At 61.2% G+C, this 53,490-nt stretch carries 62 protein-coding genes, 1 tRNA gene and 1 pseudogene (1 of these 64 cut by a window edge); 38 read left to right on the plus strand and 26 right to left on the minus strand.

Annotated features, from left to right (window positions below; genetic code table 11):
• From flhA to E4K09_RS07965, 12 genes are all read left to right on the plus strand, one after another.
• Positions 1–904 carry the 3' portion of a flagellar biosynthesis protein FlhA gene (gene flhA, locus E4K09_RS07910; RefSeq protein ID WP_134496208.1) on the plus strand. The gene continues 1,172 nt to the left of window position 1, outside the view, so only the last 904 of its 2,076 coding nucleotides appear in the window; its start codon lies off the left edge, out of view; its stop codon occupies positions 902–904.
• Positions 901–1,653, plus strand: coding sequence for a flagellar biosynthesis protein FliR (fliR, locus tag E4K09_RS07915; protein ID WP_134496209.1), 753 nt, complete (start codon positions 901–903; stop codon positions 1,651–1,653). The genes flhA and fliR overlap by 4 nt, the downstream gene beginning before the upstream one ends.
• A 6-nt stretch (positions 1,654–1,659) precedes the next feature.
• Positions 1,660–2,058: a hypothetical protein gene (locus tag E4K09_RS07920; protein ID WP_134496210.1), complete on the plus strand. Its 399-nt coding sequence runs from the start codon at positions 1,660–1,662 to the stop codon at positions 2,056–2,058.
• Positions 2,059–2,244: 186 nt separating this feature from the next.
• Positions 2,245–2,538, plus strand: a complete 294-nt coding sequence (locus tag E4K09_RS07925; protein WP_166802219.1) for a rod-binding protein — start codon at positions 2,245–2,247, stop codon at positions 2,536–2,538.
• A gap of 10 nt (positions 2,539–2,548) precedes the next feature.
• On the plus strand, positions 2,549–2,893 hold the full coding sequence (locus E4K09_RS07930; RefSeq protein WP_134496212.1) for a flagellar protein FlgN: 345 nt from the start codon (positions 2,549–2,551) through the stop codon (positions 2,891–2,893).
• Positions 2,890–3,339, plus strand: coding sequence for a hypothetical protein (locus E4K09_RS07935; protein ID WP_244610413.1), 450 nt, complete (start codon positions 2,890–2,892; stop codon positions 3,337–3,339). Before E4K09_RS07930 ends, E4K09_RS07935 begins: the two co-directional genes overlap by 4 nt.
• A 56-nt stretch (positions 3,340–3,395) precedes the next feature.
• The gene (locus E4K09_RS07940) at positions 3,396–3,779 is read left to right on the plus strand and encodes a response regulator (protein WP_134496213.1); all 384 of its coding nucleotides are present in this window, start codon (positions 3,396–3,398) and stop codon (positions 3,777–3,779) included.
• 4 nt (positions 3,780–3,783) lie between these two features.
• Complete coding sequence (locus E4K09_RS07945; RefSeq protein ID WP_134496214.1) at positions 3,784–4,899, plus strand: protein-glutamate methylesterase/protein-glutamine glutaminase; 1,116 nt, start codon at positions 3,784–3,786, stop codon at positions 4,897–4,899.
• A complete protein-coding gene (locus E4K09_RS07950; RefSeq protein ID WP_134496215.1) occupies positions 4,896–5,750 on the plus strand; it encodes a CheR family methyltransferase in 855 nt (284 codons plus the stop codon). Before E4K09_RS07945 ends, E4K09_RS07950 begins: the two co-directional genes overlap by 4 nt.
• Positions 5,751–6,164: 414 nt before the next feature.
• The gene (locus E4K09_RS07955; RefSeq protein ID WP_134496216.1) at positions 6,165–7,037 is read left to right on the plus strand and encodes a flagellin N-terminal helical domain-containing protein; all 873 of its coding nucleotides are present in this window, start codon (positions 6,165–6,167) and stop codon (positions 7,035–7,037) included.
• A 151-nt stretch (positions 7,038–7,188) separates the two neighbouring features.
• Positions 7,189–7,713, plus strand: coding sequence for a hypothetical protein (locus E4K09_RS07960; protein WP_134496217.1), 525 nt, complete (start codon positions 7,189–7,191; stop codon positions 7,711–7,713).
• A gap of 36 nt (positions 7,714–7,749) precedes the next feature.
• Complete coding sequence (locus tag E4K09_RS07965; RefSeq protein ID WP_134496218.1) at positions 7,750–8,529, plus strand: DUF1217 domain-containing protein; 780 nt, start codon at positions 7,750–7,752, stop codon at positions 8,527–8,529.
• Between the two features lie 126 nt (positions 8,530–8,655).
• Here the strand turns inward: E4K09_RS07965 and E4K09_RS07970 are convergent, their stop codons facing one another.
• From E4K09_RS07970 to E4K09_RS28940, 3 genes are all read right to left on the minus strand, one after another.
• Positions 8,656–9,258, minus strand: coding sequence for a hypothetical protein (locus E4K09_RS07970; RefSeq protein ID WP_134496219.1), 603 nt, complete (start codon positions 9,256–9,258; stop codon positions 8,656–8,658).
• 500 nt (positions 9,259–9,758) lie between these two features.
• Positions 9,759–11,429, minus strand: coding sequence for a methyl-accepting chemotaxis protein (locus tag E4K09_RS07975; protein WP_134496220.1), 1,671 nt, complete (start codon positions 11,427–11,429; stop codon positions 9,759–9,761).
• Between the two features lie 185 nt (positions 11,430–11,614).
• A complete protein-coding gene (locus E4K09_RS28940; RefSeq protein WP_166802220.1) occupies positions 11,615–11,782 on the minus strand; it encodes a hypothetical protein in 168 nt (55 codons plus the stop codon).
• A gap of 147 nt (positions 11,783–11,929) precedes the next feature.
• Between E4K09_RS28940 and E4K09_RS07980 the strand changes: the two genes are divergently transcribed.
• Entirely contained in the window at positions 11,930–12,196 is a 267-nt protein-coding gene (locus tag E4K09_RS07980) for a GlsB/YeaQ/YmgE family stress response membrane protein (RefSeq protein WP_091129684.1), read from the plus strand.
• A 67-nt stretch (positions 12,197–12,263) separates the two neighbouring features.
• On the opposite strand, the gene E4K09_RS07985 is transcribed toward E4K09_RS07980, so the two are convergent.
• Positions 12,264–12,506, minus strand: a complete 243-nt coding sequence (locus E4K09_RS07985) for a YgaP-like transmembrane domain (protein ID WP_244610414.1) — start codon at positions 12,504–12,506, stop codon at positions 12,264–12,266.
• Positions 12,507–12,635: 129 nt separating this feature from the next.
• Here E4K09_RS07985 and E4K09_RS07990 point away from each other — a divergent pair, with 129 nt between their 5' ends.
• A complete protein-coding gene (locus E4K09_RS07990) occupies positions 12,636–13,130 on the plus strand; it encodes a YciE/YciF ferroxidase family protein (protein WP_134496221.1) in 495 nt (164 codons plus the stop codon).
• Positions 13,131–13,291: 161 nt separating this feature from the next.
• On the opposite strand, the gene E4K09_RS07995 is transcribed toward E4K09_RS07990, so the two are convergent.
• From E4K09_RS07995 to E4K09_RS08005, 3 genes are all read right to left on the minus strand, one after another.
• The gene (locus E4K09_RS07995; RefSeq protein ID WP_134496222.1) at positions 13,292–13,540 is read right to left on the minus strand and encodes a hypothetical protein; all 249 of its coding nucleotides are present in this window, start codon (positions 13,538–13,540) and stop codon (positions 13,292–13,294) included.
• Entirely contained in the window at positions 13,527–14,168 is a 642-nt protein-coding gene (locus E4K09_RS08000) for an acyl-homoserine-lactone synthase (RefSeq protein ID WP_134496223.1), read from the minus strand. The genes E4K09_RS07995 and E4K09_RS08000 overlap by 14 nt, the downstream gene beginning before the upstream one ends.
• A gap of 82 nt (positions 14,169–14,250) precedes the next feature.
• The gene (locus E4K09_RS08005) at positions 14,251–14,988 is read right to left on the minus strand and encodes a helix-turn-helix transcriptional regulator (RefSeq protein ID WP_244610415.1); all 738 of its coding nucleotides are present in this window, start codon (positions 14,986–14,988) and stop codon (positions 14,251–14,253) included.
• Between the two features lie 109 nt (positions 14,989–15,097).
• Between E4K09_RS08005 and E4K09_RS08010 the strand changes: the two genes are divergently transcribed.
• The 9 genes from E4K09_RS08010 to E4K09_RS08050 all read left to right on the plus strand — a co-directional run bounded on the left by E4K09_RS08010 (position 15,098) and on the right by E4K09_RS08050 (position 20,536).
• Positions 15,098–15,484 (plus strand): helix-turn-helix domain-containing protein, encoded by a 387-nt coding sequence (locus E4K09_RS08010; protein WP_134496224.1) that lies wholly within the window; start codon positions 15,098–15,100, stop codon positions 15,482–15,484.
• A 95-nt stretch (positions 15,485–15,579) separates the two neighbouring features.
• Positions 15,580–16,122 carry a hypothetical protein gene (locus E4K09_RS08015; protein WP_193557265.1) on the plus strand — a complete coding sequence of 181 codons (543 nt, stop codon included), beginning with the start codon at positions 15,580–15,582 and terminating at the stop codon, positions 16,120–16,122.
• The gene (locus tag E4K09_RS08020) at positions 16,119–16,529 is read left to right on the plus strand and encodes a phage holin family protein (protein WP_244610416.1); all 411 of its coding nucleotides are present in this window, start codon (positions 16,119–16,121) and stop codon (positions 16,527–16,529) included. Before E4K09_RS08015 ends, E4K09_RS08020 begins: the two co-directional genes overlap by 4 nt.
• Positions 16,526–16,939, plus strand: coding sequence for a DUF3618 domain-containing protein (locus E4K09_RS08025; RefSeq protein WP_134496225.1), 414 nt, complete (start codon positions 16,526–16,528; stop codon positions 16,937–16,939). The genes E4K09_RS08020 and E4K09_RS08025 overlap by 4 nt, the downstream gene beginning before the upstream one ends.
• Positions 16,940–16,960: 21 nt before the next feature.
• Positions 16,961–17,695, plus strand: a complete 735-nt coding sequence (locus E4K09_RS08030; RefSeq protein ID WP_134496226.1) for a hypothetical protein — start codon at positions 16,961–16,963, stop codon at positions 17,693–17,695.
• 380 nt (positions 17,696–18,075) lie between these two features.
• Complete coding sequence (locus E4K09_RS08035; RefSeq protein WP_166802221.1) at positions 18,076–18,429, plus strand: response regulator; 354 nt, start codon at positions 18,076–18,078, stop codon at positions 18,427–18,429.
• A 42-nt stretch (positions 18,430–18,471) separates the two neighbouring features.
• A complete protein-coding gene (locus E4K09_RS08040; protein ID WP_134496228.1) occupies positions 18,472–19,503 on the plus strand; it encodes an apurinic/apyrimidinic endonuclease family protein in 1,032 nt (343 codons plus the stop codon).
• A gap of 91 nt (positions 19,504–19,594) precedes the next feature.
• Positions 19,595–20,038, plus strand: coding sequence for a response regulator (locus E4K09_RS08045; RefSeq protein WP_134496229.1), 444 nt, complete (start codon positions 19,595–19,597; stop codon positions 20,036–20,038).
• A 186-nt stretch (positions 20,039–20,224) separates the two neighbouring features.
• Positions 20,225–20,536, plus strand: coding sequence for an SWIB/MDM2 domain-containing protein (locus tag E4K09_RS08050; RefSeq protein ID WP_134496230.1), 312 nt, complete (start codon positions 20,225–20,227; stop codon positions 20,534–20,536).
• Positions 20,537–20,554: 18 nt separating this feature from the next.
• Here the strand turns inward: E4K09_RS08050 and E4K09_RS08055 are convergent, their stop codons facing one another.
• Positions 20,555–21,154 carry a hypothetical protein gene (locus E4K09_RS08055; protein ID WP_134496231.1) on the minus strand — a complete coding sequence of 200 codons (600 nt, stop codon included), beginning with the start codon at positions 21,152–21,154 and terminating at the stop codon, positions 20,555–20,557.
• Between the two features lie 113 nt (positions 21,155–21,267).
• Between E4K09_RS08055 and E4K09_RS08060 the strand changes: the two genes are divergently transcribed.
• Positions 21,268–22,131 carry a D-amino-acid transaminase gene (locus tag E4K09_RS08060; RefSeq protein ID WP_134496232.1) on the plus strand — a complete coding sequence of 288 codons (864 nt, stop codon included), beginning with the start codon at positions 21,268–21,270 and terminating at the stop codon, positions 22,129–22,131.
• 53 nt (positions 22,132–22,184) lie between these two features.
• Positions 22,185–22,529, plus strand: a complete 345-nt coding sequence (locus E4K09_RS08065; RefSeq protein WP_134496233.1) for a hypothetical protein — start codon at positions 22,185–22,187, stop codon at positions 22,527–22,529.
• A 96-nt stretch (positions 22,530–22,625) separates the two neighbouring features.
• Here the strand turns inward: E4K09_RS08065 and E4K09_RS08070 are convergent, their stop codons facing one another.
• The 3 genes from E4K09_RS08070 to E4K09_RS08080 form a co-directional block, all read right to left on the minus strand.
• Entirely contained in the window at positions 22,626–23,642 is a 1,017-nt protein-coding gene (locus tag E4K09_RS08070; protein WP_134496234.1) for a coiled-coil domain-containing protein, read from the minus strand.
• Positions 23,643–23,814: 172 nt separating this feature from the next.
• Positions 23,815–24,417 (minus strand): DUF1134 domain-containing protein, encoded by a 603-nt coding sequence (locus tag E4K09_RS08075; protein ID WP_134496235.1) that lies wholly within the window; start codon positions 24,415–24,417, stop codon positions 23,815–23,817.
• 261 nt (positions 24,418–24,678) lie between these two features.
• A complete protein-coding gene (locus tag E4K09_RS08080; RefSeq protein WP_425293824.1) occupies positions 24,679–25,587 on the minus strand; it encodes a 3'(2'),5'-bisphosphate nucleotidase CysQ family protein in 909 nt (302 codons plus the stop codon).
• Between the two features lie 89 nt (positions 25,588–25,676).
• On the opposite strand from E4K09_RS08080, the gene chpT reads away from it, so the two are divergent.
• On the plus strand, positions 25,677–26,318 hold the full coding sequence (gene chpT / locus E4K09_RS08085; RefSeq protein ID WP_134496236.1) for a histidine phosphotransferase ChpT: 642 nt from the start codon (positions 25,677–25,679) through the stop codon (positions 26,316–26,318).
• A gap of 474 nt (positions 26,319–26,792) precedes the next feature.
• Here chpT and ctrA read toward each other — a convergent pair whose 3' ends face one another.
• Positions 26,793–27,494 carry a response regulator transcription factor CtrA gene (ctrA, locus tag E4K09_RS08090; RefSeq protein ID WP_134496237.1) on the minus strand — a complete coding sequence of 234 codons (702 nt, stop codon included), beginning with the start codon at positions 27,492–27,494 and terminating at the stop codon, positions 26,793–26,795.
• Between the two features lie 527 nt (positions 27,495–28,021).
• Here ctrA and fliJ point away from each other — a divergent pair.
• On the plus strand, positions 28,022–28,423 hold the full coding sequence (fliJ, locus tag E4K09_RS08095) for a flagellar export protein FliJ (protein WP_134496238.1): 402 nt from the start codon (positions 28,022–28,024) through the stop codon (positions 28,421–28,423).
• A gap of 65 nt (positions 28,424–28,488) precedes the next feature.
• Here the strand turns inward: fliJ and E4K09_RS08100 are convergent, their stop codons facing one another.
• Complete coding sequence (locus E4K09_RS08100; RefSeq protein ID WP_193557266.1) at positions 28,489–29,100, minus strand: GNAT family N-acetyltransferase; 612 nt, start codon at positions 29,098–29,100, stop codon at positions 28,489–28,491.
• Positions 29,101–29,293: 193 nt separating this feature from the next.
• Between E4K09_RS08100 and E4K09_RS08105 the strand changes: the two genes are divergently transcribed.
• The gene (locus tag E4K09_RS08105; protein ID WP_134496239.1) at positions 29,294–30,307 is read left to right on the plus strand and encodes a lysylphosphatidylglycerol synthase domain-containing protein; all 1,014 of its coding nucleotides are present in this window, start codon (positions 29,294–29,296) and stop codon (positions 30,305–30,307) included.
• Positions 30,308–30,381: 74 nt separating this feature from the next.
• On the opposite strand, the pseudogene E4K09_RS08110 reads toward E4K09_RS08105, so the two are convergent.
• Positions 30,382–30,609 (minus strand): annotated as a pseudogene (locus tag E4K09_RS08110) (helix-turn-helix domain-containing protein); the annotation flags it as partial.
• Between the two features lie 260 nt (positions 30,610–30,869).
• Positions 30,870–31,145 (minus strand): CtrA inhibitor SciP, encoded by a 276-nt coding sequence (sciP, locus tag E4K09_RS08115; RefSeq protein WP_009763782.1) that lies wholly within the window; start codon positions 31,143–31,145, stop codon positions 30,870–30,872.
• Between the two features lie 229 nt (positions 31,146–31,374).
• On the opposite strand from sciP, the gene mnmA reads away from it, so the two are divergent.
• The 4 genes from mnmA to E4K09_RS08135 all read left to right on the plus strand — a co-directional run bounded on the left by mnmA (position 31,375) and on the right by E4K09_RS08135 (position 33,792).
• Positions 31,375–32,529 carry a tRNA 2-thiouridine(34) synthase MnmA gene (gene mnmA, locus E4K09_RS08120; RefSeq protein ID WP_134496240.1) on the plus strand — a complete coding sequence of 385 codons (1,155 nt, stop codon included), beginning with the start codon at positions 31,375–31,377 and terminating at the stop codon, positions 32,527–32,529.
• A gap of 23 nt (positions 32,530–32,552) precedes the next feature.
• On the plus strand, positions 32,553–33,194 hold the full coding sequence (locus E4K09_RS08125; RefSeq protein WP_134496241.1) for a class I SAM-dependent methyltransferase: 642 nt from the start codon (positions 32,553–32,555) through the stop codon (positions 33,192–33,194).
• Positions 33,195–33,292: 98 nt separating this feature from the next.
• The gene (locus E4K09_RS08130; RefSeq protein WP_134496242.1) at positions 33,293–33,511 is read left to right on the plus strand and encodes a hypothetical protein; all 219 of its coding nucleotides are present in this window, start codon (positions 33,293–33,295) and stop codon (positions 33,509–33,511) included.
• 204 nt (positions 33,512–33,715) lie between these two features.
• A tRNA-Met gene (locus tag E4K09_RS08135) sits at positions 33,716–33,792 on the plus strand.
• Between the two features lie 55 nt (positions 33,793–33,847).
• Here the strand turns inward: E4K09_RS08135 and E4K09_RS08140 are convergent.
• The gene (locus E4K09_RS08140) at positions 33,848–34,228 is read right to left on the minus strand and encodes a rhodanese-like domain-containing protein (protein WP_134496243.1); all 381 of its coding nucleotides are present in this window, start codon (positions 34,226–34,228) and stop codon (positions 33,848–33,850) included.
• Positions 34,229–35,228: 1,000 nt separating this feature from the next.
• On the opposite strand from E4K09_RS08140, the gene E4K09_RS08145 reads away from it, so the two are divergent.
• The 4 genes from E4K09_RS08145 (at position 35,229) to E4K09_RS08160 (ending at position 41,182) form a co-directional block, all read left to right on the plus strand.
• Positions 35,229–35,969 carry a TerC family protein gene (locus E4K09_RS08145; protein ID WP_134496244.1) on the plus strand — a complete coding sequence of 247 codons (741 nt, stop codon included), beginning with the start codon at positions 35,229–35,231 and terminating at the stop codon, positions 35,967–35,969.
• Positions 35,970–36,700: 731 nt separating this feature from the next.
• The gene (locus tag E4K09_RS08150) at positions 36,701–38,011 is read left to right on the plus strand and encodes a UDP-glucose dehydrogenase family protein (RefSeq protein WP_134496245.1); all 1,311 of its coding nucleotides are present in this window, start codon (positions 36,701–36,703) and stop codon (positions 38,009–38,011) included.
• A 233-nt stretch (positions 38,012–38,244) separates the two neighbouring features.
• The gene (locus E4K09_RS08155; RefSeq protein WP_134496246.1) at positions 38,245–39,663 is read left to right on the plus strand and encodes a mannose-1-phosphate guanylyltransferase/mannose-6-phosphate isomerase; all 1,419 of its coding nucleotides are present in this window, start codon (positions 38,245–38,247) and stop codon (positions 39,661–39,663) included.
• A gap of 727 nt (positions 39,664–40,390) precedes the next feature.
• The gene (locus E4K09_RS08160; protein ID WP_134496247.1) at positions 40,391–41,182 is read left to right on the plus strand and encodes a LuxR C-terminal-related transcriptional regulator; all 792 of its coding nucleotides are present in this window, start codon (positions 40,391–40,393) and stop codon (positions 41,180–41,182) included.
• A 167-nt stretch (positions 41,183–41,349) separates the two neighbouring features.
• On the opposite strand, the gene E4K09_RS08165 is transcribed toward E4K09_RS08160, so the two are convergent.
• Positions 41,350–41,577: a DUF6894 family protein gene (locus E4K09_RS08165; protein ID WP_134496248.1), complete on the minus strand. Its 228-nt coding sequence runs from the start codon at positions 41,575–41,577 to the stop codon at positions 41,350–41,352.
• A gap of 506 nt (positions 41,578–42,083) precedes the next feature.
• Here E4K09_RS08165 and E4K09_RS08170 point away from each other — a divergent pair.
• Positions 42,084–42,782: a LuxR C-terminal-related transcriptional regulator gene (locus tag E4K09_RS08170; protein ID WP_166802222.1), complete on the plus strand. Its 699-nt coding sequence runs from the start codon at positions 42,084–42,086 to the stop codon at positions 42,780–42,782.
• A gap of 17 nt (positions 42,783–42,799) precedes the next feature.
• On the opposite strand, the gene E4K09_RS08175 is transcribed toward E4K09_RS08170, so the two are convergent.
• From E4K09_RS08175 to E4K09_RS08200, 6 genes are all read right to left on the minus strand, one after another.
• On the minus strand, positions 42,800–44,440 hold the full coding sequence (locus E4K09_RS08175; RefSeq protein WP_134496250.1) for a GMC family oxidoreductase: 1,641 nt from the start codon (positions 44,438–44,440) through the stop codon (positions 42,800–42,802).
• Between the two features lie 33 nt (positions 44,441–44,473).
• Positions 44,474–45,448, minus strand: coding sequence for a branched-chain amino acid ABC transporter permease (locus tag E4K09_RS08180; RefSeq protein WP_134496251.1), 975 nt, complete (start codon positions 45,446–45,448; stop codon positions 44,474–44,476).
• A 4-nt stretch (positions 45,449–45,452) separates the two neighbouring features.
• On the minus strand, positions 45,453–46,340 hold the full coding sequence (locus tag E4K09_RS08185; RefSeq protein ID WP_134496252.1) for a branched-chain amino acid ABC transporter permease: 888 nt from the start codon (positions 46,338–46,340) through the stop codon (positions 45,453–45,455).
• 5 nt (positions 46,341–46,345) lie between these two features.
• A complete protein-coding gene (locus E4K09_RS08190; RefSeq protein WP_134496253.1) occupies positions 46,346–47,053 on the minus strand; it encodes an ABC transporter ATP-binding protein in 708 nt (235 codons plus the stop codon).
• Positions 47,046–47,804 (minus strand): ABC transporter ATP-binding protein, encoded by a 759-nt coding sequence (locus E4K09_RS08195; RefSeq protein WP_134496254.1) that lies wholly within the window; start codon positions 47,802–47,804, stop codon positions 47,046–47,048. Before E4K09_RS08195 ends, E4K09_RS08190 begins: the two co-directional genes overlap by 8 nt.
• Before the next feature lie 87 nt (positions 47,805–47,891).
• Entirely contained in the window at positions 47,892–49,100 is a 1,209-nt protein-coding gene (locus E4K09_RS08200) for an ABC transporter substrate-binding protein (protein ID WP_134496255.1), read from the minus strand.
• A gap of 292 nt (positions 49,101–49,392) precedes the next feature.
• Between E4K09_RS08200 and E4K09_RS08205 the strand changes: the two genes are divergently transcribed.
• The gene (locus E4K09_RS08205; protein WP_134496256.1) at positions 49,393–50,880 is read left to right on the plus strand and encodes an NAD-dependent succinate-semialdehyde dehydrogenase; all 1,488 of its coding nucleotides are present in this window, start codon (positions 49,393–49,395) and stop codon (positions 50,878–50,880) included.
• Between the two features lie 42 nt (positions 50,881–50,922).
• Here the strand turns inward: E4K09_RS08205 and E4K09_RS08210 are convergent, their stop codons facing one another.
• The 3 genes from E4K09_RS08210 to E4K09_RS08220 are packed head-to-tail and all read right to left on the minus strand — an operon-like array spanning position 50,923 to position 53,488.
• Positions 50,923–51,765 carry an endonuclease/exonuclease/phosphatase family protein gene (locus E4K09_RS08210; protein WP_134496257.1) on the minus strand — a complete coding sequence of 281 codons (843 nt, stop codon included), beginning with the start codon at positions 51,763–51,765 and terminating at the stop codon, positions 50,923–50,925.
• On the minus strand, positions 51,765–52,574 hold the full coding sequence (locus tag E4K09_RS08215) for a carbohydrate ABC transporter permease (RefSeq protein ID WP_134496258.1): 810 nt from the start codon (positions 52,572–52,574) through the stop codon (positions 51,765–51,767). The genes E4K09_RS08210 and E4K09_RS08215 overlap by 1 nt, the downstream gene beginning before the upstream one ends.
• A complete protein-coding gene (locus E4K09_RS08220; RefSeq protein WP_204985703.1) occupies positions 52,571–53,488 on the minus strand; it encodes a carbohydrate ABC transporter permease in 918 nt (305 codons plus the stop codon). The genes E4K09_RS08215 and E4K09_RS08220 overlap by 4 nt, the downstream gene beginning before the upstream one ends.
• Between the last annotated feature and the right edge of the window lie 2 nt (positions 53,489–53,490).

Below are 53,490 nucleotides of genomic sequence, written 5' to 3' on the forward strand. Positions count from 1 at the left end.
GGATTTCGGGTTCGTCCTGCCGGAAGTCAAACTGTCGGACAGTTTCATGATTTCCGCCAAGAGCTACCAGATCAAGATTCACGGCACAGTCATCGCAACGCACGAGATTCGCCCGGGTGACCTGTTGGTCGTTCTTGGCGATGGTCCAGTTCCGGACGTACCCGGGGACGAGGTGCGCGAGCCTGCGTTCGGCATGAAGGCGCTATGGGTGTCGGACGCCTATGCCGGCGAGGTCAAGCGTCAGGGATTCGTAGCCGTCGACGGCGCCTCCGTTCTCCTGACGCATCTGAGCGAAGTCATTCGCAACAATCTGCCCCAGCTTCTCTCCTATAAGGATGTGCGCAACCTCCTCGACGGCCTTGAGCCGGAGTACAAGCGTCTGCTCGATGATATCTGCCCCTCGCAGATTTCCTATTCCGGCCTGCAGGCGGTGCTGAAACTGCTGCTGGCAGAGCGCGTCTCCATCCGGAATCTCGGTCTCATCCTGGAGGCTATCGCAGAAGTGGCTCCGCACGCCCGCCGTGCAGAGCAGCTCGTCGAGCATGTCCGTATGCGAATGGCTCAGCAAATCTGCGGCGACTTGGCTGAAGGTGGAGCTCTCAACGTGCTGCGTTTGGGTAACAAGTGGGATATCGCGTTCCACCAGAGCTTGAAGCGGGACGCCAAGGGGGACGTAGTCGAGTTCGATATCGACCCCCGCCTCGTTGAGCAGTTCGGTGCCGAGGCCTCCGCTGCGATCAAGACACGCATGGGGCAGGTCAAGAACTTCGCGATCGTGACGGCTCCTGATGCCCGACCCTATGTTCGCATGATCATCGAGCGGATGTTCTCCTCGTTGCCCGTCCTGTCTCACTTGGAAATCGCCCGGGGCATCGAAGTCAATTCGCTCGGCACGGTTGCATGAACCAAATCAGCACCGATATACTGCTGAGCGTTTTCCTGATTTTTTGCCGCATCGGCGGATGCATGCTTATTGCGCCCGCCTTGTCGAGCAACAGGATCTCGCCTCAGATCCGTCTCTTCCTGGCTCTGAGCGTAAGCCTCGCCCTAACGCCTGTGCTCCTGGATAAGGTGAGCGGCAACCTGAGCGGGCTTGGGCCGGCTGAAATGCTGACCCGGATCGCGTCCGAACTTCTGATCGGCTTGCTGATCGGGCTCTTGGCAAGGGTCTATTTCTTCGCACTTCAGACCATGCTGAGTGCCGTTTCGATGGCGATCGGCTATGGCGGGATGCCAGGAACACCTCTTGATGAATCCGAGCCTCTTCCCGCTGTCAGCTCTCTGATCATGATGGTGGCAACGGCTGCGATTTTCCTGTCCGACCTCCATTGGGAGCTTATTCGAGGGTTGATCTCCTCTTACTCGAGAATGCCGGCCGGTCAGGGTGTCGCTTTCCAGGTTTCTCTCACGGAGCTTGTCGATCAAGCCGGTGCGGCTTTCGTGGTGTCACTCAGAGTCAGTAGTCCGTTCCTTCTCTACTCGGTCATCGTCAATCTGGTGGCGGGGCTGACAAACAAGCTGACACCTCAAATACCCGTCTTCTTCATCGCCACTCCATTTATCATGTGCGGCGGATTGTTTGTGATGTACTTTGCCGCCCATGATTACGTGCTGTTGTTCATGGAAGCTTTTTCCTCGTGGCTGAGAGGCTGACCCTTCATGAAACAGAGGCTCAAGAAGATCGATAGAATCATCAAGGTTCAGCAGCACCTCCATAAGAATGCAGAGCTGCACCTCGCCAACCTTCAACGAAAGGAGAGTGAGCTCAAGGTGGCCCAGGAAGAGATCCTTGAGACAATGGGTGATGCCGATGTGCTCCATGGTCTCTTTGTCGACGTGATCGCCAACAGGCTGAAGAGACTGGCGCTCGAGGAGGACCGTGTTCACGCTTCGATTGTCACGCAGAAGATTGTTACCACGGAGAATGCCCTGAAGGTGAAGCGCAGCGAGAAGTTGCTCTCACGTCTCAAGGAGGAGGCTCGCCAAGGCCAGGAGAAGAAGGATCTCATCGCCATCCTAGAAGCCGTCGTTCAAAAAGATCGCACAAGCCTCCCGTAAGCCTCAGGGAGTAGATTTCGGCCAAACGATCACAAGGAAATCGCAATGGCGATCAATCCCCCGTCAGACATTCTCAGCGATGTCGCTCGAGCAGCCGATCCTGCCCGGTATCAGGCAGCCACTCGAAGCCTCCTTCAGGGGGGAGGGCCTGTCGGCGAAGCGACCTTTGAGGATACTGTGCGATCGATGTCTGCCCGTCCCATCGGCGTGGGAGCGGATATCTATCAGATTCGAAACTCGATGCGGAACGACGCGGAATCAGCTGCCGCTGCCAAGTCGAAGAAGACTGCCCAGGAGCTCGAGGCCTTCATCCTCCAAACCTTTGTCGAATCCATGCTTCCGAAGGAAGCGGAGAATACCTACGGCGAGGGCAGTGCAGGCTCCATCTGGAAGACCATGATGGCTGAACAGATCGGCGCCCAGGTGGCGAGATCAGGAGGTATCGGGCTCGCGAAATACATTCTTGGCGAGAAGAAGTAGGGAAAAGCCAATGCTGATGAAATCACTGGACCGCCTCGAGGAGACGCTGGATCTGGAGACGGCAGCTCTGCTGTCTCGGGATCTGAACAACCTCGAGGAATTTAACCGCCGGAAGAGTCAAAGCCTTCTGGAGATCAGCCGGATGGCGAGAACGGTTGAGAATGCTACCCTTGATGCAATCACGACAAAGCGCTTGGAACGACTCAAAGCCAAGCTGGAGCAGAACCAGGAGATCCTGGAGCGCCACATGCGTGCGGTGCAGGAGATCTCAGCGGTGATTTCGGGAGCCATTCAGGCGGCCGAGTCGGATACCACATACTCCGCCGACGTCGTCCGTGGGGGCTATGGAGCATGATTCGAAACGTCATAGCCGGGTTCTGGGTTTGCGCAGTTACGCTGGGCTCGTGCTATGCGGCTGTGACGTGGATGGTCGGGCGTGCATCCGTCGAGGAGCAGCCGCACTACGAGGGTTTGCAATACAAAAAGATTCCAGTTCTGAACATCCCGATCATCGCTGAAGGAGCGGTGCAGGGCTATGTCGTAGCAAACTTGGTCTTCACTGCCGATTCGAAGACATTGCGGGAAATCTCCGTTCCTCCGGATTCCTTTATTCAGGATGAGATATTCCGCTACATCTATTCGGATGCGACGCTCGATTTCAAGCGCCTGTCTCGATACAATGTCAATGATATGATTATCAATGTCAGGGACAGAATAAACAAGCGCCTGGGTGCGGAGATAGTCAAAGAAATCCTGATCGAGAATTTTAACTTCGTCAGCAAATCGGACATTCGATCCTGAGCCGACGGGCCTTTCGCAGTGCAGACGACCCATACATCTCTTTGGACAATTCTTCGATGACATACTGCCTGATCGTTGATGATTCACGCACCATCCGCAAGGTGTCGCGGGATATTGTTGAGAGCCTCTCGCTAGAGGTTGCAGAGGCTGAGAATGGCGCAGCTGGACTTGCTGCGTGCCAGGTTCGAATGCCGGATATCGTTCTCCTCGACTGGAACATGCCGGTCATGGACGGTTACAGTTTCCTCAAGGAACTCAGGAAGCGCCCGGGAGGCGAGACTCCGAAAGTCGTCTTCTGTACGACCGAGAATGACATGGATCATATCACCCGAGCCCTGGAAGCCGGGGCGGATGAATACATCATGAAGCCGTTCGACAAGGTGATTTTGGCGGCGAAGTTTCGAGAACTCGGCCTCCTCTCTGAAACCTGTTCGGTGTGAGATGATGTCTGTGAAACCGCCCACCAGATCCGTTTCCGGTCCTGAACAGCCCATTCGGGTCATGGTCGTCGACGACAGTGCCGTCATTCGTGGCATGATTGCCCGATGGGTCGGCGAGGCTGGCCCGTTTGAGGTCGTCTGCACCGCATCGAACGGGCGAATGGCCGTTGACATGGCCGAGCGGCACAAGCCGGAAATCGTGCTTCTCGATATTGAAATGCCCGAGGTCGATGGCCTGGCGGCGCTTCCATTGCTTCTGAAAGCTCATCCCGCGAGCAAGGTCATCGTCATCTCAACTCTGACGAAGCGAAATGCCCAAGTTTCGCTGAAGTGCCTTTCGCTGGGCGCCGTTGACTATCTGGCAAAACCCGAGAGTGCGCGGGCAGCCGATGCTGCCGCCTTGTTCCGGCGTGACCTTCTGGAGAAGCTGTGTGCCCTCAGCGCAGCGAAAGCGCGCCAGACGCCTGCCGCGCCTGCAACAGGCGTCATGTCCGCTCCGGCAGCTCCGGCGCCTTCGCTCAGGCCTGGCCATGTGCGTCCGAAGTGCCTGCTCATCGGCTCCTCGACAGGCGGGCCGAGAGCCGTCGAGCGGGTTCTGCAGGATCTCGGGCCGACACTGACGAGAATTCCCGTTCTGATCGTCCAGCACATGCCCCCCATGTTCACGGCAGTCTTCGCCGAGCATCTGCAGACGCTGCTTTCGCTTCCTTGCCGCGAGGCCAAGGATGGAGACGCGATTGTCGCCGGTACGGTCCTCGTGGCTCCAGGAGGCCGTCACATGGGGGTGAATGCGGGGTCGGGAAATCCTGCTGTTCGTCTCAACGACGATCCCCCGGAGAATTTCTGCCGCCCCGCCGTGGACGTCTTGTTCCGCGAGGCGGCGTCGGTCTTCGGCGCCTCGGCGGTGGCCGTGGTCCTGACCGGGATGGGATCCGATGGAACGGTCGGGGCCCGCCACCTGGTCCAGGCCGGTGCGACCGTGATGGCGCAGGACGAGGCCAGCAGCATCGTCTGGGGAATGCCCGGAAGTGTTGTGAGGGCCGGACTTGCTCATGACGTTCTTCCCCTGGACACTATTGGCCAATCCCTGAAGAGCCTTATCGCCGGAACCTCACGATGACCGAACTCGAATTCGAAGCTCTCCGCGCGTTTCTGAAGGCTCGCTCAGGTTTGGCTCTCTCTCCCGACAAGCGCTATCTTGTCGAGAGTCGGCTCACGTCCGTTTGCACGCGCTTCAAGATCGAGAGCCTCTCGCGCTTGGTCTGGGAGATCAAGTCGGGCCGGTCATCGGCCCTCGAGAACGCGACGATCGAGGCGATGACCACGAATGAGACGTTCTTCTTTCGTGACAAGGCCCCATTCGATCTGTTTCAGGATGTTTTGCTGCCGCGGTACATCAAGGAGCGGGCGACGAGCCGGCGTCTCAGGATCTGGTGCGCCGCGGCTTCGACAGGGCAGGAACCGTATTCCCTCGCCATGCTCCTCAAGGAAGCTGCCGCTCGGATGCCCGGTTGGCAGATCGACATTGTCGCCACCGACATTTCGAACGAGGTCCTCGAGAAGGCGAGGGTAGGGGTCTACAACCAGTTCGAGGTGCAGCGCGGGCTCCCGATCCGACTCATGGTGAAGTATTTCACCCAGAAGGGCGAGCAGTGGCAAATCGCGCCGGAGATCCGCTCCATGGTGGATTTCCGCTATCTGAATCTTATCGAAGATTTCAGTCGCCTTGGGCAGTTCGACATCGTGTACTGCCGAAATGTGCTCATCTACTTCGATACGCCGACCAAGGCGAATGTCCTTCGCAGGATCGCACAGCTGATGCCCGCCGACGGCAGTCTCGTGCTGGGTGCATCCGAGACGATCCTCGGCATCACCGATACGCTGACGCTCGACTCGGCCTATCGGGGACTGTACGGGAAATCCGCATCCGGAACTGGGACCACGAGACCTGCCTTAGCGGGCATACGATAAAAGCTCATTGCAGCCATCAAGTTGAAAGGATCGTTGCAGATCGGCGGGCCGATCTGCCGGGGCTGATCGCATGCTTGCCGCTCATGCGGGCGTTGCGTGCTGCCACTGTTGTTATGGTTAACAAGAGCGCTGCGAAAAGTTCAACAATTCTCTGTCGTTCGTACTTGACCCATAGGAATAGTTCGAGCATAAAGACATCACGAATGCACCGAGCACATTAAAGGCTCCCGCATCGAGAAAGCACTATGGAGACTGCTCTTGCAGGGCAGGGCATGATGCCACTCCATTTTACCGGTTTAGCCCGGATGTCATGTGAGCAGCGGATCGAGAGTTTTCTCGAGGCATGATGCCACTCCGCTGGGTCGGTCGATCCCGACATTCCCTGAACAATCACATCATTCAAGGAAGAAGCACATGTCTTCGATCAATACCAATCTCTCCGCCATGACCGCTCTGCAGGCTCTCAAGTCCACGCAGAGCGCGATGAACAAGACGCAGAACCAGATCTCCACGGGTCTGCGCGTCGGCTCGGCCGCCGACAATGCCTCGTACTTCTCCATCGCTACGCAGATGCGCTCCGATAACGGCGCTCTGGGTGCCGTGAAGGACTCGATCAAGCAGTCGAAGTCCATGATCGACACCTTCACCACGGCTCTGAGCAAGATCTCGTCCTATCTCGACAAGGCCAAGCAGAACCTGGTCAATGCGACCCAGCCGGGCGCTCAGCAGGAGGAGATCAACACTGAGCTGAAGAAGCTCGTGGAAGGCATTAAGAACACGGCCGCTTCCGCCAATTTCAACGGCGAAAACTGGCTGCAGACAGACGATACCACTGCCAAGGAACTCGTCGTCTCCTATGACTCGAATGGCGCCGCTAGCAGCAAGGTGGGCACTGTCTCCGTTACCATAACGGACACGCAGATGTTCGACGCGGCTCAGACGGGTGGCCACCTCGGCGCGCTGATGACTGCCCTGGACACCGGTTATGACAACTCCGTCGCCGCGACTTCCTCTCAGGCTCTGCTTGACGATGTGGAGGATGCGATCGACTTGGTGAAGACGGCAGCTGCCCAGCTCGGCGCGACCAAGGCGCTGCTCGAGACCCAGGAAGAGTTCATCGGCGTGCTCTCCGACTCGCTCACGGCCGGCGTCAGCGCCTTCGTCGATGCCGACATGAACGAGGCTTCGACCCGCTTCCAGGCGCTGCAGACCCAGCAGCAGCTCGGCGTGCAGTCTCTCTCGATGGCTAACCAGAACAGCCAGATGATTCTGAAGCTCTTCCAGTAAGAGCCTCGGAATGGACTAAGAGGAGCCTCGCCTTGGAAAGGGCGAGGCTTCTTTTTTGTGAAATGTTGGTGCGGCCATGAGTAAGCAGCCGTCATATTTGTTTTCATTGAAGAAATTTTCGCACCTCACTCTCGTGCTCGGGGCAGCTTGGTTGTTCGTCCCCGAACGCGCTCAGGCTCTGGCTGCATGGATCGGGTCGTGGGACTATGTCCTTCAACATGATCAGGAGGGCAGGCCGAAGGCCGCGTTCGCGAGGCTGCGCGGGGACGACGAGGCTCTGCTATGGCTGACATGCACGAGATACCCGAACGGTGGCGAGACCCAGGAGGCGCTCGCTCTATCCGCCACTGTCTCGCAGAAAAGCTATCTCGGACGCAGTCCGCTGCGAGGACGCAGCACCGTCTATTGGTTCGATGACGGCAGCCCGGAGCTATCCTATTGGGTGTATCGCGAGAAGGCAGGGCAGCTGGCAAGCCCCGAGCAAGTCTCCAGGTTTCTCGAGAGGCTGACGGGAGCCCAGTCGCTTGTCATCGAGCTCTCGAACTACCGCTATGAGACGCAGCGGTCGCAGTTTCAGTTGAATCCGTTAGACACGAAGCGTGTTGCTGAAAGGTTCAGGCAGGATTGCCGGGATATAGCTGGTCCTGCGAACGCCAACCTACCCCTGATCCGCTGAAGCCGAGTAACGGATCGCAAACGCCTGAGGTGGAACATGATCAGCACTTCGACTCGTTATCAGATCATCACGAACAATATGACGCGCACGAAGGCGCTGATCGAGAACGACACGGTGGTCAAGCGGGAGATTGAGTACTACAACAAGACCATCAAGACGATCAAAACCCTCGACGATTTCATCAAGAACGATCGCGTGTTCAAGTTCGCTATGAAGGCCTACGGTCTTGAGGACATGGCTTTTGGCAAGGCGCTCATCAAGAAGCTCCTGCAGGAAGGGCTCAGCAACCCAACCAGCATGGCGAACAAAATGACCAATCCGCTCTACAAGGAGTTCGCAAAGGCTTTCGACTTCGCCGGAAAGGGTGCTGAGGCCACGTCGGCGGCGAGTGCCACCACTGGGGCCGTGGAGAAGTATGTCCAGCAGACCCTCGAACAGCGGGAGGGGGATGACAATCAGGGCGTCCGTCTTGCTCTCTACTTCAAGCGCAAGGCGTCGTCGATCACGACCACCATGGGCATTCTGGCCGACAAGGCGATTATGGAATTCGTCCAGACGACGTTCAGTATTCCTAAGGCCGCCGCAAAAGCTGATATCGACGTCCAGGTACGGCAGCTCGAGAAGCTGATTGACATCAAGGACTTTCAGGATCCCAAGAAAGTGGACAAGCTGATCCAGCGCTTCAGCGCCATGTGGGACATGAACAATGCGTCCATGTCGGCGCCGATTCTCACTCTCTTCAACCAGTCCTCCGATCAGGGGGTCAGCCTCGACCTGATGATGAGCATCGCCAATCTCAAACGTGGCGGATGGTAGGGGAGGCTCGCTAGAGCTGTTTCCACTGATGTGAAACCGCTTCTTTCCTATGGTTCCCGGATTTTGTGCGGCGAACCGGATCTACTTGGCCGAAAACTGCTCTAGGGCCAGAACACCGCTCCGGCCTTAGTAGCCTGCGTATCGGCCGGCCGCCTCGCTGATCGTGGTTTCGGACGTGACGACGGCCCATCCTGCGTCGGAATGCTCGATCGAAAGGATCTGTCCGATGCCAGGGATCTTCATCCCGGGTGTGACCCACCACAATCCATTGGGACCCTCGATCAAGGCGGATGCTTCCGTGGCACGATGGACGACGTAGCGTGCGAACGGCGTCGCTGCCGCATCCTGACGGCGGGTGTTTACGTCTTCCCGCCCTTCGGCTGGGCGAGGAATGGAGTTCGTCGTCTCGACGGCATCCGCGTCCGGGAGGAGGGCTCTCTGAGGCCGCTCAACGCCCGAACCGCGTCCGAACGTCAGGGAGCCGCCGACACTCGGGAGATAAGCATATCCTTCGCGAACGAAGGAAACGTAGACGGGTAGCGCCATCGCGGATACGACAAGGGCCGCGCCGATGCCCATGACGATGCGATCCCCCGTTGCTTCCTTGGCGCGGATCAGTTCCTCCAGGCGGCGGACCTTCTGGGCACGATGTTCGTGGGCAAGACGATCGTCGTTCAGGCCGCTCCTTTGCGCCACCTGCTGCAATGCTTTTTCGAATCGTGTGATCATCGTCGCCGCCAAGAGAATCAAAGGTGATGTTCTAGATGTCTCACATTCTATTGCTAAGTCGTTAGCGTAGTCTTCGAAGTAGCGCCGCGTGGCGCGAGGTGAGACAAGCCTCGCGCAAGCTCCGATTCATAAGTTCTTCCTGCCCTTGATGTGGGCGTTCAGAAGCGGGGTTTTCTGCGGATGGACCAGACATCCCGCTCCTGACTTTTCCAGGCTCCCTCATCCATACCTTCCGGCTGTCCGAGACGGGTCATGGCGTTGGGACGCGTACCGCTGCGATCCGCGCATCGAGCTCCTGGCGATCAAGAATCCCAAGCTGCCGATCCTGTGTCCGAGAGGAGATGAGTCCGGTGCTCCCGAGACGCACCCTCCATTGGCGCAGCCCGCCTCCTGCGCGCGTTCGGCGAGACCTTCCGCTGCCAGGTACGGGATCGGATTTGGCAAGGCCAAGCCGCAAGGTCTGCTGGGCGCGGACAATATCGACTTGGCCTTGCACAGGATTAGGCCGCCTTGACGCCCGTCAGGAAACTCGCCACCTCCTGGCCAAGTTCGCTTGAGCGCTTGGCCAGCTCCTGAGCCGTGCCAAGGACCTGGGATGCCGCCGTACCCGTGTCGCCGGCGCCCTTCTGAACATCGATGATGTTGCCGGTCACGGCTTCCGTGCCGCGAGCCGCTTCCTGGACATTTCGGGCGATTTCGGCCGTGGCGGCTCCCTGTTCCTCCATCGCGGCTGCGATCGACAGCGAAATCTGTGACATTTCATTGATCGTGCGGGCGATCTCCTGGATGGCCTCTACGGTCTGCTGGGTCGCCTGCTGCACGGAGCCGATCTGGAGCGAGATCTCCTCGGTCGCTTTCGCGGTCTGGCTGGCGAGATCCTTCACCTCGGAGGCAACGACGGCGAAGCCTTTTCCGGCTTCACCTGCGCGAGCCGCCTCGATGGTGGCGTTGAGGGCCAGCAGATTCGTTTGTCCGGCAATGTTATTGATCAGCTGCACGACGTTCCCGATCTTTTCGGCCGTTGCCGCCAAATCCTGGACCGTCACGTTCGTGCGCTGAGCACCGTCGACCGCACGATCGGCAATCTTGGACGATTGCGTGACCTGAGCTGCGATTTCACGGATGGAGATGGAGAGTTCCTCGGTCGCTGCGGCAACCGTTTGAACATTGGCGGAGGTCTGCTGCGCGGCCGACGAGACCGTGATCGATTGAGTGGTCGTCTGGCTCGCGACCGCAGCCAAGGATCGAGCAGATTCCTCCATCTCGGTTGCCGAGGATGACAGGTGCTGCACGAGGCCGCCGACGCTGCGCTCGAACCGCTCGGCCAGGGCCGTCATTTCTGCCTTGCGCCTCTCCGCCATTCGGCCCTCGGTTTCGGCTTGCTCGTCTCTGAGCCGTTGAGCCTCCTGCATGGCGGCGGCGAAGACCTGGGTGGCCTTCCAGATATCGCCGATCTCGTCTCGGCCGGCTTTGACCTGAGGCAGATTGAAATCGCCGGAGGCGAGTTTCTGGAGCGCCGCGGTCAGCCTCTGGAGCGGATGGGCGATCTGGCGGCTTCCGATCAGCCAGCTCAGGAGAAGAGCAATGATGGCGCCACCGGCAGCCAAGGCCCCCAGGAGTTTCATCATCTCGTCGTACAGGATATTGGCCTGCTGATCGATCTGTTCGATGGCCCTCCTGCCGTTCTCCATCATCTGGTCGATGCGGGCCTGATAGGCCTTCCTGTTGGCGCGGTTTTCCTCCGTATTGCCCTGGGCGTTGGCCGCAGCGGGCGAGACCTCGTTGCCGAGCCTCACGGTTTCCGTTCGGAACGTCTTGAAGGCGGCCGCATCCTTCTTCAAGGCGTCGAAGACTGCGGTTTCCTCAGGGGGCAGGATGGGTTCCCATTTGACGAGCAGGGCATCGATCTCTTTGAGCGCGGCGAGCGATCCTTCCCCGAACTTCCGCGCCTCCTGAGTGTCGGCTGACGCGTAAATGCCGCGGGATTCCATGACGACCTGTGTCACCAGCCGGTTGAGGCGCTCCGCATAAAGGGCACGAAGAGCCGAAGCGCTGACATCATCAACCGCTGCATCGTAGGTCTGTACGGTGTAGATTCCCACGCCGGCGATGGTCGTTGCTAGTAGGCTCAGCGCGGTCGCGAGCGCAAATAACTTCGTTCTGATTTTCATGGATCCTCCCCCAACGGATTTCGCGCTGCTGCATAGAGAAGCGGGAAATCAGCGTAGCGGGGGTGGCTTGTGCGAGACTGACACGGGTTCTCTGCAAGAAAGCCAATCCTGCCGAGCCGCGGCAGGATTATAGCCATGAAATCTAGAGCCGATGCGGACTCATTGAGCCTGTGGTCCCTGAGAGCCTATCGCTCTTCGGCTGCCGGGATGATCCCGAGATCGCCGAGCTTGGCCCGTACATCGGCAATCGGCCGCTTGAGCTTGAGACTGATCACCGAAGCCGGCATGCCCTCCTGCGCAAGAGCCTTCAGCATCTGAACGGCCTCATATGTCCAGGGAGATCCTGTATTCATGGACGTCACCTCCTAATGGCAGAGACAAAAGGCTCTCCTGGAACTGCGGCGAGATCATGAAAAAATGCCGCTTGTCGCTTTCCGTGTCCCGCAACCTTAGCTTGAGATACGCGTTCTTGTGGAGGCAACGCACTCAGGGACGCTATCATGAGCATCATCTGGACCATCATCATCGGCTTTGTGGCCGGCCTTATCGCCAAGTGGATCATGCCGGGCCGGAACGAGCCTTCCGGCTTCATCATGACCACGATCTTGGGTATCATCGGTGCTGTCGTGGCCACCTATCTCGGGCGTGCCGTCGGCTGGTATGGCCCCGACGATGGCGCGAACTTCATCGGCGCGATCGTGGGAGCCATCATCGTGCTCTTCATCTACGGCCTGATTGCCGGCCGGCGTTCGACGACAACGTATTGATCGATCTGCCGTTTTGGAGAGAGCCGCGCCCTGGGCGCGGCCCATTTCCATTTGCTTTCGAAAGCGATCATGCCGCGTCGTGGGGGCCGGTCAGGGCTGCCTTGACGGGGCAATTGCCGACATATCCCCTCCAGGCCAGATAGGAACCGCCCGCAAGCGCCAGCACGTTCAGGAGCGGATTGGGGCGAGGCTTGGCGGCCGCAGCGGCCAGGCCAAGCCCTACAAGCATGTAGACGCCACGTTCCGTCGTGCTGAGATTCGGCTCTCCGGTCGTCAGGGATCCGGCTCCGGTCGAGATGATGTTCGCCACGTTCTTTCTCCTTAGGTGAGCAGAGGCCGAACGCGACGCCGATCCGTGTTGTTCCGCGAGCCGGAGGTCGTAAGGAACCGGAAAACTTGGCTGTCGTTGAGTCCACGCTCACCACTATGGAGTTTCACGATGCCTGCCAAGGAAAAGACCTTAAACGACCTGTTCCTTCATACCCTGAAGGATATCTACTACGCCGAAAAGCAGATCCTGAAGGCCTTGCCGAAAATGGCAAAGAATGCGGAATCGGAGGAGCTGAAGCAGGCCTTCGAGACGCACCGCGAGGAGACCGAGGGGCAGATCGATCGCCTTGAACAGGTCTTCAAGAGCCTGGACAAGGCCGCCCGTGGCGTGCAGTGCGAAGCCATCAATGGCATCATCGAAGAGGGCAAGGAGGTCATGGAGGACTTTGCGGACAGCGAGGCTCTCGATGCCGGCATCCTGGCTGCTGCCCAGGCCGTCGAGCACTATGAGATCACGCGCTACGGCTCCCTCAAGACCTGGGCTCTGGAGCTCGGCATGGATGAGGCCGCCAGGCTGCTCGACCAGAACCTTCAGGAGGAGAAGAAGACTGACGCTCTCCTCACGAAATTGGCCGAGGCGCGCATCAATACAAAGGCGGCCTAGAGCCTTTTCGGCGAAGTGGATTCGGTTCGCCGCTCAAGAATGCGGCAAGTCGAAAACGAGAACCGGTTCCATGCAGGTGGAGCCGGTTCTCACCCTCTTTCGTGGCAAAGCCCCGCTTCCAGGCGGGGCTTTGCTATCTTTATGGAAGCGTGGGCACCGTGTTAGTGGCGGTGGCACCCGCAAGGGGCGACGGCTGTCTCGAGCGTCAGCCGCATGGCCCCTGACGGATGCACGTCAAAGGTTGCTTTCATGGTGCTGGGCTGTTCGACCAGATGCAGGAACGCCAGGAGTCTGAGGCACGCAATCGGAGGCAGCATGCTCAGCAACTGACCGAGATTCTCCTGAACTCCATCGATCATCTCTTCTTGCACGAAGGAGGCGAGAGCGAGCTTCTCGTCAGGCGGCGACATGGGGCATCCCCGGGTGAGACGGTGAGGGTCTGACGTGCCTGATGAGCGAGGGTCCACGCAAGCCGGCCAGCTTGCGAACATGCTCAAGGCTGGCAGTCGAGATCTCGACGGCGGCTGCGATGCAGGGTTGCCCTTCGATGATCTGAGGCAAGCCAAGAGGGCGAACCTTGAAGCCGGTCTGCTGCCAGCGTGGCAGCCACCACATCTCGACAACCGCAGTGACCTCACTGATGCCGTTCTCCAGGCAGTATTCCTGCATGGCAGCCAGAAGGCGGCAATCCGTCCGCCCGGTGCGCCGCTCCTTCACGACAAAGTAGCGTGTCCACTCGAGGACATCGGCAGCCTGCGGGATGTTGCGCTGGACCAGGTGGGGAAAGACGTCGCTGATCATGTGAGGCAGCAAAGTCGGGTAAAGCCGCTGCCCACCGACCACGCGGCCTGCATCGATGGCGAGGAGATAGACGGCGTGCTCGTTATCATAAGCATCGATCTCAAGCCCGTTGGAATGGCTGAGGTCGGTCCAGCCCCGCTCCTCGACAAAGATCTGGTGCCGAAGGCGGTAGAATTGCTGGATGCCGTCTTCGTAAAGCCCCCTGTTGTCGCTTGTAATCACATGGATATGGGTCATTGATGTCACCCCCTTGCTGAGTGGAATGACATTTCGCCCAAATAATTTGTGATTGGTATTGTAGGAAATTACAGGTTCTTCATCAGGCCTGGATAAGCTTGTACTGCATGGCTCGGGCTACGGCCTGGGTCTTATTGGTGGCTTCCAGCTTTTGACAGGCGCTGACGATGTGCGCCGTGACCGTTCGCTCGGTGATTCCGAGGATATCGCCTGTATCGGCCGCCGATTTTCCGGCTGCGGCCCACATGAGCGCCTCCCGCTCCCGAGGGGTCAGCAGACCCGCTCCGCGGCAGGGAAGGGGGTTGAGCAACTGCCGGGCGCGCTCGAAGGCGTACATGGCCATGAGGTGAAGGGCTGGCTTCGTTCGGGAGGACAGATCAAGGTCGACCCCGCTCATGGAGAAGCAGGCCTCGTACCCATTGATGCCGTGGATCGGCAGGCAAAATCCATCCCTCATCCGGAAATCGGTCGCTCTGTCCATGACCTCGGCTGCGCGCGGCTCTCTATCCCGATCGAAAGGGGCCTCGGACCACTCGAATGGTTGTACTGTGTTTCGGCAGAGACGAATGACAGGATCAACGCGAACATAATCTTCCTTTGCATAGATGTCGAACCAGCCAAGTGGCCATTTCTTAAGAAGTACAACTTGGTCGAACCGCTCTTTTAGGTTCGGTAGTCCTGTAATGATGAAGTTTTCGAACCCAAATAGCGCGAAAGATTTCGCCATTTCATCCATTACGTCTGGGACGGACGAAAGAGCTTCAAGCCTACCAATGAAGTCGAAGGCTTCTGTCGCGTAATCGAAGCTCGAATGAGACACCGGTGCCTCCTGAGGGATTTCTATTAACAGGTGTATATCATACTTTTACTACCCAAGGTTATGGAAGGGGTATAATGACCCTGACCTGGCAATTAGGAAGGAGAGGGGATTGCAGCAGAAGTCACCCAGCCCCATCGACGCTCATATCGGCAGCCGGGTGCGATCCAGACGGATCAAACTAGGGATGAGTCAGGAGAAATTGGCTGAGGCTCTGGGCCTCACATTCCAACAAGTCCAGAAGTACGAGAAAGGGGTGAACCGTATCGGAGCGAGTCGCCTTCTTCAGATCGCGACCATTCTGGATGTGAGTATCGAGTTCTTTTTCGAGGAGACGCCCGGCTTTCCGAAGACTGGGGCCGCAGATGACGATGAAATGGCCGAGTTTCTGATGAAACCGGGCAGCGATCGCCTCGTCCGCGGCTTCCTGCGCCTGAAGGATGACGAGGTCCGCAAGAAGGTGGCTGATCTGGTCGACTGGTTGGCTTCGCTGCACTAGGCGCGAACTCCCGACAAGCCTGAAGGTTCGGAGCGGCCCATCGGAACCTGCCGCGCTTCTAATGGTTACTCCCCCACGATTGAGAGAGGTTGACCATGGGCGTGGGACAGCAGAACGGAAATAGGCAGCCAGATACCGGCAGCGATGATTGGGATGCTCTCAAAGGCGACGTCGGCGATATGGCCGGTGCGGCTGTCGAGCGTGGCAGGTACTTCGTCGACTCCGCGCGCGAGCAGGCGGCTGGTTATGCCGAGCGCCGCAAGGGCGACATTGCGCAGTCGGTCGCGGACTTCGCGACGTCCCTGCGCGATTCCACTCATTCGTTCGATGAGCGGCCGAACATTCGCGCCGTCGTCGACAGCGCCGCCGATGGTTTGGAGCAGCTCGCGGATTCCATTCGCGACCGCAGCTTCGCGGATTTCTTCAACGACTTCGAGGATATCGTCCGCCGCCGCCCGGCGACGGCGGCTGCCGTGTCGGTTGCCGTTGGCTTCCTGGCAGCCCGGTTCCTCAAGAGCACGGCCGAGGATCTGCGTCAGGACCGCATGGGTCAGGGGGCCATGGGCCCGGGGGCATCACGGCCCGATCGCGGCCGGTCCCAGCAGGCCCAGCACCCGCGGGCCAGAACCAGCGCATGACGGAGAGCGCCATGCAGGGCAACAACCATCAAACCATCCAGGGCCTCGTCGGTGAGGCCCTCCGCGAGTCTACGGATCTTGCCCAGAAGGAGTTCACGCTCTTTCGCACAGAGATCTCTCAGAATATCCGGACGCTCTTCATCGGATTGGCGCTTGTGGTCGTTGCGGCCATCTTCGCGATCGCCGCAGTCATGCTCCTGACGGAGTCGCTGGTCGAATGGCTCGCGACCGTCGTGAATTCCGAGGCCTTGGCGGCCCTCATCGTGGGTGGGGGACTGGCGATCATCGCGATCGGTCTCGGCCTGTACGGACGCCATGCCATGTCGGCGTCGACGCTGACGCCGCAGCGAACCATGCGCTCCCTCAAGCGCGACGCGGAGGTTCTCTCCGAAAGAGGTGCAGGATGACACAGAGCCTTCAGGACCTGGAGAAGGACATTGAGCAAAGCCGCGCGCAGCTTGATCGCACCATTGACCAACTCCAGAACAAGATGACGGTCTCGGGCGTGGTCGACGACATGCTCGGGACCGCTCGCGCCAGCCAATACGGCCCTCTCTACGACCGGGTTCTCGAAACGGTGCGCAGCAACCCGGTGCCGGTCATGCTCATCGTGGCCGGCCTCGGTCTTCTCGCCTATCGCCTGGGACGCCCGACGCGCCGCCGTCCGACCCGGCTGATCGCTGCGGACGATGATTTCATCACGGAGCAGGATCTCGTAGGAGAGCCGAGCGACCTGCGAATCTACGATGCGGGCGCCGCTCCGCTCGAGCAGACTGACGGCATGTTCGATCGCCGTACACCGAACTCCCGCATTTGACGAACGGAACAGGAGCTTTCAATGGCCAACGCAAAGAACGAAGGTGGCAAGTCGGCGACCGACAAGCAGAACGAGACCGGAGCCGGCAAGGTTTCTGCCGGCACCTCCGTGGGCAATATCGGTGAGGCTCCGATGCCCCATGCGCATGACGATATGAAAGGCGCCCAGGGTGGCGCGTCGGCCTCACAGGCGTCCCAGCCTCTGGGTAGCGGCCAGGGAGGCGACAGGTCGAAGAACAGCTCTCAAGCCTCACAGCGCCAAGCGCAGAACCAGGGTGGTTCGATGAGCGACAGAGCCCAGGAGATGGCTGGCGACATACGGGACCGTGCGGAGGACGCATACGAGGGAGCGTCCGAGTGGGCTCGCGATACCTATGATCGCGCCACCGGATGGGCATCGGGTGCTTATGAGGGGCAGCGTCGTCGCGTGCGTCATATGGGCGGCCGCTCGACCAAGGCTTTCGGTAATGTCCGTGGCGGCATGCAGAACTACGTTTCCGAAAACCCGATGGTGGTCGGCCTTGTGGGCCTGGCGGCCGGCCTGCTCCTTGGTGCGCTTCTGCCGCGGACCCGGCGCGAGAACGAGTTCTTCGGCGAGTGGGCCGACGAGGTACGGAACCAGGGCCTCCGGTATGCGCGCGACGCGGCCACTCGTGGACGCGAGTATGTGGAGGAAGCCTTCACGGGTGACGAGGCGCAGTTCAGCCGCCACGAGAGCGAGTTCGATCCGGATCGTCGTGACGCGAACCGTCACTGAGAAAATTTCCCATGGACGGAAGGCGCCGGCATCGTGCCGGCGCCTTTTCTTTGGAAATCGTGCTCAGGGAAGAAGGCAGCCAGAAAAGGCAACGGCCACGGCGAGATCATGCGCGTACATCCGGCGTCATCATCTCGGCATCGTGACCGTATCTGGCAGGCGATACGCCGCCAGGTTGATACTGAGATGGTGCCGCGCAGGCTGCATTTCAAGGATTCGGCGGCGGAATTTAACCATATGCCCTGAAACGACCGGCGTTCTCGGCTTGGCCGGAACTCTGCATTCATCAGTCCGTTGCCGTGAGGGTTGGGACACGATTGCGGTTCAGCTGTAAAGATTGGTTTTCAGGCGATCCGGCTGCTATTGAGCGGAGTCGTAGTGTGCGTATTCTGATTTTGGAAGATGATCCTTTTATCGCATCCGACCTTCAGGCGATCCTGGAGGATGAGGGGCATGAGGTCGTAGGCGTTTTCGATTCTCTTGCTGAAACCTATGACCATCTCGAGGACGGTTTCGACTATGCGCTCCTCGACGTGGACGTGGTTGGCGGAAAGAGCTTCGGCGTTGCGGCCGCATTGGCGGAGCGGGACATTCCATTCGCCTTCGTGTCCGCATCGCAACCAAGCGATCTGCCTCAATCCCTTCGCCAATTCGCCTTCATTCCGAAGCCGTTCGAGGAGAGTGCGATTCTGGAGTCGATCGGGGAGACTTCTTCGCGCTCGTTTCCATGTTAATCGCATGAGGCAGGAACCCGACACGAGAGGCTTCTGTCTCGCATGCCAGACCCGCGATTAGGCTTCTGCTGCAAGTTCGTGCCCGAGAGCGGCGAGGCTGATGCCGCGCGGCCGATGAATACCAGCTCCGTCACAATGGCCTATCTCGGGCGTCTCGATCCCAAGGCGGCTTATGACAAGCTCGCCTCCGTCGTCGCTCACAACCTCGAGGCGTTCACGCGGCAGATTGAGTATGTGGCGGGCCGCCCGCCGCTGGAGCGGTTGCATCGCCTCTCGAGCGATCTTCTGCCGGGTTACACGCATCCCATCTGCGAGGTCTTCTACCGGGATCGGGATCTGCGCACATTGATCGAGAGCAGGCTCGCCGCCGCCGGACAGCTCGCACGCGAGCACGGCGTGCGTCTGAGCATGCATCCCGGCCAGTTCTGCGTGATCGCTTCTCCGAACCCCTCCGCCGTCGCCAACGGTGTCGCCGAGTTCGAGTATCATGCGGATGTGATGCGCTACATGGGATACGGGGACGGCTGGCACCCACACGGCGCGCACATCAACATCCATGGCGGCGCGAAGGCGGTGGGAGCCGAGGGCATCCGCGAGGGGGTGGGGCGGCTGTCGGAGACCGCGAGAAACCTGATCACCATCGAGAACGACGAAGTCAGTTTCGGCCTCGACGATCTTCTGCCGCTGGCCGACGTGGTGCCCATCGTTCTCGACCTCCATCATCACTGGATCAAGAGCGAAGGCGAATACGTGGAGCCGAACGATCCCAGGATCGCCACGATCATCGCGTCCTGGCGGGGCGTGCGGCCCTTGAGCCATATCAGCGTGTCGCGAGAGGATCTGCTCTCCGGTCACGACATCTCCACGCTGCCGGATTTCAGGGCGCTCGTTCGGACCGGGATCAGGCCAAGGGATCTGCGCGGCCACTCGGATCTGATGTGGAACCTGGCCGTCAACGACCTCGTCGCACGCCATCTGACCTGGTCTGATTTCGAAGTGGAGGCGAAACTGAAGAACGTTGCGTCCGCGGGCTTGGCCCGGCACGTGGAGACGTCGGCAGCCCTGCTTTATTGAGATCGGTGAAAAGCTCGGAAAGCACGCTTTCCGAATGGAACAACACGCCGACTCGCGCGTTCACGAACATTGTTTGTCCGTAGAGCGCCTGATGCCTGAGTTTCAATCCACAGTTCTCTTGGTTGAAGACGAGCCCCTCATTCGTTTTTTTGTTGCAGAACTTCTTGAAGATTCCGGGTTCAAGGTGGTTGAGGCCGCCAACGCCACGGAGGCACTGGTTCTCCTGGAGGCAGGCCTCCACATCAACGTTCTCCTCACGGATGTGGACATGCCGAATGGCTGCAGCGGCTTCGAACTGGCTCACAAGGTTCATGAATCCTGGCCGGAAGCCGAGATCCTGATCATGTCCGGCCGCCAATGGCCTGCACAGGGAGACCTGCCTCAGGGAGCCGCTTTCCTGGCCAAGCCCTGCCCGAATGAAGCCATCGTGTCTCATGTCCATTCGGCGAGCGAGCGGTCCAGGCGCGGCCTGCGCCTCGAGCCATCCCATCTCAAGACAACGGCAAAAATCCTTCCGTTTCCGAAAACAGCCTAAATTCCTGAACTCTATCTTGCTGAAGCCGCAGAGCAGACATAAGCTCTGCCCGAATTGACCTTCCATCGGGGACTGGGGTCTTGAAACAGTCTCCGGACGATCCGACGAAAGCGGAGGTCAATGGGCTCGCGGCGCCAGGACAAGCGGCCGCCGAGGAGCTCTCCCACTCTACTCCCGGAGGAATACATGCCGACCAAGACGACAGACGGAAAAGCCGGTGCGAAGAAGACTGCTGCCAAGGCGGCCGCTGGTTCCAAGCCCAATGCTCTTCAGAAGCCCCTGCAGCCGTCCAAGGAGCTGGCCGCCATCGTCGGCTCGAACCCGCTGCCCCGCGGCGAGGTGGTGAGCAAGATGTGGGACTACATCAAGAAGAACAACCTGCAGAATCCTGAGAACAAGCGCGAGATTCTCGCGGACGACAAGCTGCAGCCGATCTTCGGCAAGCCGAAGGTGACCATGTTCGAAATGAACAAGCACCTCGCCCAGCACCTGAAGTAGGACTTCGGCCCTCTCCGATCAGGAATCCTGCCGCCATTGAACGAGCGGCAGGATTTCGGGCCTCTGGCCCGGCGCCTTCCTCCATGGGTCGACAGCCCATTCCTGCCGGTTCCCGCTCTCCACGATCACAGCGGAGAAATGCGGGTATCGCCCATCCAGAAAGAATCCGCGCGATTCCGGCGGCTCGACCTTGTGGTGGGCGAGCAGGCCTTGGTCCTGCAGAACGAGAAGCAGACTTGTCGTATTGGCGGTTTCGTCCAAGCAATCCATCTGGCCATGCACGCCCGACATCTGGGCCGGCGAGCCTGGGATGTCGGGCTTCCCTCCGATCGAAGCTGCCAAATAGGCCGTATAGGCGCTCACCACCTGCGCCAAGGCCTTTCTTTCCGTATCGGGAGAGGCTCTGGCGGCCTTCAGCAATGCGCCCGCCCGGCTGAGCCAGCCAGCCACGGACACCACCTGGCGTCGCGAACAGCCATATCCATGACAGGCCACGATGCGGGTCCCCTTGGGGCCGACATAACCCTGGCTCTCGAACCATCGCAGGGCCGCCTGCGACGCGCAGGCGGGCGAGGGGAGGGCGAGCGCCAGAAGGGCTGCCGAAAAGAGGAGTGGCATCGCTTTCGTCATGGGAGTACCTATGGCCATGCTGTCATGGCGATCAAATAGGTCAGCCGGCTGCGGCGCCCATTGGCCACGACGGTTCGAAAGTTCCACCCTTTGAGGTAATCATGTCCCGGATCGTGTTCCTGAACGGCTCATTCCTTCCCATCGAGGAGGCCAAAGTGCCCTTCATGGATCGAGGATTCATGTTCGGGGATGGCGTTTATGAAGGTGTCGGTGTTCTCGGTGGAGGCCTCGTCGACAACGATGCCCATCTCGAGCGCCTGGAGCGCTCGCTCCGCGAGGTGCGCATTCCGAACCCCTACAGCCGAGCGGAATGGACGCGCCTCGAGCAGGAGCTGGTGCGCCGCAATGCCATGACGGAGGGGTTCATCTACTTCCAGGTGACCCGAGGCGTGGCCGAGCGGGATTTCATGTTCCCGGAAAACGTCGTTCCGACCGTTGCCATGTTCACGCAGGCAAAGGCCATCGTCGACGCGCCTGCCGCCAAGATCGGGATCGCCGTCGTCACCGTGCCGGATCTGCGCTGGAAGCGCCGCGACATCAAATCCCTCAACCTGCTCGCGCAGGTGCTCGCCAAACAGGCCGCCAAGGAATCCGGTGCGCAGGAGGCCTGGATGGTGGAGGACGGGTTCGTGACCGAGGGCGGATCCTCGAGCGGATTCATCATCACGAAGGAAGGCCGCCTCGTCGTGCGTCCGCTGTCGAACGCCATTCTGCCGGGGATCACGCGCAAAGCGCTTCTGGCCCTCTCGAAGGATGCGGGTGTCGAACTCGAGGAGCGCCTGTTCACGGTCGAAGAGGCCTACGGGGCCGCCGAGGCTTTCATGACGAGCGCGTCCACATTCGTGCTCCCCATCGTGTCCATCGACGGGCGCGCCATCGGCGACGGCAGGCCCGGGCCGATCACGAGAAAGCTGCGGGAGATCTATATTCGGATGGCGACAGCCCCACGCATGGCTGCCGAATAGGCGAAGCGGAACTGCTCCGGGGGTCGCCCGTTGCCTTCCGAAAGGAGCGATCCATGAAGCGAATTCTGGTTCTATCCCTGGCTCTCGCCGGCGGTGTCACGGCTGCGATGGCACAGAATCCCAACGTTTTGAATCAGCAGGCGCCCAACATGCCGCCGCTGCAGCAGATGCCGGCTGAAAAGGTCGACCCCAACGGGTTGCAGTCGGCGCCCCGGGATCCGTCGTCGACCGGGTCGACGTTGAGCGACAAGCTTGAGCAGTCCGACGGCGTCATTCGCCCGCCCCAGACGGGGGCCCCCGACATCACGGTGCCGGCGCCCGTTCCGGAACCGGGCACGACCCCGGTCATTCCGCCACCCGGCAGCCCGGGCGGCAATCAGCAGGTTGATCCGAAGTAGAGCGACGCCAGCATTGGACATGAAAAGTGGACCTGCACTTTTCATGTCCGATGCTTCCTCACTTGAACAAGAGCATCGTTCGGGCCGCACGATGCTCTAGGAAGCGGCGGGGGCCGGTTGCTTTGGCTTTCCCGCCGCCTTGTTGCGCCGTCTGCCGTGGCGCCCGCCGCGCGGCGTGGCGGTGCCGCTGGCGTGCATCACCTTGGCGGCGACTTCCGTGATCTGGCGACGGAGCTCTTCGTCCCCTTTGCCGGCATTGTCCTGCGCGCCGAGGCGGTTCTGCGCGTCGTCGCGCTCGGCCTCGATCTCACGGATGCGCTGCTCCAGGATCAATCCGCGTTCCTGCTCCGCCGCAACGGCGCGGGCAAGCTCCGCCAGGCGCTTGCGCTCGTCGGAAAGCTCGGAGTGACGCTCGTTCAAGGCGCGCTCGAAGTCGTTGCCGCGCGCGGTCTGGGTCATCAGGCGGGTTTCGAGATCGGAGATCGCGATGCGCTTGGCATCGTTCTCGGTGAGGGCCGCCGTCAGGCGCTGATCCGTGTCGGCATATTCCGCCTCCAGGCGAGCGAGCCGCTCCTGAGCATGGAGCAGCTCCGTCTTGAGGCTGGAGCGCCCGCTCTGGGTGAGATCCAGCTCCATGCGCGTATTGGATAATTCATCCAGGGTGGCGCGGTGGGCGTTTTCGAGAGCCGCAAGGGTCTCCCGGGTGCTCAAGAGAGAGGTCCTTGTCTGTCCCAGGTCGTCTTCGAGGGCAGCCAGCTTCGTCTGGGTCTCCGCCAGGGCCACCTCCAGTTGCGCGATCATCCTGTCCCGTTCGGTCAGGGTGCTCTCAAGAGCCTCGATCCGCACGGCCCGGCGGCCGAGCTCCTCCATGCTCTGGTGCTTGGCCGCAAGAGCCTCCTCGGCCTTGCGCTCGATCTTGCGCTGAAGCACGGCGAACTCGGCCCGCAGATGGTCCTTCTCCGCCGTCAGCTCGGAGATGGACATGGGAAACAGCGCCTCAGCCCGGCGGCGCGCGAGCCGCTCCGCGCGGGCATTGATCGCGGGAATGATGAGGAGCGCGATGAGGGTCGCAGCCACAAACCCCAGCGCGAAAATCATAATGGTTTCAACCACGCGGACGCCAACTCCAAGAGACCAGAAAGAGACCTGATCGTGTAACGCTCAAGCACCTTGCCTTGTGCCCGCGCGGCTTTCCAGAGCGATCACGCCCCAGCCCGCCGGTTGTAGTGCATCTTTGAGCCGTTTCCACCTGTGTGGAAGCCGGTCGGGGATGCGGGCAGCCTCTTTAGAAGGGGTTCCAGGTCGGCTCGGGCGTGAATTTCAGGTAACCCATGTTGACGCCGAGCCTTGCGCCTACGCCGGTGCGGATCGGGACCACGACCATCTCGTCCGCCGCCAGCGCCGTCACGCCGAAGCCGCCGATGAAGTAGGCCGAGCCATCGACGCCGACAAAGCGCTTATAGAGGGCATCCGTGAAGGGCATGTTGTAGACCAGCATCATGGTCCTGGCGCCTTCTCCGCCGAAATCGAAGCCGACCGACGGTCCCTGCCAGAAGATCTTGCGCTGGCCCGCATTGCGGGTGAACAGCTTGCCCTCGCCGTAGCGCAGGCCGCCGACGATGGCGCCGGAGGCCTCCTGGCCGAGGATGTAGCCGTTGGGCTCGCCCCAGCGGCGCACGGCCTCTTCGAGGGCTGTTGCCAGGCCCCGGGAGGCGGAGCCGAAAAACTGATGGCCCGACTCGACCAGTTCATTGGAATTGAAGGCGTTCGGGCTGCCTGGATTGGGCGCATAGGCGCGCTGCACGGTCTGGGCGGAGGCCTGCAGGGGGAGGGCGCCGACAAGGGCGGCCAAAGCGGCCGCTGCAGCCAATGAAAGTCGGGAGCGCATGGGCTATCTCCTCGTATGAGACAGGGGACGATCCGGCCTCCTCAAAGCCGGACGGCTTCTAGAGCATCGGACCCAAAAGTGGACCCACTTTTGGGATTCGATCCGATGCTCCACTCTTGGGAGCGCGCATCGTTCGACGCAGAAAACCGGATCCACATTTCTGCACGGTGCGCTAGCGAGCCCCGACTTTACGGGCATCAACCCTAACAATCTCTGTACAAGCGGCGCCATAACGCCGCGGATGCGAGGTTCGAACGGCTCTCAGACGGGGGCCGCCGGCAGGTCGAGGCGGGGGGCGAGAGTGACATCGCCCATGGCGGCGAAAGGACCGTTCCGGTAGCCGCGGTCCTCATGGCCGTAGGTGAGGGGGATGCTGCCCGGGCCGACGACGCTGCCGCCGGCGCAGCAGAGAATATGATCCCCGGCCGCCGTGTCCCATTCCATGGTCGCTCCGCAGCGCACATAGATGTCGGCCTCTCCGGAGGCGATCAGGCAGAACTTGAGGGCCGACGAGGTCATGCGCCTCGTTCCGATGGAGAGCACGGAGAGGCAGGCTTCCGTGGCAACGTCGCCATGCCGGCGGCTCACGAGGGCGACGAGCCCGTCGTCAGGCGCTCTGCGGACCCTGATGTCCTGCCAGTCGAAGGGGGTGCCGCCGTCCTCCGGCATCGCGCTCCTGCGGGCGGTCGTCCCGGCGATCCAGATGGCGTCCAGTGCCGGAGCCGCGACGGCCGCCGCCAGGGGGCGACTCCCCCGGATCAGGGCGATATTGACACTGTATTCGCCTGTGCCATTGATGAAGTCGCGCGTTCCGTCGAGCGGGTCGACCAGGAAGAAGAATTCGTCTGTATGGGCCGTGCTGGCCGTTTCCTCGGCAACCACCGGAACACCGGGCCACGCCTCGCCGAGGCGGCGGACGATCAGGCGTTCCGCCGCCAGATCGGCTGCCGTGGACGGGCTCCCGTCATCCTTGATGCGCTGTTCGACGAGAACATTCTCCATGCCCCGCAGGAGATGGGCGGCTTCCGCCGCGATCGGGGCAAGCCGCAGGGCGATCTCGTCAGGATTGGCGTCATCGAGGAGCATGATGGATTTGTGCCTGTTCTCGAAAGACCTGTCGATCTCTTTTCCGCGCTTTCCAAAGAACTCGCAGCCGGGTATCCGGTTCACGTTCTCTTTCCTGTTTGGCTGTATTCGTGAAACCCGAAATCCAGAATTTCATGAATCCAGCGCTGAACTTACGGTCTTCCGGAGCCCTTATGGCCACCATTTCTCTTGATTCGCTCGACCTTGCGGCTCTCCTATGCTCGCGGGTCTGCCATGACGTGATCTCGCCGGTAGGCGCGATCGTCAACGGGCTCGAGGTCCTGGAGGACGACAGCGACACCTCCATGCGCGAGTTCGCGCTCGACCTGATCCAGAAGAGCGCCCGGCAGGCCTCCGCCCGCCTCCAGTTCGCCCGCCTCGCCTTCGGGGCCGCAGGCTCGGCCGGAGCCTCCATTGATCTCGGCGACGCCGAGCAGGTGGCCCGGGGCCTCTTTCTCGACGACAAGATTTCCTTCTCCTGGTCGTCGCCACGCCTTCTGTTCCCGAAGAACAGGGTCAAGCTTCTCCTCAACCTGATCATGATCGCCATCACGGCCATTCCGCGCGGCGGCTCGATTGCCGTGACGGTGACCGGAGACGCGGAGAGCTGCGCGTTCACCATCAAGGCCAAGGGCCTCAATGCGCGCATTCCCGCCCACTCGCAGGATCTGCTCGCCGGACACTCGGAAACCGGGACGGTGGATGCCCACGGCATTCAGATCTACTACGCCGGCATGGTGGCGCGCGCATCGAACATGAATGTCGCCTTCAGCATCGATGGCGATGAAGTGACGATCGCATCGACGACGATCTAAAAGCCGGATTTCAAGAGAGGTGCTCCCGGCGAGTGCCTCGCTCCGCCCATCCCGATCCCGTATCTCCCGGTGTGCATCGGGTGTTCGCCAGAGGTCCGGTCCGGGCCGATGGCAAACATGCATTTTCAAGAGAGATCGATAGCACCGCTTGTCCGCCGCAGGCGCGACTTCTGTTTTGCGCAGATCCAAGATGTCGCCGTCGCACAAGCAGGCGCGCTGTAGCCGTCGGCAATGGGACTGTGCCAAGACATCCCGACGGACGCGACGGCATGACCTCACGCGAACCAGTGCGAGGTACTCCCTAGCAATGAGAGACGAGGTTGCGAGGCGGGCGACGCGACAATTCCTGTCGCAAGGGTGCATGCATCAGCAGTCTGATCGCGCATCGAAATCTCTCGTTTCGTAAGATCATCGCGCCAATGAAAAAAGCCCGGCGGTGACCGGGCTCTCACGATCGTTCACGTCGCCTCTGAACTAGATTGCGATGCGCTCGTCGGACTCGCTGGGCTCGCGCAGCACGTAGCCGCGGCCCCACACGGTCTCGATGTAGTTCTTGCCCTGCGAGGCATTTGCGAGCTTCTTGCGCAGCTTGCAGATGAACACGTCGATGATCTTCAACTCGGGCTCGTCCATGCCGCCATAGAGATGATTCAGGAACATCTCCTTGGTCAGGGTCGTGCCCTTGCGGAGCGAGAGCAGCTCCAGCATCTGGTATTCCTTGCCGGTCAGGTGCACGCGAGCGCCGCCGACCTCGACTGTCTTGGTGTCGAGGTTCACGACGAGGTCACCCGTTGTGATTACGGATTGCGCGTGACCTTTGGAGCGCCGCACGATGGCGTGAATGCGGGCGACCATCTCGTCCTTGTGGAACGGCTTCGTCAGATAATCGTCGGCTCCGAAGCCAAGACCCTTCACCTTGTCTTCGATGCCGGCCATGCCGGAGAGGATCAGGATCGGTGTCTTCACCTTCGCGACGCGCAGCGTGCGCAGAACCTCATAACCCGACATGTCGGGAAGATTCAGATCGAGAAGGATGATGTCGTAGTCGTAGAGCTTGCCGAGGTCGATGCCCTCTTCGCCGAGATCCGTCGTATAGATATTGAAGTTCTCGGACTTCAGCATCAGCTCGATGCTTTGCGCTGTCGCGCTATCGTCTTCGATGAGAAGTACGCGCATGTCTATTCCCCAGCCCATGCCCTGGAGCTTGCGGGTAGCTTGCCGCCGCCCATCCGCCACCGGGCCTGCGGCGGATGCCCTTTTGCACTGATTCGTAATGCTAGTTCGGAATGGTTAACAAACCCTGATTCCTGCATGCAAGCGCTTAACGACATGGCTCCGCCAATCTGTCGCCGAAAATGCTCAACCTGTGGATTCGGGATGACCATTGGGAACCTCATCGTTCCATCCAAAACTGTTGCAAACGAAGGGTTTCGCTTGCATCGGCCTGCCGATTTGCCGAAGCGGCAGACGTGACAGAGCCAGTGTTAACGAAATCAGTAAACGAAAGGTTGACGCAAGCCTTGCGCAAGCCTCGCTTCCGGTCACGAGCCTGAACGCGATCGCCCGTGATCTGGCTGGTCACGCTTTTTCGTTCATTGTGGTAAGGAAGGGTCAACTTCCATGCGCGATGATGTCTCATGCCTCACGGATAACTGAGCGATCCGACAGGCACGTGAAACAGCGACGTGTGGAGTTGAATCAAAATGAAGTCGCGGGATACGCTCATCCGCCTCAAGCGCTTTCAAGTCGACGAGAAACGTCGGAGGGTGGCGCAGATCGAGATGATGATCGCCGAGTTCGACCGCATGGCGGCTGACCTTGATCGGGAAATCGCGGCGGAAGAGCAGAAGGCCGGGATCACCGATCCGAACCATTTCGCCTATCCGACCTATGCTCGCGCCGCGGCCCAGCGGCGGGACAATCTCCGCATGTCGGCTCAGAACCTTCATAAACAACTCGATGATGCCAAGGCGGAACTCGGCGAGGCGTTCGAAGAGCTGAAGAGAGCGGAAAGTCTGGAGGACCGGGAGCGCGGCAGCGAGCGGACTCTGGACCCATCCATCAGCCAGATGGGTCAGGCCCGCGCCATTCGCGCAACCGCCTGACCCCTTTCGTCGGAACGGATCAAAAAGGACGCGTCCATCCCGACGCGTCCTTTTTCGTATCCGCGTCAGTCGAGCACCGGCACCTGGGGTGCGCAGTCGATTGGGATGATGCCCCGAAGGCGTGGATCGTCCGTGACCTCGATGGCGCGGCGATACGGCTCGAAGCCTGCGCGCCTATAGAAGGCGAGGGCCGCCGGGTGGTCGAGGCTGCAGGTATGCACGAAGAAGCGCTCGATCGGCCGGGCGAAGGCCCGACGAACGGCCTCGCTTATGAGGAAGCGTCCGGCTCCCTTTCCGATCACGCCGGGCACGAGGCCCAGGAAAGCCAGTTCCGCTTCCCCTTCGGGTCTGAAGTCGAGTTCCAGAAGACCCACGTCATCCTGACCGTCGTGCAGGGCATAGGCCTCGACTTTCGGGTGGCCGAGAATGCCGGCGAGTTCCTCATCGGACATCACCAGGCGGCTGGACCAGAGCCAGGGCTCGCCCACCCGGCGATAGAGGGTTTTGTATCGGTCGCGATCTGCGTTGAGAGACTGGAGCGACCAGCCCTCCGGAGCCTCCGCCGGCAGCGCCGGAGGAGGGGAGCGCATCTCGAGATAGGTGACGACGGCTGCGATCTTGCCGGACGGCAGATCCGTGTAGCCGTCGAGGTTCAGCATCGTCTGGGGTGTCGTCATGCGGGGCCTCGCATCGGTCGTCGGAGCATCGATCTGTCACGGCTTCCGCGGAAGAGCAACGGCCCGGAGCGGACGGGCGGCCCGGCGGAGGCGCCGCTCGGGGACGTTATGTCCATCCTCCCCGGGCGTTTCCACTTGCGGTTCGAATGGATTATAGGCACAGAAGAGGGAACCAAGGAGCACGACCGTCTCGATGAAGAAAGTGCGTGAGTTCATCTGGCCTGTCATCGGGCTTGCAGCGGTCGTCGTTTCCATCTGGCTTCTCTATCGCGAATTGCGGGGCATGTCCCTCGACGACGTTTGGGACAGCCTGACAGCGGTGCCCTCTCACCGCTACGCCCTCGCCGGTCTGTCGACCCTCGTCGCCTATGCCGCCCTGGCCTGGTACGACCGGATCGCGCTCCTCCATCTCGGCGTGCGGCACATCTCGTGGCTGTTCGTGTCCATCACGTCCTTCACCACCTATGCCTTGTCGCACAATATCGGCGCCTCGGTGTTCTCGGGCGCCATCGTCCGTTATCGGGCCTATACGTCCAAGGGGCTGAGCGCTCCGCAGATCGCGGTTCTGGTGGCGTTGTGCTCCTTCACCTTCGGCCTCGGCACCATCCTGCTCGGCGGCGTGGTGCTCACCGTGGATCCGACGCTCCTGCATCGTCTCGAGGACCTGCTGCCCTCTGCGCTCACCAACCCGGCGACGGCCCGCGTGGTGGGGTTGCTGCTTCTCGGCTTCGTTGCCCTCTACGTGGCGGGCTCCATTCTGCATCTGCCGCCGTTGGTGATCCGCAAGGCCAAGCTGGAATACCCGCGTCCCGCGATCATGGTGCGCCAGCTGATTGCCGCTCCGCTCGAGCTGCTCGGGGCCGCCGGCATCATCTACTTCGTGCTGCCGGCGCATCTGGAGCCGAGTTTCCTGACCGTGCTCGCGGTGTTCCTCGCCTCCTTCTCGGCCGCTCTGGTGAGCCACGCGCCCGGGGGGCTTGGCGTCTTCGAGCTCGTGTTCCTGACGGCGATGCCGGACATCCCCAAGGCGGATGTGCTCGCGGCGCTGATCATCTTCCGCCTGTTCTACCTGTTGATCCCGTTCGCCATGTCGCTGGTGGTGGTGCTCCTCTTCGAGCGGGCCCGGCTGGCGCAGGCCTGGCGCGCCCGGGGGGCGGTCGACAGCAGTTCCATTCCGCCGCCGCCGCTCTCGGGATCCGATCTGTAGGGCGCCTCTCCCGGCATGTCCCGGCCGCTGGTCGAGTTCCCAGGCCGGCCGTGCTGCCCCACGAGCCGTCGCCCTCAGGCGGCGAGCGTGGACTTTTGACCCGGTTCCGGCACGGGAATGCCGGCGTCCATGTATTCGTTCAGCTTGTTGCGCAACGTGCGGATCGAGATGCCCAGGATGCGGGCCGCATGTGTCCTGTTGCCCAGACAATAGGCCAGGGTATCCAGGATCAGGTGACGCTCCACATCGGCAATGGTGTGCCCCACCAGGATGCGCCGGAGCGCCTCAGTCGTCTGGTCGGCGATGGACGAGGGCGGAATGGCGGCATGCGAAGGGTGAGAAGGCTGCTGTTCCGTCATGTCCTGAGCGCTGCGCACGATTCGTACCTATCCAAGTAAAGGGTAAGGATTTATGCCCATCGTATGGTTAGGAAGGTCTTAACAGCACAGCTTCCGGCCGGATAAACGGGGATGCCGGACGAAAGTAAGCAGGCGTTGCGAACGAAAAAGGCGCCGCTCGATGAAAGCAGCGCCCCGTCCTCTGTTGCCCTTTGGCTTTCAGGCTACTGCCTGTATTGCTGGATCCGGGTTGTCCGGAGGCCGGCCAGACCGTGCTGATCGATGGACATCTGCCAGCTCAGGAATTCCTCGGTGGTCAGCGTATAGCGCTGGCAGGCTTCCTCCAGGCTCAGCAGGCCGCCACGGACGGCGGCGACGACTTCGGCCTTGCGGCGGATGACCCAACGGCGGGTGCTGGAGGGCGGCAGGTCGGCAATCGTCAGGGGACTGCCATCGGGCCCAATGACATACTTGACCCTTGGGCGGTGGGGTTCGGTCATGATACGCTCACACAAAAATTCAACGACCTTGGTAGGTTCGAACCTAAAGGGTGGGGCTTAATGTTTTCCTAAGCCCGTCCAGGCGGTTACGAGTGAGCCTAAGCTTAGCCATAAACGTTAACACCGACTTATTGCGGCACGTTTCTCTTTAAGAATTCGACGGTCATCGCTATAGAAGGGCTTTGGCCCCTCCCGTGCGCCGCCTTGAACGGCGCCTCTGGACGGAACGATGCTCAACTCACTCGATCTTCCCAAGTCTCCCGCCGAGACCCGCGTCGTGGTTGCGATGTCGGGCGGAGTGGATTCCTCCGTCGTGGCGGCCCTGCTCAAGCAGCAGGGCTATGACGTCATCGGCATCACGCTTCAGCTCTACGACCATGGCGAAGCCGCGCACCGCAAAGGGGCCTGCTGCGCCGGACAGGATATCTACGATGCCCGCCGGGTGGCGGAGGCCATCGGCATTCCGCACTACGTGCTCGATTACGAGGAGCGCTTCCGCGCGGCCGTGATCGACCGCTTTACCCAAAGCTATCTGGCGGGCGAGACGCCGATCCCCTGCGTCGAGTGCAACCGCTCCATCAAGTTCCGGGATCTTCTGGAAACCGCCAGGGAACTTGGGGCCGACGTGCTGGCCACGGGCCATTACGTGGCGAGCCGCCGCCTGCCCGACGGGCGTCGGGCCCTGCACCGGGCCGCCGATCCGGACCGGGACCAGAGCTATTTCCTCTATGCAACGACGCCGGAGCAGCTCGACCTGCTTCGCTTTCCCTTGGGGGAGCTGCCCAAGGAGAAGACCCGCGAGCTGGCCCGCAGCTTCGGGCTCACGGTGGCCGAAAAGGCCGACAGCCAGGACATCTGCTTCGTCACGCAGGGGCGCTACAGCGACGTCATCGAGCGTCTGAAGCCCGGCGCCGTCCAGGGCGGAGAGATCGTCCATGTGGACGGCCGCGTGCTCGGCCGGCATGAGGGCATCATCCATTACACCGTCGGTCAGCGGAAGGGCCTGGGCCTCTCCGTCGGCGAGCCGCTCTACGTGGTGCGTCTCGACGCCGGCGAGGCTCGTGTGGTGGTGGGTCCTCGCGAGGCCCTGGCGACGCGCCTCATCAGGATCACGGACGTGAACTGGCTCGGTGACGTGCCGCTGGAGTCCTTGGGCGAGCAGGGGATGGAAGTGGCCGTCCGGGTCCGTTCCACCCGCGAGCCCCGTCCGGCCGTTCTGCGATCCACAGGAACCGGCGCTACTGTCGAGCTGTTATCGGCGGAGGACGGGGTGTCTCCTGGCCAAGCCTGTGTCATGTATGAGAGCGACGCTCCGCGGGCACGGGTGCTTGGTGGAGGGACGATCGCCCGCACAGTCGCCGAAGCCGCCCCTGCCGCGGCCTGAGGCGTCTCTCTGAAGGAACCTGCATGACGGATGGAGCGACCACGACCCTGATGCGCAAAGCCTATGCGCGTTGGGCGCCGATCTATGACCTTGTGTACGACAAGCTGACCGAGCCGGCCGCTCGGGCCGCCGTGAACGCCGCGGTCGCCTGCGGCCCCAAAGTTCTGGAGGCCGGCGTCGGCACCGGACTGTCCCTCGGATATTATCCGAGGCATGCCGAGGTTTACGGGGTCGATCTCTCCGAGGATATGCTGCGCCGGGCGCAGGACAAGGTGGAGAAGCGCGGCCTGTCTCATGTGAAGAGCTTGCAGGTCATGGACGTGACCCGCCTTGGCTTTTCCGACGAAACCTTCGATGCGGTCACTGCCCAGTTCATCATCACTCTCGTGCCGGAGCCCGAGGTGGCGCTCGCCGAATTCGCCCGGGTGCTGAAACCCGGCGGCGAGATCGTGCTCGCCAATCATTGGGGCCAGCCCTCAGGCCCCGTGGCCGCCCTCGAGGAAATGGCCGCGCCGCTTGCCAAGGCTATCGGATGGAGTTCCTCCTTCAAGACGGCTCGGGTGGAGAATTGGGCGAGGAGCACCGGGTTCATGGAGGTGGTCGAATTGAGATCCCTCTTCCCGGCCGGCTTTTTCAAGCTCATGAGAATCAGGAAGCGGGCGTGAGGCCCGCTTCTTCTTTTGGAGACCACCCATGACTTTCGGCGCCGGAGCCCTATTTCCCAGGTCTCAAGTTCCTGCACGCATTCACGAAAGTGATTCCCATGCGCCTTTTCATGTTCTCCTCCCAGGCCAAGGAAGATCTGCACGCTTTCGCGGGCGATGAATCCGGCAGCAAGCTGCCCGCCAAGTACGGTCCTTGGGGGCTGACGGGCACTCTCAGCTCGCGCGAGGCCCCGCCGCACAAGTTTCCCCGCAGGGCTATCGAACAGGCGATCGCTAATGAAGGCTTTCAACTCTGGCGCATGAAGCCGAAGGGCTGACATCCCTCCGCAGCAAGGAGTGGCGCGTTCGTCCGTTCAGGCTCCGACCGCATTTGCCCGGCGGCATCGACAGGAGATGCACGGCTTCGGGGACAGTAAAGAAACCGCGATAAAAATGTCGGTTGGGCCCGCCTCTTTCTTGACACTCGGGCATAATCTTCCCTATATCGCCCATGCCTGACGCGGGGGCTCCCCGCGACCTGGGGCGGAGTAGCTCAGTTGGTCAGAGCAGAGGAATCATAATCCTTGTGTCGGGGGTTCAAATCCCTCCTCCGCTACCATTGATCCCATCGGGATCTTTTCCGGAAAAGCGATCCCATCCATCAGCGGGCCGTTCTAGGCCGGTTCGGTATCGATGCCGGCCTCCGTCAGTTCCTTGAAGCCGCCGATATTGAAAACGGCCGTGTAGCCCATGTCCTGAAGGGTCTTTCCGGCAAGGGCGGAACGGCCGCCCGAGGCGCAATGCAGGAGGATGGTCCTGTCCTTCTGGAAGACCGGGTTATGATATTGGCTCTCTGGATCCGCGCGGAACTCGAGCATGCCCCGTGAGACGTTCATCGCGCCCTTGAGCCTGCCGGTCTGCTGAACTTCGGTGGAATCGCGCACATCGACGACAAGCACATCGCCCGATCTCATCCTTTCCTTGGCTTCGGCCGGCGACAATCGCGTGACCGCTGCGTTGGCCTCCGCGAGCAGGTCTTTCACATTTTTCGCCATGGCTTCCTCTTACCTGCGGGTCCTCGGGAGGAGGAAGGCTCAATCCGCTGTGATCCGCTGTCAAGGCAAGCAGAAGAGGTAGGAAAGCTTGGTAGGTGGAGGCCTATCCAGGTGAAGGATCATTTCCGGGGCTTCCCATGAAAGGATTGCTTCAGGACGAGGCCGATGATCTCTCCTTGCGAACGCTCTCCAGGGCGGCGCGATGTCAGATCATCAAAAAAGGTGCCCCCTGCAGGGGGCACCGCTTCATTCGGGCATGTCCATGAATTCCGAGACTGCCCCGGGTCGGGGTCGTGTCAGGATTTGGACGCGCCTGCCATCGGGAAATTCGATGGTGCGAAGGGTCATGACCTCCAGGCCGGCATCGACCCCCGCGCGAAGCCTTTCCGCACGCGTGGATCGGGAGGTCCTGTCGGTCAACCGCCGGGGCCGAGCCGCCTGTACCGATCGCTCGCTTCCTGCTGCCACAGAGCGTGTCTTTTGTCCGCGATCCCTGCGTTCGCTCACGGCCCTGCGGGCCGTGGGCTTTACAGCCGGCTTGTTCTCTTGAGCAGCGGAAGGCGCTTTTTCGGCCTCTTGCTGCGCCTGTTTCTTGTCTGCCTCCGCCGGCTTGGCCGCTGCATCCCTAGCAGACTGTTGTGGCTGCGTCGTGCTCGCAGCAGGGGAGGGACCGGGGCTGCTGGGCGCCGCAGCAGGGGCGGGACCGGTGGCTGGCGCCGCAGACTCGGAAGGCGGATCGACCCATGGCCGTGGGGACTGCGCTTGGGCTGTCGATACGGCGGCCAACAGGCCAAAGACCAAGCTCGCATTCCCGATCCAAAACAACCGTGTTTCCATGGTGGCCTCCTGTGCGGAGGGAACGCTTGCCCGGTCGGCCTCGGTTCCCAATCGCCTGTCGAAGCCGGAAACAACTTAATGAGAGGCCGGAAAATATGGCCAAGCCTTGTTTAATCGAGGCTCCGACAAAACATAGGGGAAGAGATTCACATGAGAGTACCCTATGGACCAGATTATCGCCTTGACGTCAGACCCAGCCGCATGGGCCGCTTTGGCAACTCTTGTTGTGATGGAGGTGGTGCTCGGAATCGATAACCTGATCTTTATCTCGATCCTCACCAACAAACTGCCCGCTCACCAGCAGGCAAGGGCCCGCCGTATCGGCATCGGGCTGGCCCTGATCCTTCGGTTGGGCCTTCTCGGGACGATCGCCATCATTGTCCGCTTGACGGATCCGTTGTTCACGGCTTTTGGGCATGGCTTCTCCTGGAGGGACCTCATCCTCATCGCGGGCGGCCTCTTCCTGGTATGGAAGGCCACGAAGGAGATCCATCACAATGTCGATCCCGATCCCGGGCCGGACATGTTCGACGGCAGGCAGGCTGGCATGAGCTTTGCTTCTGCGATCACCCAAATACTCATTCTCGATCTGGTGTTCTCCATCGACAGCATCATCACGGCTGTCGGCATGACGGAGCATGTCCCGATCATGGTCGTGGCCGTGGTTGCCGCCGTGACCGTCATGCTCGTGGCGGCCGATCCTCTGTCGAGGTTCATCCAAGCCAATCCGACCGTGGTCATGCTGGCCCTGGGCTTCCTGCTGATGATCGGCATGACGCTGATCGCCGAAGGCTTCGGCGTCCACGTGCCCAAGGGCTACATCTATGCCGCAATGGCGTTCTCGGCTCTCGTGGAGGGGCTCAACATGCTCTCCCGGCGAAGCAAGAGAACGCGGCAGGGCTGATCGTTGCATCATGCGCGATCGGAGATGCAGTCGCGTACGGTGAGAGATTGCCAGCAGCCGATCGCATCAGAAAGCAGCCGGCTCCAGTTCTCCGGAGCCGGCTGTTTATCGGATTGCCATATCTCTACATGACGATGAAATCGGCGTTATTAGTTGTCTTGTTGGCGCCGATCAGGTTGTTCAGCATCAAGGTTGTCCGGACGTATCTCGGTCGGCGTGCGCCTCGTCCATTCGCGGCTTCCTGCATGGCGTCATGAAAGGACCCGGGGGCGCGCTCCTCTCCACTCTGGTCCTTCCCGGAAAGCAGGAATCGCGGTTCGCCTCTCCGCCTCATTCCATGCCCAGATCGGTGTCTAGCGGGCTTCCTCATTTTGGCAACCGTCTCGTGGGCTGCACGGGCGAAATTCGATGCGCCGGTTGCGGCGGTCCTGTCCCAGGCGGCGGGAACAGCTCAGACACTGCGAGAGCCGCCTCGTCTTGCGGCGAACGATGCCAGTCTAGGGTGCATGTCTAGGGTGCGTGCGCCTTCGGCGGATTCTCTATCATAGTATTTTCTCGATCTTAAGAGTTAATTTCGAGCAGTATCGGGCGTGATTTCAATGTAATCCGTCCGGGGTATCTCTCCGACCGAAATAGTGACGAAAAAATGCAGGCGTGCGGGGTATCTATTGGGCTGTGCTGGCGGCACTGAATGACTATGCCTTGATTTCTTTTCCGACGGGAACAGCCTAATGCAAATCAGTGTCTTTGGAATTGGCTATGTTGGAGCTGTCTCGGCCGCATGTTTGGCCAACGACGGCCATCATGTTCTCGCAGTCGATCCAAACCCACAGAAGGTTGAGCCTCTCAACGCGGGCATTAGCCCGATCATCGAGCCAGGACTTGAGGAGTTGATCCAGGAGGGCATCCGCAGCAAACGCCTCAAGGCCACCGATGATGTTCGTGAGGCCATTCAGGGCTCGGATCTCTCTTTCGTCTGTGTTGGAACACCATCCCGCTCTAACGGCTCTCTCGACGCCAGCTTCGTCACCGCAGCTGCCGAGCAGATCGGCGCCGCGATCAGGGAAAAGAATTCTTTTCATTCCGTCGTCATGCGCTCCACCATTCTGCCAGGCACGATGGAGAGCATCATCGTGCCTGCCTTGGAGCGCACATCCGGACGGCAGGCGGGCGTCGGCTTCGGTGTGGCATACTACCCGGAGTTCCTGCGCGAGGGTACGGCCATCACGGACTACTATGATCCCGGTGCGATCATCTTCGGGCGGCATGATCAGGCCACCATCGATCGTCTCATCGACCTGCACAGGATCTTCAAGGTCGAGCCGCGGATCGTCACGATCCGCACGGCAGAGGCGGTCAAATACACCAACAACGCTTGGCACGCCCTGAAGATCAGCTTCGCCAATGAAATCGGCAATATCTGCAAGGCGGCTGGCATCGACGGCCATGCCGTGATGGATGTCCTCTGTTCCGACACCCGCCTCAATATCTCCAAGGCCTATCTTAAGCCCGGTTTCGCCTTCGGCGGGTCATGCCTTCCCAAAGATGTGCGGGCCTTGCGCTTCGCCGCGCGCAACCTGGAAGTGCCGACGCCGGTTCTCGATGCGACTATGGAGGCGAACGAGGAGCAATTGCGCCGCGCCTATTCCATGGTCGCTGCGGCAGGCAAGCGCCGTATCGGTATCATCGGCCTGAGCTTCAAGCCTGAGACGGACGATCTGCGCGAAAGCCCGCTCGTCGAACTCGCAGAGCGGCTGTTGGGCCGGGGCTACGATATCCGGATCTACGATCCGAACATTCAGGTTTCGAAGCTGACCGGTGCCAACCTGAACTTCGTTCGTGCTCACCTGCCGCATCTGACATCGCTGCTCACGGCGGACATCAACGAAGTTGCCGACCATGCCGAAGTTTTCGTTCTCGGCAACCGCGCCGAGGCTCAGCGCTTGATGAGCGTCGTGAATGACGGCCGGCCTCTCGTTGATCTCGTCCGCATCGATCAGACAAGGTGTTCCGGTGACTTCTATCAGGGAATTTGCTGGTAAACCCGGTTGGATCCGGCTCTCGGAGCCGGCCTGGGTGCATCTCCTTCATGCCCCTGCTGTTGCGGCTGCGCTGCCAGTGGAAGACTGCCTGGCCAGTATGGGTCTGGGAACGAACGTTGGAAGGGCTCAGCAAGGCTCGGAACGCATCAAGGCAACCGAATTGCAAGTCTCAAACGATCAAGTTCGTCGCTGCGGAATGCTCAGGCTGACGCGTCGAGACATGGAGATGAACGATGGATAACATCATTCCCGTTCTGATGTGCGGAGGATCGGGGACCCGCTTGTGGCCCGTCTCGCGTGCCAGCGAACCCAAGCAGTTTCATGCGCTGTCCGGTGAGAGAAGCCTGTTTCAGCAGACGGTCCAGCGGTTCCGCACCGAACTCTATGCAGAACCGCTCGTGATCGTGAACAACAATCACCGAGACCTTGCGCTGCGGGAAATCGGAGAGCTCCAATCCGGCCCGGTTCGCCTCCTCGTTGAACCATGCGTGCGCAGCACGGCGCCGGCTATCGCCGCCGCCGCGGCTTTGATCGCGGAAGAAGATCCTGACCGGCTGATGCTTGTGGCTCCGAGCGACCATCTGATCGAGAAGGCGGAAGTGTTCTCCGATGCGGTGAGTCAGGCGGCCCATGCGGCGCGCCAGGGACAAATCGTCCTGTTCGGGATTCGGCCGACGCATGCAGAGACCGGGTTCGGTTACATCGAGGTCGGAGAGTCTTTCGACGACATCAGCTTCAAGGTCGCCGGCTTCGTTGAGAAGCCGAAGCGGCCCGCCGCGGAAGCGATGCTCGCCGCGGGGCGTCATTTGTGGAACAGCGGCATCTTCATGTTCACCGCGCGCACGATCATGATGGAACTCGAGCAATATGCGCCGGACGTCATGGCCTGCGCCCGCCGGGCCGTGAGCTCCGCTCATCGCAGTAATGACACCATCCGCCTTTCGGCGGAGTTCGACATGGCCCCTGCGATTTCCATCGACTATGCGGTCATGGAGAGGAGCGACCGGCTCGTCTGCGTCCCCGTATCGCCGAACTGGCGTGACCTTGGCTCCTGGTCGGCGCTATGGGATGCCGGATCGAAGGACACCGACGGCAATGTGGCGCGCGGCGACACGATCCTCCATGACGTGCGCAACAGCTACGTGCACGGAAACTCGCGACTTGTGGCTGTCATGGGTGTCGAGAAGATCGTGGTGGTCGATACGGCCGATGCCGTTCTCATCAGCTCCCTCGATCAGGCTCAGAACGTCGGGCGTCTTGCCATCGAGCTGGCGTCTACGAAGAGGCCCGAGGCCAATCTCCACCGCAAGGTTCGCAGGCCTTGGGGATCCTACGAGTGCCTGCGGCTTGGCGAAGGCTTCCAGGTCAAGCACATCATCGTCGACGTGGCGGGGCGTCTGTCCCTCCAATATCACCATCATCGGTCGGAGCATTGGACCGTCGTGTCGGGGACGGCGCGCGTCACTGTCGGAGACAGGATCTTCGTCATGGGGGCGAACGAGTCCGTGTACATCCCGAAGGGCGACGTGCACAGGCTGGAGAATATCGGCGACGATGAACTGCACCTGATCGAGGTCCAGTGCGGCACCTACCTCGGCGAGGATGATATCGTGCGCCTGGAAGATCAGTATGATCGTATCGTCACGATCTGATTGAGGGCTGCGAGAATCAATGTAGCCGTTGTCGCCCGCTTCTGAGCTCAGGAAGCCCGCGAGTCGCCGGCCTCGTCGCCTCCGAGGCGATGCCGGCTCCGCGATTTCCGTAGACGGCGTTGTGCCGGAAGGTATTCCATACACCGGAATCGAATCCTGCCGACCTCTTGTCTCGCTGGCCCGTACAGCGGTTGTGCTCGACGATCTTCCCCGACAAGCCTTCCTTGATGTCAGCGCATTCTTTTCCGCGTGCGTTGAACGTCTTGTGGTGGATCCAGTCCGCGTCCGGCCGATCGACGCTCGCAGCATGAGTCGAGCTGCAGATTCTCAGTCCATGGCCTTCTCCGGACCAGTGACGATTGATTTCGCGAATGCCATCCGTCCGCGCGGTTTGGATAGGTAGCGAGGCAAGGCGCTGGATTGCCTGTCGGGACACAAGAAAGCCATATCGTGCTTGCAAATTCTCACGGAAGTACCCTCGATGTCGCTACTACGAAATAGCTTCACCGATAAGGTATTTGTGCGAGCTGCCATATTGAAGACGCAAACAAGTCGAAGACCGCGATAGGCGAAAGAAGTATTTTTCGCTTGCGATGGTTTGATGTCGTCCGATGATATCGATCTGGTACTCCCAAAGCAGTAACTATTACCTCCTTTTCATCAGTAGTTCCTGCCGAGCCTCCTCGTATAATCAGGGGTAATCTTTGCGAAAAGGGATCCCCCCCCAATGTCAAACACGCTTCAAGTCACAACGATCTTGGGCTGCAAGAATTCCATGCTCCGCGAGGGGATCCGGCACATCCTGTCGAGCACCCGCTACAAGGTGCATCCCGAGGATCTGAGCTCCCGGGGCACGGCAGTCCCCCAGCTCTACGGGCACGCTCCGTTCCTCTTCATCATCGACAGCAATCTCTATCCGAGCGGAATGATCAACATCGTGCGGGATCTGAAGACGCAGCATATCAACGCGCGTGTCGTCGTTCTCGCGGACGGGTTCGACCTGGATGAAATGAAGCTCGTTCTTCAAGCCGGTGCAGACGGCTACTGCCTCGCGACCACGGGCTGCGAAGCGCTGATCAAATATCTGGACCTCGTCATGCTGGGAGAGGTCGTCTTCCCGTCCTTCGCGTTCTTGAGCGCCATATCGCCCGCAGGCGAGGCAACAGTTCCGCACAAGGAAAACACTCCGATCTCGATGCCTCTTCCTCAGGCGGAGCGACTGGCCGAGGCAAAGGATTCCGTCATCCGGACCCTATCCAGCCGCGAGGCGGAAATTCTGCAATGCCTGATGGAAGGTGCGCCGAACAAAGTGATCGCGCGCAAGCTCGAGGTCGCAGAGGCAACCGTCAAGGTTCATATCAAGGCGATCTTGAGAAAGATTCGGGTGGCCAATCGCACCCAGGCCGCCATGTGGGCGGTCAATCACCTGTCCGGCTCCGGTCAGGAGGCGCCATGGGTGCAATCCTCGTCCGGCGACCATGCCGTGTCGCAGGCCTCTCCGCTTGTGAAACTTTTCTGAGGTGTCAAAGCAATGCGCTTCGGCTCGTGCTTCGTGCGTCAGGCGTGAAAAGTGGATTTGCACTTTTGGGGTCAATCCGATGCTCCGCTCTTAGGACGGCGCATCGTCTGGTGCGGAAAACCGGGTCCACTTTTTCCTGACGCGGCCCTCCGGGTCCGCATGATGCGCTAGTGCAAGCTGTGCGTGAGCTTGATTGAGAAGAGCACCTTGCCGCTTGGGTCCGTGGCCTCCAGCCGCCATCGATCCCAGTCGATCAGTTCCCCATCCGCTTCTGCGCGGAGTTCCGCAATCGCTTTGAGGGCTTGGGCCCATGCCTGGTCCAGATCCCTCACGTCGACGCCTTCGTCGTCGATTATCGTCTCTTCATCGCTCATCAGGTTGAAGTAACATCTCATGATCAGTAGGGGCAGACCGGCTCTATTTGGAACGATATGTTATTTAGATCGACCGTGAGGCATTTCCATACTGCGGATCGCAGGGATTTTGTCCTGGGATGTCGCGCAAGCTCTTTATCCCAGATCGACGTCCAATGGCATAGTTTTGTTGGGACAAATTGGTCTCAGGCCAGCCTTGGATCGGGCAGCCATCGTGAATGCCTCACGTAAGGGCGGCACACCTGCCGCAAATGATACGAAGTATCGCAAAGAATTCACCACGTTAACAAATATTTAACAGATGTGAATAGGAAGTCATTGTAGGAATTCAGCGAATAAGCTAATTTCCCTAAAGGAAAATGTCGGATTCTCTCGCGTTTGGACTGTAGACCAGAAAAGGCGCTCCCATGCGGAAAACCTACGATCTTGATGGTGCGTCCCTCCCGAGCTTGCCGCTCACGAGAGACATCGGGCAGGCCCGGTACCTGGAATTGGCTCACGCATCCGATGCGTCCCAGGATCGGTACATGAATCCTGAGACGACCCCCACTCTCCTTGTCGAGCCCAATACCCTTCTTCGAGAGGGATTGAGGCGGATCCTGGCTGAGACGGCCTATAATCCCGTTGCCTTGTCGGCGAGCTTCGACGAGGTCTTGGCCGCCTGGAAGCCGGAGGCTGCTCCGTTCCTGCTGATCATGGACGGCGCGCGAGATCACGAGGAAGCCTGCGATCAGATTCGGCAGATCAAGAAGCAATCTTCTTCTGCCCGGGTGCTGATGCTCGTCGACCAATACGATCTCAAGCAGATCATCACGGCCTTCCAGGCGGGGGCGGATGCCTATCTCGTCAAGTCCGTATCCTGCGAGGTCCTGGTGAAGACGCTGGATCTCGTCATGCTGGGAGAGATCGTGTTCCCGTCGGCCGTTCTTGAGCTGCTGAATGAGCACGTTCTGCAGCCGAGCGACGCAGGGGAGGCCCAGGGCGCTGCGAAGGACTTCGACGGACAATTCCAGAGCAAGGGCCTGTCCGTTCGCGAAACGGTGATCCTGCGGTGCCTCATGGAAGGCGATTCGAACAAGCTCATCGCGCGCAAGTTCGACATCACCGAAGCAACCGTCAAGGTTCACGTCAAGGCGATCCTGCGCAAGATCCAAGCCAAGAACAGGACGCAAGCCGCCATCTGGGCCGCGAGCCATCTGCCCACCGAGGGGCCGTTCTCCGCCTGAGGCGACGGGTCTGCGCCTCAGGCCGATTGTCTGATCACCTCGACCGTGTGACCATGATCCTCCAGGATCATGGCGGCGCCTTTTTCCGCGATCATGAGCGTCGGCGAGTTGGTGTTTCCGCTGGTGATCGCCGGCATGACGGAAGCGTCGATCACCCGCAGGCCGTCGATGCCGCGCACCCTCAGGCGCTCGTCCGTCACGGCCATGGGATCGTTCTCCGGCCCCATCTTTGCCGTGCCCACCGGATGGAAGATGGTGGTGCCGATGTCGCGGGCCCCCTGAAGAAGCTCCTCGTCCGAGTTCAAGTGGGCGCCTGGCTTGTATTCCTCCGGCCGGTATTTCTGGAGCGCCGGCATGGACACGATGTGGCGGACGAGGCGTAAGGAATCGACCGCAACCTGCTGGTCCTCCGGCGTCGACAGGTAATTGGGCCGGATCGAAGGTGGGTCGGCGGCATTGTGGCTGCGAATCCTGATGGTGCCGCGGCTCGTCGGCCGCAGGTTGCAGACGCTGGCCGTGAAAGCCGGGAAGGGGTGTGGATCCTCCCCGAACTTTTCGAGCGACAGGGGTTGGATATGAAACTGAAGGTTGGGCGTCGCGTAATCCGCAGACGAGCGGGTGAATGCCCCAAGCTGTGACGGCGCCATCGTGAGCGGACCGCGCCGGAACAGGGCGTATTCGAGTGCCATGAAGCCTTTCTTGACGAGGGATCGATACTCCTCGTTGAGCGTACGCGCCCCATGGACTTTATAGATGGGACGCAGCTGCAGGTGATCCTGCAGGTTCTCGCCCACGCCCGGCAGGTGGCGAATGACTTCAATTCCATGCTGCTGCAGGAGATTGCCGTCCCCGACTCCTGACAATTGCAGAATCTGCGGAGAGGCCACCGCCCCGGCGGACAGAATGACTTCGTTGCGCGCATGGATGCGCCGAAGAGTGCCCTGCTGCAGGATCTCGACGCCCATGGCCCGCGTGCCCTCGAAGAGGATGCGCGTGGCGTGCGCGTTGATCTCGAGCTTCAGGTTCGGGCGAGAAAGGGCCGGCCTCAGAAAGCCCCGCGCCGCGGACCAGCGCCGCCCGTTCTTCTGGTTGACGTGGAAGTAGGAGATTCCCTCGTTGCTGCCCGTGTTGAAATCGGTCGTGCGAGGAATGCCGGCCTGTACGGCGGCCTCGATGAAGGTGTCGAGGATGTCCCAGCGCATGCGGGGCGGCTCGACGCGCCATTCCCCGCCGCTGCCATGATGCTCGCCGGCGCCGAGATAGTGGTCCAGGTGCTGACGGAAGATGGGACGCACGTCGTCCCAGCCCCAGCCTTTCAGGCCCATCTGGCGCCAGTTGTCATAATCCTCGCGCTGGCCGCGCATGTAGATCATGGCGTTGATGGCCGAGCAGCCGCCCAGGACCTTGCCGCGCGGGTAGTTTAGAACGCGGCCATTGAGCCCGGGCTCGCTCTCCGTCTTGAACATCCAATCCGAGCGAGGATTGCCGATGGCGAACAGGTAGCCGACCGGAATGTGGAACCAGATCCAATTGTCCTTGCCCCCGGCTTCCAGCAGGCAGACGGAGTTGCTTGGATCCTTGGAGAGGCGGTTCGCCAGAACGCAGCCTGCCGAGCCTCCTCCGATGATGACGTAGTCGAACGTGGTGCTGTCGGACATGACACGCCTCAACCGATGGCCGAGGGCACAGCCTCAGGCGGTGCCTTTGGGCCTGCGCTTCATGAGTTCCAGGATCTCGCCGACGATGCCCCGGCGGAACAGCAGCACGCAGATGACGAAGATGATGCCGATTAGAACCGTGACGGGGAATTGCGACGAGGCGAGATAGTTCTGCAGGGCGATGACCAGTCCCGCTCCCACGATCGGGCCGATCATGGTGCCGATGCCGCCGAGAAGCGTCATCAGGATGACCTCGCCGGACATCTGCCATTGCACGTCCGTGAGCGTGGCGAACTGGAAGACGATGGCCTTCGTTCCGCCCGCGAGGCCTGCGAGCGCGGCAGACATGACGAAGGCGCCGAGCTTGTAACGGTCGACCCTGTAACCGAGAGAGACGGCGCGCCGCTCGTTCTCGCGAATGGCCTTCAGGATGTTGCCGAAGGGCGAGTTGACGATGCGCCAGATCGCAAACAGCCCGAACAGGAAGATCGCAAGCGTCAGATAGTACATCGCACGCGGCTCGTTGAGGTCGACGAGACCGAGCAGATGACCCCGCGGCACGCCCTGGATGCCGTCCTCGCCATGCGTGAACGGGGCCTGCAGGCAGATGAAGGCGAACATCTGCGACAGGGCCAGGGTGATCATGGCGAAATAGATGCCCTGACGGCGGATGGCCAGAAAGCCGATGACGAGGCCCATGGCCGCGGCGCCGACCGCGCCGAGCAGAATGCCCGCAAGAGGCTCCCAGCCCCAAACCTTGACCGCATGCGCGGTGAAATAGGCCGCGCCGCCGAAGAAGGCGGCGTGGCCGAAGGAGAGGAGACCGACATAGCCGATGAGCAGGTTGAACGCGCAGGCAAACAGCGCGAAGCACAGGATGCTCATGAGGAAGACGGGATAGAAGAAGAACGGCGCGGCGACGAGGGCCGCCAGGGCGATCGCGCCGAACACGAGGGAAGGGGTGCGCAGCCGGGGCTGCTCTGCCAGGTATTGGGTTCCGACAGCCATGATATTACTCCTCCCGCCCGAACAGGCCCGCCGGCCTGACGAGCAGAACGATGGCCATGATCACGAAGATAACGATGCTCGAGGCTTCTGGGTAGAAGACCTTGGTCAGACCTTCGAGCACGCCGAGCACATAGCCGGTCACGATGGCGCCGAGGATCGACCCCATGCCGCCGACGACCACCACGGCGAAGACGATGATGATCAGATTCGTGCCCATCAGCGGGCTGACCTGATAGATCGGGGCCGCCAGGACGCCCGCAAGAGCCGCAAGGGCAGCGCCCAGGCCATAGGTCAGCGTCAGGAGAAGCGGCACGTTCACGCCGAAGGCCTGGACGAGCGTGGCATTTTCCGTCGCCGCCCGGAGATAGGCGCCAAGCCTCGTTTTCTCGATGAGGAGCCACGTGCCGAGGCACACGAACAGGGAGGCGACGACCACCCATCCGCGATAGATCGGCATGAACATGAAGCCGAGATTGAGCGCGCCGGTCAGTTGGGCTGGCGGCGCATAAGGTTTGCCGGCGGCTCCGAACCAATGGCGGAACGCGCCCTCGAAGATAAGGGCCAGGCCAAAGGTCAGGAGGAGGCCGTAGAGGGGATCGAGGCCGTAGAGCCGCCTCAGCATGAAGCGCTCGATGAGGACGGCCACCACGCCGACGAGAAGCGGCGCGAGGACGAGAGCCGGCCAATAGCCGATCCCGGCATAGGTCAGCAGGAGATAGGCCGCGAAGGCGCCGAGCATGTACTGGGCGCCATGCGTGAAGTTGATCACCCGCAGCAGGCCGAAGATGACCGCGAGTCCCAGGCTGAGCATGGCATAGAAGGAGCCGTTGATCAGGCCGATGAGGATCTGGCCGTAGAGAGCGGGAGCGGGAATGCCGAAAATCGTGCTCATGCGTCTTACACTCCCAGCACTTCGTGGAGCTCGTCCATGCGCGCATCGAGCTCATGGCCGGGGAAGGTATTGACCATGCGCCCGTCCTCCATGAGGTAGAAGCGGTCGGCGACCTTGCGGGCGAAGCGGAAATTCTGCTCCACGAGCAGGATCGTCATGCCGCGCTTCTTGAGCGCGACGAGAACGTCCCCGATCCGCTGGACGATGACGGGAGCAAGGCCTTCGGTCGGTTCGTCGAGCAGGATGATCTTCGCTCCGGTGCGCAGAATGCGGGCGATCGCCAGCATCTGCTGCTCGCCGCCGGAGAGTTTCGTGCCCTGGCTGGTGCGACGCTCATGCAGGTTGGGAAAGAGCGTGTAGATCTCGTCGACGCTCATGCCGCTATCGGAGACATTCGGCGGCAGCATGAGGTTCTCGGCCACGTTCAAGCTCGCGAAAATTCCGCGCTCCTCGGGCACGTAACCGATGCCGGTCTGCGCCACCCGGTGCAGGGGCAGGCCAAGAAGGTCCTTGCCGCGCAGGCGGATCACGCCCTCGCGGCGGCGCAGGATGCCCATGATGGCGCGCAGGGTCGTGGTCTTGCCCGCGCCGTTGCGGCCGAGCAGCGTCACCGTTTCGCCTTCACGGATGTCCAGATCGACGCCGTGAAGAACGTGGCTTTCTCCATACCAGGCATTCAGCCCGCGAACTTCGAGGAAAGGCGGGTTACTCATGCTCTGTCCCCATATAGGCTTCACGTACGCGCGGATCGGCGCTGACGGTCGCGTAGGATCCGTCGGAAAGAATTTCTCCGCGCGCCAGAACGGTGACGCGGTCGCACAGATCCGCCACGACGTTCAGGTTGTGCTCCACCATGAGCACCGTGCGGTTCCGGGCGACGCGCCTGATCAGTTCGGCGATGCGTCCGATGTCCTCGTGCCCCATGCCGGCCATGGGTTCGTCGAGGAGGAGCATGGCCGGGTCGAGGGCGAGGGTCGTCGCGATCTCGAGCGCACGCTTGCGGCCGTAGGACAGTTCCGACGCCGTCAGGTGCGCGTAGGCGGAGAGATTGACCGCGTCGATCAGCTCCATCGCGCGTTGATCGAGGACCGAGAGGCTGCCGGAGGACAGCCAGAACTGGGTGGCGAGGCCTTTCGGCCGCTGAAGCGCCACGCGTACATTGTCGAGCACCGAGAGATGCGGAAACACCGCGGAGATCTGGAACGAGCGCACGAGCCCGAGGCGCGCCACCTCGGCAGGCTTTAGCCCCGTGATGTCGTTCCCGCGGAAGACGATCTGCCCGCGCGTGGGCGTAAGAAACTTGGTGAGAAGGTTGAAGACCGTCGTCTTGCCGGCGCCGTTCGGGCCGATCAAGGCATGGATCGTGCCTTCGTTGACGGACAGCGTCACATCCTTCACCGCGACGAAGCCGCGAAACTCCATGGTGAGGCCTGTGGCGCTCAATATCGGTTGAGTACTGACCATCTGTCGGCCGCTGATCCCGAGCAATGAAGAAACAGGAATGAAAGGGCGAGGACGGCCTGCACCGTCCTCGCCTCGTCGGTTGGGCGATTACTGCGTGAGCTGGCAGCCGCTGTCGGCGGCCTTCATGTAGGCCTGGTCGCCGGGAATCGTGGCGAGCTGCTTGTACATGTCCCACTCGCTCTTGCTCTCCTCCGGCTTCTTCACCTGGAAGAGATACATGTCGTAGACCATGCGGCCGTTGGGCAGCACCTTGCCGTTCTTGGTGAAGGCATCCTGAACCGGCATTTCGTGAAGCGCCTTGGCGACGGCCTCCGTCTGGTCCGTTCCGGCCTTCTGGACCGCCTTCAGGTACTGCGACACGGTTGAGTAGGTGCCCACATGGATCATGTTGGGCATCTTGCCGGTCTTCGCCTGGAAACGCTTCGCGAAGGCACGGTTCTCGTCGTTCTGGTCCCAGTACCAGCCTTCCGTCAGCGTCAGGCCCTGCGCGGCCTGCAGGCCCAGGCCCTTCACCTCGGCCAGCGTGAAGAGGAGCGCCGCGAGGCGCGTGCCGCCCTGGGTGATGCCGAACTCGGCCGCCTGCTTGATGGCGTTCGCCGTATCGAGGCCGGCATTGGCCATGCCGATGACGTTGGCGCCGGAGCTTTGCGCCTGCAGCAGGAAGGACGAGTAATCGGTCGCCGCCAGCGGATGGCGGACAGAGCCGACGACCTGGCCGCCCTTGGACTTCACGAACTTGGAGGTTTGCTCTTCGAGGGAGTAGCCGAAGGCGTAGTCCGCCGTGAGGAAGAACCACTTGTTACCGCCGTTCTCCACCAGCGCGCCGCCGGTCCCAACGGCCAGGGCATGGGTGTCATAGGCCCAGTGGAAGCCGTAGGGAGAGCATTGCTTGCCGGTGAGGTCGGTCGTCGCCGCACCGGTCGTCATGGTGATCTTCTTCTTTTCCTTGGACAGTCCCTGGACCGCCAGCGCGACGGAGGAGGTCGTCAGCTCCATGATGGAGTCGACCTTTTCCGTGTCGTACCATTGCCGGGCGACGCTCGAGGCCACGTCGGGCTTGTTCTGGTGGTCGGCGTTCACGATCTCGATCGGGGCGCCCAGAACCTTGCCGCCGAAGTCCTCGACGGCCATGCGGGCGGCCTCCACGGACGATTTGCCGCCGAAATCGGCATAGACGCCGGACTGGTCGTTGAGAATGCCGATCTTCACGACGTTGTCGGAGATCTGCTGGGCATAGGCCGCCTGCGCGGCTACGGTGCAGCTCAAGGCGAACAGAATGGGTTTGAGAACTCGCATCGTCTTCCTTCCCTCTTGATGTCGATGGGCAGGTTCGTCCTGCCATGTGTCGGACCGCATGGTGGAACCCCCCATGAAGCCGGTCAAGACAAGGTAACGGGGTGATAGGCCTAAGCAATGCGAAGCGCCTTCATCCTTAAGTCGCAAACATTCCACACGGTCACGGTTTCGTGTGGATGACGCCGGTCCCGATCCTGTGCGGCAACCCAGACCGGCGTGGAACGCGGTGTTCAGCGGCGGCCGAAACGCCTATATCCACAGTCGTTTCCCTTCATCCAGGCTGGAGTTCCCAATGACAGCTCACAATCCCCCGAACCGCCGCGTCCCCGACCTGAAGGACTCGTCCTTGCTCGTGTCCCAGGCCTATGTGGCGGGCGAATGGGTGGATGCGGCCGGGGCCAAGACGATTCCCGTCACCGACCCCTTCGACGGTGCCCTCATCACCAGCGTGCCCGATCTTGGCGCCGACGCCGCCCGCCGGGCCATCGACAAGGCCCATGAGGTGCAGAAAGAATGGGCCAAGCGCACCGCCAAGGAGCGCAGCCAGATCCTGAAGAGGTGGTACGACCTCATCATCGAGAATGCCGATGATCTGGCGCTCATCCTCACCACGGAGCAGGGCAAGCCCCTGGCCGAGGCCAAGGGTGAGGTGGTGTCGAACGCGGCCTATATCGAGTGGTTCGCGGAAGAGGCCAAGCGCATCGACGGCGACATCATCCCCGGTGCGAACCCGAGCCAGCGCATCCTGGTGCTCAAGCAGCCGGTGGGCGTGTGCGCGGCGATCACCCCCTGGAACTTCCCCAACGGGATGATCACCCGCAAGGTCGGCCCGGCGCTGGCCGCCGGCTGCACCATGGTGCTCAAGCCCGCAGCCCAGACCCCGCTCTCGGCTCTGGCCCTGGCGGTGCTCGCCGAGCGGGCCGGGGTGCCGAAAGGGGCGTTCTCGGTGATCACCACCAACGAAGCCAAGCCCATCGGCGAGGAGTTCTGCCGCAATCCCAAGGTAGCCAAGATCACCTTCACCGGCTCCACCAATGTGGGCCGCTGGCTGATGCGGGAAGCGGGCGAGGGCATCAAGCGCCTGTCGCTGGAGCTCGGCGGCAACGCACCCTTCATCGTGTTCGACGATGCGGATCTGGATGCCGCGGTGGAAGGCGCCATGGCGTCGAAATTCCGCAATGCCGGCCAGACCTGCGTGTGCGCCAACCGCATCTATGTGCAGGAGAGCGTGGCGGAGGCCTTCGCCGACAAGCTCGCCGCCAAGGCCAGAAGCCTGAAGCTCGGCCGCGGCACGGAAGCGGGCGTGACCATGGGGCCGCTGATCGACGACCGCGCGGTTGCCAAGATGGAGGACCATGTTCAGGACGCGCTGTCGAAGGGCGGCAAGGTTCTGGTGGGCGGCAAGCGCTCGGATCTGGGCGGCACCTTCTTCGAGCCGACCGTGATGACGGGCGTGACCCAGGCCATGAAAGTGACGAAGGAGGAGACCTTCGCGCCCCTGGCGCCGATCATCACGTTCAAGGACGAGGCGGACGTGATCGCCATGGCCAACGACTCGGAATACGGTCTGGCGTCCTATTTCTACGCCAAGGACATGGCCCGGGTCTGGCGCGTCGCGGAGGCGCTGGAGAGCGGCATGGTGGGCGTGAACACGCCGGCGCTCGCCAACGAGATGGCGCCGTTCGGCGGCATCAAGCAGTCGGGCCTCGGCCGCGAAGGCTCCAAGTACGGCATCGAGGGCTTCCTCGAGATCAAGTACGTCTGCCTCGCGGGCCTGTAACGAACGGGGCCGGGCTGTCCTGCGGCCCGGCCTTTTCATCCGTCAGACCCGAAGCGTGATCGCCACGGGCTGATGATCGGACGCGGTGGTTTCCACGTCGACGCGTAGATCGACGATCCGATCGGCCAAGTTCTCCGAGACGAAAATGTAGTCGCGGCAATGGGGGCCCTGCGGCCATTGCCTGACATCGGCGACGCCGGTCGTCGGCGCATGCGGTGCGCCGCCGTGCTTGATCGTCCACGCATCCGCGAAGGACGGAACGCCGGACGCGAAGGCCTTGCGCATCTCGGCGTGGAGAGGATCCTCGGGGCCGAGATTGAAATCGCCACACACGATGGCGCCGACAGGAGCGGGGAGGGAGCGGTACGGCCCCTCCGACGTATCGCGATGGTCGAGCCTGCCGCGCTTCTCATGGCTCTCGTGCACGTTGCGAATATGCGCGACCTGGGCCTTGCGATGCTCGTCCGAATGATATTCGAGATGGCAGGTGGTGACGCGCACGGGACCGAAGCTCGTTGCGACGACGACCTCGAGCGCCTGGCGCCGCATGCTCCGGCACTCCGTCGCCGGCCAGGGCAGCATGTGGCTCGTCACATCCATCACCGGCAGACGCGAGAGGATCATGTTTCCGAAGACCTGCGGACGGCCGTTTTCGTCCCGGCGCTCCACGGCCGGGCGGAAGACGGGCGTGTAGCCGGGCAGGAGCGAGGCGAGGATCGCGGGCTGGTCCACGCCCCCGTCATGGGGCGCGAACCCGTGGGAGATCTCCTGGAAGCAGAACACGTCCGCGTCGCTGAGCGCACGCGCGGTCTCGACGATGCGCGTGAGATCCACCCTGCCGTCGCAGCCGAGCCCCCACTGGATGTTCCATGTCACGAGCTTCATCAGCGGATGCCTGCGCGCATGAAGGACTGGACGAACTGCCGCTGAAACAGAAGGAAGGCCAGCAGCAGCGGCGCCATGGTCATCACGGTGGCGGCCGTGATGACGGACCAGTCGACACCCGTCTCGGGAGCCCCGAACACGGCGAGCCCCACCGTGAGCGGACGGCTTTCGACCGAGTTGGTGACGATGAGGGGCCAGAGGAAGTTGTTCCAGTGATAGCTCACGGACACGAGGCCGAAGGCGATGTAGGTGGTCTTGCCGAGGGGCACGAAAACCCGCCACAGTACCCCGAAGGAAGAGGCGCCTTCCACGCGCGCTGCCTCGACGAGCTCGTTCGGCACGCTCTTGAACGTCTGGCGCAGCAGGAAGATGCCGAAGGCCGAGGCGATGTAGGGCAGGGCGATGGCCGGAATCGTATCCAGCAGGTTGAGCGCGCTGATCACGCGGTAGTTCTCCACGATCAGCACGTCCGGCATGATCATGAGCTGCACCAGCACGAGGGCGAACAGAACCTCGCGCCCGAAAAAGCGGAAGCGCGCGAAGGCATAGGCCGCAAGTGTGGAAACGACCAGCTGGCCGGCGAGCACCAGGGATACCAGCATCAGTGTGTTGAGGTAGTAGCGCGCGAAGGGCGCCTGATTCCACGCGCGAACGAAGTTGTCGAGCGTCAGCGGGGCGGTGATGTCGAAGCGCGTGGCGTATTCCGATGGATGGAACGCGCTCCACAGGCTGTAGGCCAGCGGCAGCAACCACAGGAGCGCGAGCGCCCAGGCCGCGACCGTTTCGACCGAATGACCTTTTTGTCTCATTGGTAGTGAATCCTGCGGTCGAGATAGACGAACTTGGTGAGAGCGACGGCAGCCAGGATGGCGATCAGCGTCACGGTCAGGGTTGCCGCGAAGGCGGTGTCCTGGAAGGTGAAGGCGACTTCGTAGATGTAGTAGAGCAGGAGCGAGCTCGCGTTGTTCGGGCCACCCTTGGTCATGATGACGAGCTGATCGACGAGCTTGAAGGAGTTGATGAGCGCGTTGATCGAGATGAACAGGGTCGTGGGCATCAGGAGTGGCAGCGTCACGCGGCGGAAGAAATACCACCGGCTCGCGCCCTCGACAGCGGCGGCCTCCTTCAGCTCGGGCGGAATGGTCTGCAGGGCCGCGAGATAGAAGATCATGAAGAATCCTGCTTCCTTCCAGACCACCATGACGGCAAGGCAGCTCATGACTGTGGACGGATCGCCCAGCCAGTTGTGGCCGGAAAAACCGAGGCCCTTCAGGAACTGGTCGAGGAGACCGTAATCGGGCGTGTAGAAGAACAGCCAGATATTCGCCACGGCGATCATCGGAAGAACGGTCGGCGTGAAGAAGGCGAGGCGCAGGAAGGAGCGGCCCGTCATCTTCTTGTCCACCCACACAGCCATCAGGAGCGCAAGGGCGATGCTCGTTGGAACGGTGGCGATCGCGAACACGATGTTGTTGCGCAGCACCTGCCGGAAGACGTCATCCTCCAACATGTAGGTGTAGTTCTCGAGGCCGACGAATTCGGACGCGCCGCCTCGGCTGAGCGAGAAGAAGCTGTGATAGAGCGTCGCCAGGATCGGGTAGTGCGTGAAGGTCGCCAGGAGAACGATGGCAGGCAGCAGGAGCAGCCAGGCGTTCACGTTCGTCAGCCACGCGTTGCGTCTGACGGCCCTGGGCTCGGCGGCACTCATGACGGCGGACACCATCG

This window comes from Microvirga pakistanensis, from assembly GCF_004458765.1.
GTDB classification, from domain to species: domain Bacteria; phylum Pseudomonadota; class Alphaproteobacteria; order Rhizobiales; family Beijerinckiaceae; genus Microvirga; species Microvirga pakistanensis.

What these genes read in the sequence shown, in the direction of transcription:
- fliR (WP_134496209.1), top strand. Translation starts at nt 901, where the DNA reads ATGAACCAAATCAGCACCGATATACTGCTGAGCGTTTTCCTGATTTTT.
- E4K09_RS07920 (WP_134496210.1), top strand. Translation starts at nt 1,660, where the DNA reads ATGAAACAGAGGCTCAAGAAGATCGATAGAATCATCAAGGTTCAGCAG.
- E4K09_RS07925 (WP_166802219.1), top strand. Translation starts at nt 2,245, where the DNA reads ATGTCTGCCCGTCCCATCGGCGTGGGAGCGGATATCTATCAGATTCGA.
- E4K09_RS07930 (WP_134496212.1), top strand. Translation starts at nt 2,549, where the DNA reads ATGCTGATGAAATCACTGGACCGCCTCGAGGAGACGCTGGATCTGGAG.
- E4K09_RS07935 (WP_244610413.1), top strand. Translation starts at nt 2,890, where the DNA reads ATGATTCGAAACGTCATAGCCGGGTTCTGGGTTTGCGCAGTTACGCTG.
- E4K09_RS07940 (WP_134496213.1), top strand. Translation starts at nt 3,396, where the DNA reads ATGACATACTGCCTGATCGTTGATGATTCACGCACCATCCGCAAGGTG.
- E4K09_RS07945 (WP_134496214.1), top strand. Translation starts at nt 3,784, where the DNA reads ATGTCTGTGAAACCGCCCACCAGATCCGTTTCCGGTCCTGAACAGCCC.
- E4K09_RS07950 (WP_134496215.1), top strand. Translation starts at nt 4,896, where the DNA reads ATGACCGAACTCGAATTCGAAGCTCTCCGCGCGTTTCTGAAGGCTCGC.
- E4K09_RS07955 (WP_134496216.1), top strand. Translation starts at nt 6,165, where the DNA reads ATGTCTTCGATCAATACCAATCTCTCCGCCATGACCGCTCTGCAGGCT.
- E4K09_RS07965 (WP_134496218.1), top strand. Translation starts at nt 7,750, where the DNA reads ATGATCAGCACTTCGACTCGTTATCAGATCATCACGAACAATATGACG.
- E4K09_RS07970 (WP_134496219.1), bottom strand. Translation starts at nt 9,258, where the DNA reads ATGATCACACGATTCGAAAAAGCATTGCAGCAGGTGGCGCAAAGGAGC.
- E4K09_RS07975 (WP_134496220.1), bottom strand. Translation starts at nt 11,429, where the DNA reads ATGAAAATCAGAACGAAGTTATTTGCGCTCGCGACCGCGCTGAGCCTA.
- E4K09_RS28940 (WP_166802220.1), bottom strand. Translation starts at nt 11,782, where the DNA reads ATGAATACAGGATCTCCCTGGACATATGAGGCCGTTCAGATGCTGAAG.
- E4K09_RS07980 (WP_091129684.1), top strand. Translation starts at nt 11,930, where the DNA reads ATGAGCATCATCTGGACCATCATCATCGGCTTTGTGGCCGGCCTTATC.
- E4K09_RS07990 (WP_134496221.1), top strand. Translation starts at nt 12,636, where the DNA reads ATGCCTGCCAAGGAAAAGACCTTAAACGACCTGTTCCTTCATACCCTG.
- E4K09_RS07995 (WP_134496222.1), bottom strand. Translation starts at nt 13,540, where the DNA reads ATGTCGCCGCCTGACGAGAAGCTCGCTCTCGCCTCCTTCGTGCAAGAA.
- E4K09_RS08000 (WP_134496223.1), bottom strand. Translation starts at nt 14,168, where the DNA reads ATGACCCATATCCATGTGATTACAAGCGACAACAGGGGGCTTTACGAA.
- E4K09_RS08015 (WP_193557265.1), top strand. Translation starts at nt 15,580, where the DNA reads ATGGGCGTGGGACAGCAGAACGGAAATAGGCAGCCAGATACCGGCAGC.
- E4K09_RS08020 (WP_244610416.1), top strand. Translation starts at nt 16,119, where the DNA reads ATGACGGAGAGCGCCATGCAGGGCAACAACCATCAAACCATCCAGGGC.
- E4K09_RS08025 (WP_134496225.1), top strand. Translation starts at nt 16,526, where the DNA reads ATGACACAGAGCCTTCAGGACCTGGAGAAGGACATTGAGCAAAGCCGC.
- E4K09_RS08030 (WP_134496226.1), top strand. Translation starts at nt 16,961, where the DNA reads ATGGCCAACGCAAAGAACGAAGGTGGCAAGTCGGCGACCGACAAGCAG.
- E4K09_RS08040 (WP_134496228.1), top strand. Translation starts at nt 18,472, where the DNA reads ATGCCAGACCCGCGATTAGGCTTCTGCTGCAAGTTCGTGCCCGAGAGC.
- E4K09_RS08045 (WP_134496229.1), top strand. Translation starts at nt 19,595, where the DNA reads ATGCCTGAGTTTCAATCCACAGTTCTCTTGGTTGAAGACGAGCCCCTC.
- E4K09_RS08050 (WP_134496230.1), top strand. Translation starts at nt 20,225, where the DNA reads ATGCCGACCAAGACGACAGACGGAAAAGCCGGTGCGAAGAAGACTGCT.
- E4K09_RS08055 (WP_134496231.1), bottom strand. Translation starts at nt 21,154, where the DNA reads ATGCCACTCCTCTTTTCGGCAGCCCTTCTGGCGCTCGCCCTCCCCTCG.
- E4K09_RS08060 (WP_134496232.1), top strand. Translation starts at nt 21,268, where the DNA reads ATGTCCCGGATCGTGTTCCTGAACGGCTCATTCCTTCCCATCGAGGAG.
- E4K09_RS08065 (WP_134496233.1), top strand. Translation starts at nt 22,185, where the DNA reads ATGAAGCGAATTCTGGTTCTATCCCTGGCTCTCGCCGGCGGTGTCACG.
- E4K09_RS08075 (WP_134496235.1), bottom strand. Translation starts at nt 24,417, where the DNA reads ATGCGCTCCCGACTTTCATTGGCTGCAGCGGCCGCTTTGGCCGCCCTT.
- chpT (WP_134496236.1), top strand. Translation starts at nt 25,677, where the DNA reads ATGGCCACCATTTCTCTTGATTCGCTCGACCTTGCGGCTCTCCTATGC.
- ctrA (WP_134496237.1), bottom strand. Translation starts at nt 27,494, where the DNA reads ATGCGCGTACTTCTCATCGAAGACGATAGCGCGACAGCGCAAAGCATC.
- fliJ (WP_134496238.1), top strand. Translation starts at nt 28,022, where the DNA reads ATGAAGTCGCGGGATACGCTCATCCGCCTCAAGCGCTTTCAAGTCGAC.
- E4K09_RS08100 (WP_193557266.1), bottom strand. Translation starts at nt 29,100, where the DNA reads ATGACGACACCCCAGACGATGCTGAACCTCGACGGCTACACGGATCTG.
- E4K09_RS08105 (WP_134496239.1), top strand. Translation starts at nt 29,294, where the DNA reads ATGAAGAAAGTGCGTGAGTTCATCTGGCCTGTCATCGGGCTTGCAGCG.
- sciP (WP_009763782.1), bottom strand. Translation starts at nt 31,145, where the DNA reads ATGACCGAACCCCACCGCCCAAGGGTCAAGTATGTCATTGGGCCCGAT.
- mnmA (WP_134496240.1), top strand. Translation starts at nt 31,375, where the DNA reads ATGCTCAACTCACTCGATCTTCCCAAGTCTCCCGCCGAGACCCGCGTC.
- E4K09_RS08125 (WP_134496241.1), top strand. Translation starts at nt 32,553, where the DNA reads ATGACGGATGGAGCGACCACGACCCTGATGCGCAAAGCCTATGCGCGT.
- E4K09_RS08130 (WP_134496242.1), top strand. Translation starts at nt 33,293, where the DNA reads ATGCGCCTTTTCATGTTCTCCTCCCAGGCCAAGGAAGATCTGCACGCT.
- E4K09_RS08140 (WP_134496243.1), bottom strand. Translation starts at nt 34,228, where the DNA reads ATGGCGAAAAATGTGAAAGACCTGCTCGCGGAGGCCAACGCAGCGGTC.
- E4K09_RS08145 (WP_134496244.1), top strand. Translation starts at nt 35,229, where the DNA reads ATGGACCAGATTATCGCCTTGACGTCAGACCCAGCCGCATGGGCCGCT.
- E4K09_RS08150 (WP_134496245.1), top strand. Translation starts at nt 36,701, where the DNA reads ATGCAAATCAGTGTCTTTGGAATTGGCTATGTTGGAGCTGTCTCGGCC.
- E4K09_RS08155 (WP_134496246.1), top strand. Translation starts at nt 38,245, where the DNA reads ATGGATAACATCATTCCCGTTCTGATGTGCGGAGGATCGGGGACCCGC.
- E4K09_RS08160 (WP_134496247.1), top strand. Translation starts at nt 40,391, where the DNA reads ATGTCAAACACGCTTCAAGTCACAACGATCTTGGGCTGCAAGAATTCC.
- E4K09_RS08165 (WP_134496248.1), bottom strand. Translation starts at nt 41,577, where the DNA reads ATGAGATGTTACTTCAACCTGATGAGCGATGAAGAGACGATAATCGAC.
- E4K09_RS08170 (WP_166802222.1), top strand. Translation starts at nt 42,084, where the DNA reads ATGAATCCTGAGACGACCCCCACTCTCCTTGTCGAGCCCAATACCCTT.
- E4K09_RS08175 (WP_134496250.1), bottom strand. Translation starts at nt 44,440, where the DNA reads ATGTCCGACAGCACCACGTTCGACTACGTCATCATCGGAGGAGGCTCG.
- E4K09_RS08180 (WP_134496251.1), bottom strand. Translation starts at nt 45,448, where the DNA reads ATGGCTGTCGGAACCCAATACCTGGCAGAGCAGCCCCGGCTGCGCACC.
- E4K09_RS08185 (WP_134496252.1), bottom strand. Translation starts at nt 46,340, where the DNA reads ATGAGCACGATTTTCGGCATTCCCGCTCCCGCTCTCTACGGCCAGATC.
- E4K09_RS08190 (WP_134496253.1), bottom strand. Translation starts at nt 47,053, where the DNA reads ATGAGTAACCCGCCTTTCCTCGAAGTTCGCGGGCTGAATGCCTGGTAT.
- E4K09_RS08195 (WP_134496254.1), bottom strand. Translation starts at nt 47,804, where the DNA reads ATGGTCAGTACTCAACCGATATTGAGCGCCACAGGCCTCACCATGGAG.
- E4K09_RS08200 (WP_134496255.1), bottom strand. Translation starts at nt 49,100, where the DNA reads ATGCGAGTTCTCAAACCCATTCTGTTCGCCTTGAGCTGCACCGTAGCC.
- E4K09_RS08205 (WP_134496256.1), top strand. Translation starts at nt 49,393, where the DNA reads ATGACAGCTCACAATCCCCCGAACCGCCGCGTCCCCGACCTGAAGGAC.
- E4K09_RS08210 (WP_134496257.1), bottom strand. Translation starts at nt 51,765, where the DNA reads ATGAAGCTCGTGACATGGAACATCCAGTGGGGGCTCGGCTGCGACGGC.
- E4K09_RS08215 (WP_134496258.1), bottom strand. Translation starts at nt 52,574, where the DNA reads ATGAGACAAAAAGGTCATTCGGTCGAAACGGTCGCGGCCTGGGCGCTC.
- E4K09_RS08220 (WP_204985703.1), bottom strand. Translation starts at nt 53,488, where the DNA reads ATGGTGTCCGCCGTCATGAGTGCCGCCGAGCCCAGGGCCGTCAGACGC.